The 57,044-nt window shown below is 69.0% G+C and carries 48 protein-coding genes and 1 pseudogene (2 of these 49 only partly in view); 38 read left to right on the top strand and 11 right to left on the bottom strand.

The features are described 5' to 3' along the window. Together KW83_RS02450 and KW83_RS02445 are read left to right on the top strand one after the other, a co-directional pair. On the top strand, positions 1 to 268 hold the 3' portion of the coding sequence (locus KW83_RS02450; protein ID WP_036173920.1) for a DUF2160 domain-containing protein. The gene continues 5 nt to the left of window position 1, outside the view; 268 of the gene's 273 nt are visible here — the last part of the coding sequence; its start codon lies off the left edge, out of view; the stop codon is at positions 266 to 268. Positions 269 to 318: 50 nt separating this feature from the next. Continuing rightward, positions 319 to 2,037: an ABC transporter substrate-binding protein gene (locus KW83_RS02445; RefSeq protein WP_036173917.1), complete on the top strand. Its 1,719-nt coding sequence runs from the start codon at positions 319 to 321 to the stop codon at positions 2,035 to 2,037. Between the two features lie 337 nt (positions 2,038 to 2,374). Here the strand turns inward: KW83_RS02445 and KW83_RS02440 are convergent, their stop codons facing one another. Continuing rightward, positions 2,375 to 3,502: a zinc-dependent alcohol dehydrogenase family protein gene (locus KW83_RS02440; RefSeq protein WP_036173914.1), complete on the bottom strand. Its 1,128-nt coding sequence runs from the start codon at positions 3,500 to 3,502 to the stop codon at positions 2,375 to 2,377. A gap of 210 nt (positions 3,503 to 3,712) precedes the next feature. On the opposite strand from KW83_RS02440, the gene KW83_RS02435 reads away from it, so the two are divergent. Beyond that, positions 3,713 to 4,342 (top strand): hypothetical protein, encoded by a 630-nt coding sequence (locus KW83_RS02435; protein ID WP_152563451.1) that lies wholly within the window; start codon positions 3,713 to 3,715, stop codon positions 4,340 to 4,342. Positions 4,343 to 5,090: 748 nt separating this feature from the next. On the opposite strand, the pseudogene KW83_RS02430 reads toward KW83_RS02435, so the two are convergent. After that, a pseudogene (locus KW83_RS02430) lies at positions 5,091 to 6,237 on the bottom strand (IS3 family transposase). 1,071 nt (positions 6,238 to 7,308) lie between these two features. On the opposite strand from KW83_RS02430, the gene KW83_RS02420 reads away from it, so the two are divergent. Next, positions 7,309 to 8,859 (top strand): ArnT family glycosyltransferase, encoded by a 1,551-nt coding sequence (locus tag KW83_RS02420; protein ID WP_161785437.1) that lies wholly within the window; start codon positions 7,309 to 7,311, stop codon positions 8,857 to 8,859. Between the two features lie 52 nt (positions 8,860 to 8,911). Continuing rightward, positions 8,912 to 10,057: a glycosyltransferase gene (locus KW83_RS02415; RefSeq protein WP_051928146.1), complete on the top strand. Its 1,146-nt coding sequence runs from the start codon at positions 8,912 to 8,914 to the stop codon at positions 10,055 to 10,057. An 83-nt stretch (positions 10,058 to 10,140) separates the two neighbouring features. On the opposite strand, the gene KW83_RS02410 is transcribed toward KW83_RS02415, so the two are convergent. From KW83_RS02410 to KW83_RS02400, 3 genes are all read right to left on the bottom strand, one after another. Continuing rightward, entirely contained in the window at positions 10,141 to 11,538 is a 1,398-nt protein-coding gene (locus KW83_RS02410; RefSeq protein WP_036173905.1) for a PRC-barrel domain-containing protein, read from the bottom strand. A gap of 363 nt (positions 11,539 to 11,901) precedes the next feature. Then, entirely contained in the window at positions 11,902 to 12,822 is a 921-nt protein-coding gene (locus KW83_RS02405; protein ID WP_036173902.1) for an SDR family NAD(P)-dependent oxidoreductase, read from the bottom strand. A gap of 13 nt (positions 12,823 to 12,835) precedes the next feature. Beyond that, entirely contained in the window at positions 12,836 to 13,606 is a 771-nt protein-coding gene (locus tag KW83_RS02400) for an IclR family transcriptional regulator (protein WP_036173898.1), read from the bottom strand. An 86-nt stretch (positions 13,607 to 13,692) separates the two neighbouring features. Between KW83_RS02400 and KW83_RS02395 the strand changes: the two genes are divergently transcribed. The 8 genes from KW83_RS02395 (at position 13,693) to KW83_RS02360 (ending at position 21,937) form a co-directional block, all read left to right on the top strand. Then, positions 13,693 to 14,859: an acyl-CoA dehydrogenase family protein gene (locus tag KW83_RS02395; RefSeq protein ID WP_051928144.1), complete on the top strand. Its 1,167-nt coding sequence runs from the start codon at positions 13,693 to 13,695 to the stop codon at positions 14,857 to 14,859. A gap of 29 nt (positions 14,860 to 14,888) precedes the next feature. Next, the gene (locus tag KW83_RS02390) at positions 14,889 to 15,275 is read left to right on the top strand and encodes a PaaI family thioesterase (RefSeq protein ID WP_036174866.1); all 387 of its coding nucleotides are present in this window, start codon (positions 14,889 to 14,891) and stop codon (positions 15,273 to 15,275) included. 11 nt (positions 15,276 to 15,286) lie between these two features. Next, on the top strand, positions 15,287 to 15,655 hold the full coding sequence (locus KW83_RS02385; protein WP_200879643.1) for a Zn-ribbon domain-containing OB-fold protein: 369 nt from the start codon (positions 15,287 to 15,289) through the stop codon (positions 15,653 to 15,655). Further along, on the top strand, positions 15,652 to 16,800 hold the full coding sequence (locus KW83_RS02380) for a thiolase (protein WP_036173892.1): 1,149 nt from the start codon (positions 15,652 to 15,654) through the stop codon (positions 16,798 to 16,800). The genes KW83_RS02385 and KW83_RS02380 overlap by 4 nt, the downstream gene beginning before the upstream one ends. After that, positions 16,797 to 18,887: an acetate--CoA ligase family protein gene (locus tag KW83_RS02375; protein ID WP_036173889.1), complete on the top strand. Its 2,091-nt coding sequence runs from the start codon at positions 16,797 to 16,799 to the stop codon at positions 18,885 to 18,887. The genes KW83_RS02380 and KW83_RS02375 overlap by 4 nt, the downstream gene beginning before the upstream one ends. A 1-nt stretch (position 18,888) precedes the next feature. After that, a complete protein-coding gene (locus KW83_RS02370) occupies positions 18,889 to 19,758 on the top strand; it encodes a MaoC/PaaZ C-terminal domain-containing protein (RefSeq protein WP_036173886.1) in 870 nt (289 codons plus the stop codon). Beyond that, positions 19,749 to 20,510 (top strand): enoyl-CoA hydratase/isomerase family protein, encoded by a 762-nt coding sequence (locus KW83_RS02365; RefSeq protein WP_036173884.1) that lies wholly within the window; start codon positions 19,749 to 19,751, stop codon positions 20,508 to 20,510. The genes KW83_RS02370 and KW83_RS02365 overlap by 10 nt, the downstream gene beginning before the upstream one ends. 62 nt (positions 20,511 to 20,572) lie before the next feature. Next, on the top strand, positions 20,573 to 21,937 hold the full coding sequence (locus KW83_RS02360) for a hypothetical protein (RefSeq protein ID WP_161785436.1): 1,365 nt from the start codon (positions 20,573 to 20,575) through the stop codon (positions 21,935 to 21,937). 3 nt (positions 21,938 to 21,940) lie between these two features. On the opposite strand, the gene KW83_RS02355 is transcribed toward KW83_RS02360, so the two are convergent. Then, positions 21,941 to 22,855, bottom strand: a complete 915-nt coding sequence (locus KW83_RS02355; protein WP_051928140.1) for a LysR family transcriptional regulator — start codon at positions 22,853 to 22,855, stop codon at positions 21,941 to 21,943. Positions 22,856 to 23,049: 194 nt separating this feature from the next. Here KW83_RS02355 and KW83_RS02350 point away from each other — a divergent pair, with 194 nt between their 5' ends. The 10 genes from KW83_RS02350 to KW83_RS02305 all read left to right on the top strand — a co-directional run bounded on the left by KW83_RS02350 (position 23,050) and on the right by KW83_RS02305 (position 37,236). Then, on the top strand, positions 23,050 to 24,177 hold the full coding sequence (locus tag KW83_RS02350; RefSeq protein ID WP_036173878.1) for a TAXI family TRAP transporter solute-binding subunit: 1,128 nt from the start codon (positions 23,050 to 23,052) through the stop codon (positions 24,175 to 24,177). A gap of 70 nt (positions 24,178 to 24,247) precedes the next feature. Continuing rightward, the gene (locus KW83_RS02345) at positions 24,248 to 26,191 is read left to right on the top strand and encodes a TRAP transporter permease (protein ID WP_036173874.1); all 1,944 of its coding nucleotides are present in this window, start codon (positions 24,248 to 24,250) and stop codon (positions 26,189 to 26,191) included. A gap of 9 nt (positions 26,192 to 26,200) precedes the next feature. Next, positions 26,201 to 26,866 (top strand): 3-oxoacid CoA-transferase subunit A, encoded by a 666-nt coding sequence (locus KW83_RS02340; RefSeq protein WP_200879642.1) that lies wholly within the window; start codon positions 26,201 to 26,203, stop codon positions 26,864 to 26,866. Further along, on the top strand, positions 26,863 to 27,498 hold the full coding sequence (locus KW83_RS02335; RefSeq protein WP_036173869.1) for a 3-oxoacid CoA-transferase subunit B: 636 nt from the start codon (positions 26,863 to 26,865) through the stop codon (positions 27,496 to 27,498). Before KW83_RS02340 ends, KW83_RS02335 begins: the two co-directional genes overlap by 4 nt. Positions 27,499 to 27,538: 40 nt before the next feature. After that, entirely contained in the window at positions 27,539 to 28,705 is a 1,167-nt protein-coding gene (locus tag KW83_RS02330; RefSeq protein ID WP_036173866.1) for an acyl-CoA dehydrogenase family protein, read from the top strand. A gap of 149 nt (positions 28,706 to 28,854) precedes the next feature. Continuing rightward, on the top strand, positions 28,855 to 29,817 hold the full coding sequence (locus tag KW83_RS02325) for an NAD(P)H-dependent flavin oxidoreductase (protein ID WP_036173863.1): 963 nt from the start codon (positions 28,855 to 28,857) through the stop codon (positions 29,815 to 29,817). A gap of 5 nt (positions 29,818 to 29,822) precedes the next feature. Further along, complete coding sequence (locus tag KW83_RS02320; protein ID WP_051928139.1) at positions 29,823 to 31,562, top strand: acyl-CoA dehydrogenase family protein; 1,740 nt, start codon at positions 29,823 to 29,825, stop codon at positions 31,560 to 31,562. After that, complete coding sequence (locus KW83_RS02315) at positions 31,559 to 32,833, top strand: MmgE/PrpD family protein (RefSeq protein WP_036173860.1); 1,275 nt, start codon at positions 31,559 to 31,561, stop codon at positions 32,831 to 32,833. Before KW83_RS02320 ends, KW83_RS02315 begins: the two co-directional genes overlap by 4 nt. A 145-nt stretch (positions 32,834 to 32,978) precedes the next feature. After that, positions 32,979 to 34,181, top strand: a complete 1,203-nt coding sequence (locus tag KW83_RS02310; RefSeq protein ID WP_152563449.1) for an efflux RND transporter periplasmic adaptor subunit — start codon at positions 32,979 to 32,981, stop codon at positions 34,179 to 34,181. A 4-nt stretch (positions 34,182 to 34,185) separates the two neighbouring features. Further along, the gene (locus tag KW83_RS02305; RefSeq protein ID WP_036173858.1) at positions 34,186 to 37,236 is read left to right on the top strand and encodes an efflux RND transporter permease subunit; all 3,051 of its coding nucleotides are present in this window, start codon (positions 34,186 to 34,188) and stop codon (positions 37,234 to 37,236) included. Between the two features lie 37 nt (positions 37,237 to 37,273). Here KW83_RS02305 and KW83_RS02300 read toward each other — a convergent pair whose 3' ends face one another. The 3 genes from KW83_RS02300 to KW83_RS02290 form a co-directional block, all read right to left on the bottom strand. Then, a complete protein-coding gene (locus KW83_RS02300) occupies positions 37,274 to 38,554 on the bottom strand; it encodes a glycerate kinase type-2 family protein (RefSeq protein WP_036173855.1) in 1,281 nt (426 codons plus the stop codon). Positions 38,555 to 38,558: 4 nt separating this feature from the next. Continuing rightward, positions 38,559 to 39,245: a D-lyxose/D-mannose family sugar isomerase gene (locus KW83_RS02295; RefSeq protein ID WP_036173852.1), complete on the bottom strand. Its 687-nt coding sequence runs from the start codon at positions 39,243 to 39,245 to the stop codon at positions 38,559 to 38,561. Positions 39,246 to 39,445: 200 nt separating this feature from the next. Further along, positions 39,446 to 40,345 (bottom strand): sugar kinase, encoded by a 900-nt coding sequence (locus KW83_RS02290; protein ID WP_036173848.1) that lies wholly within the window; start codon positions 40,343 to 40,345, stop codon positions 39,446 to 39,448. A 135-nt stretch (positions 40,346 to 40,480) separates the two neighbouring features. On the opposite strand from KW83_RS02290, the gene KW83_RS02285 reads away from it, so the two are divergent. The 13 genes from KW83_RS02285 to KW83_RS02225 all read left to right on the top strand — a co-directional run bounded on the left by KW83_RS02285 (position 40,481) and on the right by KW83_RS02225 (position 52,826). After that, the gene (locus tag KW83_RS02285) at positions 40,481 to 41,419 is read left to right on the top strand and encodes a hypothetical protein (RefSeq protein WP_235191340.1); all 939 of its coding nucleotides are present in this window, start codon (positions 40,481 to 40,483) and stop codon (positions 41,417 to 41,419) included. Between the two features lie 64 nt (positions 41,420 to 41,483). Beyond that, on the top strand, positions 41,484 to 42,455 hold the full coding sequence (locus KW83_RS02280) for an AAA family ATPase (RefSeq protein ID WP_036173845.1): 972 nt from the start codon (positions 41,484 to 41,486) through the stop codon (positions 42,453 to 42,455). Next, positions 42,452 to 43,336 carry a DUF58 domain-containing protein gene (locus KW83_RS02275; RefSeq protein ID WP_051928135.1) on the top strand — a complete coding sequence of 295 codons (885 nt, stop codon included), beginning with the start codon at positions 42,452 to 42,454 and terminating at the stop codon, positions 43,334 to 43,336. Before KW83_RS02280 ends, KW83_RS02275 begins: the two co-directional genes overlap by 4 nt. 1 nt (position 43,337) lies before the next feature. Continuing rightward, on the top strand, positions 43,338 to 43,670 hold the full coding sequence (locus tag KW83_RS02270; protein WP_036173842.1) for a hypothetical protein: 333 nt from the start codon (positions 43,338 to 43,340) through the stop codon (positions 43,668 to 43,670). Then, positions 43,667 to 44,626 (top strand): VWA domain-containing protein, encoded by a 960-nt coding sequence (locus KW83_RS02265; RefSeq protein WP_036173839.1) that lies wholly within the window; start codon positions 43,667 to 43,669, stop codon positions 44,624 to 44,626. Before KW83_RS02270 ends, KW83_RS02265 begins: the two co-directional genes overlap by 4 nt. 301 nt (positions 44,627 to 44,927) lie before the next feature. After that, positions 44,928 to 45,812 carry a vWA domain-containing protein gene (locus KW83_RS02260; RefSeq protein WP_036173836.1) on the top strand — a complete coding sequence of 295 codons (885 nt, stop codon included), beginning with the start codon at positions 44,928 to 44,930 and terminating at the stop codon, positions 45,810 to 45,812. Then, positions 45,809 to 46,492 carry a hypothetical protein gene (locus KW83_RS02255; RefSeq protein WP_036173833.1) on the top strand — a complete coding sequence of 228 codons (684 nt, stop codon included), beginning with the start codon at positions 45,809 to 45,811 and terminating at the stop codon, positions 46,490 to 46,492. Before KW83_RS02260 ends, KW83_RS02255 begins: the two co-directional genes overlap by 4 nt. Next, positions 46,489 to 47,670 (top strand): BatD family protein, encoded by a 1,182-nt coding sequence (locus KW83_RS02250; protein ID WP_036173830.1) that lies wholly within the window; start codon positions 46,489 to 46,491, stop codon positions 47,668 to 47,670. The genes KW83_RS02255 and KW83_RS02250 overlap by 4 nt, the downstream gene beginning before the upstream one ends. Positions 47,671 to 47,739: 69 nt before the next feature. Beyond that, positions 47,740 to 48,429, top strand: coding sequence for a response regulator (locus tag KW83_RS02245; RefSeq protein ID WP_051928134.1), 690 nt, complete (start codon positions 47,740 to 47,742; stop codon positions 48,427 to 48,429). Positions 48,430 to 48,434: 5 nt separating this feature from the next. Continuing rightward, positions 48,435 to 49,568 (top strand): FIST signal transduction protein, encoded by a 1,134-nt coding sequence (locus tag KW83_RS02240; RefSeq protein ID WP_036173827.1) that lies wholly within the window; start codon positions 48,435 to 48,437, stop codon positions 49,566 to 49,568. Beyond that, positions 49,565 to 51,772 (top strand): ATP-binding response regulator, encoded by a 2,208-nt coding sequence (locus KW83_RS02235; protein ID WP_036173824.1) that lies wholly within the window; start codon positions 49,565 to 49,567, stop codon positions 51,770 to 51,772. The genes KW83_RS02240 and KW83_RS02235 overlap by 4 nt, the downstream gene beginning before the upstream one ends. Before the next feature lie 50 nt (positions 51,773 to 51,822). After that, on the top strand, positions 51,823 to 52,485 hold the full coding sequence (locus tag KW83_RS02230; RefSeq protein WP_200879641.1) for a hypothetical protein: 663 nt from the start codon (positions 51,823 to 51,825) through the stop codon (positions 52,483 to 52,485). After that, positions 52,482 to 52,826: a hypothetical protein gene (locus KW83_RS02225; protein ID WP_036173818.1), complete on the top strand. Its 345-nt coding sequence runs from the start codon at positions 52,482 to 52,484 to the stop codon at positions 52,824 to 52,826. The genes KW83_RS02230 and KW83_RS02225 overlap by 4 nt, the downstream gene beginning before the upstream one ends. A gap of 14 nt (positions 52,827 to 52,840) precedes the next feature. Here KW83_RS02225 and KW83_RS02220 read toward each other — a convergent pair whose 3' ends face one another. After that, positions 52,841 to 53,641 carry a quinoprotein dehydrogenase-associated SoxYZ-like carrier gene (locus KW83_RS02220; protein WP_036173815.1) on the bottom strand — a complete coding sequence of 267 codons (801 nt, stop codon included), beginning with the start codon at positions 53,639 to 53,641 and terminating at the stop codon, positions 52,841 to 52,843. A gap of 97 nt (positions 53,642 to 53,738) precedes the next feature. Between KW83_RS02220 and KW83_RS02215 the strand changes: the two genes are divergently transcribed. Beyond that, complete coding sequence (locus KW83_RS02215; RefSeq protein ID WP_036173813.1) at positions 53,739 to 54,776, top strand: quinoprotein relay system zinc metallohydrolase 2; 1,038 nt, start codon at positions 53,739 to 53,741, stop codon at positions 54,774 to 54,776. 384 nt (positions 54,777 to 55,160) lie between these two features. Here KW83_RS02215 and KW83_RS02210 read toward each other — a convergent pair whose 3' ends face one another. After that, positions 55,161 to 55,772, bottom strand: coding sequence for a hypothetical protein (locus tag KW83_RS02210; RefSeq protein ID WP_036173810.1), 612 nt, complete (start codon positions 55,770 to 55,772; stop codon positions 55,161 to 55,163). 164 nt (positions 55,773 to 55,936) lie between these two features. On the opposite strand from KW83_RS02210, the gene KW83_RS02205 reads away from it, so the two are divergent. After that, positions 55,937 to 57,044, top strand: partial view of an S-(hydroxymethyl)glutathione dehydrogenase/class III alcohol dehydrogenase gene (locus tag KW83_RS02205; protein ID WP_036173807.1) — the 5' portion only. The gene runs 5 nt beyond the window's last position; 1,108 of the gene's 1,113 nt are visible here — the first part of the coding sequence; it begins with the start codon at positions 55,937 to 55,939; the stop codon falls past the right edge of the window.

Here is a 57,044-nt window from a genome sequence, read left to right as displayed (position 1 = left end):
ATGGATGGCATGGACCTGGCCCACGGCGGCCTTCTTCGGCATCATCGCCTTGCTGCTGATCGTGTTCACCGTGCTGGCGATCCGCTATCCGGAGACGCCGCGCAAGGGGATCCTGGGGATCGAGACCACGCGGGGGGACCGGTTGTTCATCTCGCTGCTGGCCTCTGCCTTCATCAGTCTGGCCTGGCTGGGTCTGTCCATCGCGCCCATGCCGTTCGCCCTTATCGCATGTCTCGCCGTCGCCGTCGTGATCTTCCGAACCGTGTGACGCCGAACATATCCACCGACGTTCGAACCAAAAACCAGGGAGGAGACCCAATGAACGTTCTACTCAGATCGACCACGGCGCTGACCGTGGCGATGAGCCTTGCCGCCCCCGCCTTCGCGGGAATGGAGGAAGCCACCGAGTTCCTCGACTCCGAGATCGGCGATGTCTCGACCCTCACCCGTGAGGAGCAGGAGGCAGAGATGCAGTGGTTCGTGGACGCCGCAGACGCGTTCCAGGGCATGAACATCAACGTCGTGTCCGAAACCATCACCACCCACGAATACGAAAGCCAGGTCCTGGCCCCGGCCTTCTCGCGGATCACCGGGATCAACGTCACCCACGACCTGATCGGTGAGGGCGACGTGGTCGAGAAGCTGCAGACCCAGATGCAGTCCGGGCAGAACGTCTATGACGCCTATGTCAACGACAGCGACCTGATCGGAACCCACTGGCGCTATGGCCAGGCCCGCAACCTGACCGAATGGATGGCCGGCCCCGGCGCGGACGTGACCTCGCCCACGCTGGACCTCGAGGATTTCATCGGATTGGAATTCACAACCGGACCGGACGGCAACCTCTACCAGTTGCCCGACCAGCAGTTCGCCAACCTCTACTGGTTCCGCTACGACTGGTTCAACGACGAGAAGAACAAGACCGATTTCCAGAACGAATACGGCTATGAGCTGGGCGTTCCGGTGAATTGGTCCGCCTATGAGGATATCGCCGAATTCTTTACCGGACGCGATCTGAGCCATATGGGTGTCGACGGCGATATCTACGGCAACATGGACTACGGCAAGAAGGATCCCAGCCTCGGCTGGCGCTACACCGACGCATGGATGTCCATGGCCGGGATGGGCGACAAGGGTGAGCCGAACGGCCTTCCCGTGGACGAATGGGGCATCCGCGTGAACGAGAACTCGCAGCCCGTCGGCGCCTGCATGGACCGGGGCGGCGCAACGAATTCTCCCGCCGCCGTCTATGCGGTGGAAAAGGCGATCCAGTGGCTGCAGGACTACTCGCCCCCCGCTGCGGCCGGCATGACCTTCTCGGAGGCAGGTCCGGTGCCCGCCCAAGGCAAGATCGCGCAGCAGATGTTCATGTACACGACATTCGTCGCGCCCCTGGTGGATTCGGATGAGGTCATGAACGAGGACGGCACACCCAAGTGGCGCCTGGCTCCGTCGCCCCACGGCATCTACTGGGAAGAGGGCATGAAGGTCGGCTATCAGGACGTTGGCTCCTGGACGATCCTCAACTCCACGCCCGAGGATCGCGCCAAGGCGGCCTGGCTCTACGCGCAATTCGTTACCTCCAAGACGGTGGACGTGAAGAAGTCCGGCGTTGGCCTGACCTTCATCCGCGACAGCACGATCAACTCGGACTACTTCACCGAGCGCGCCCCGCGCCTCGGCGGACTGGTCGAGTTCTACCGCTCGCCGGCGCGCACCCAGTGGTCACCCACGGGCACCAACGTCCCCGACTATCCCAAGCTGGCCCAGCTGTGGTGGCAGAACATCGGCGACGCGATGTCCGGTGCCAAGACGGCGCAGGAGGCGCTCGACAAGCTCTGCTCGGACATGGAGGACGTGATGAGCCGGATCGAGCGCGCGGGCATCCAGGGCGACCTCGGTCCCGTCCTGAACGAGGAAGAGGATCCGCAGATGTGGCTTGATCGTGAAGGCGCGCCGAAACCCGCGCTGGAAAACGAGGAAGAAGAGCCGCAGACGGTGTCCTACGACGAACTCGTGAAGTCCTGGCAGGAGTAACGCCCGCCACCGGTCCGGGGCGCGTTCGCGTGCCCCCGGACCCCGCCCGCTCAAGCAAGATCGACGGACGATCCGTCTTCGGTGGGAGGCGGCAGTCCGCGCCGTGGGTCGCCGATCCGCGCGATCCATGGCGTCAGGAACAAGCCGCTGATCGAGGGGTTTCGGCTCGAAAGGGGGGCGCAAGCAATGCAGGGCGCGGGCGGCCACATCGCGGGCATCGGTGGATCTTGGAGGAGGCGACGGATCGCGGGTCGACAGGGCGCGTAGCGCGACGCCTGGCAGACCCCTAAGGTGAACGACACGGTACGGTCGGCCAGCACACGGCCCCGCGCCCCGATCAATCGAATACGACGACCTGCCGGACAGCGTTTCCCGCGGCCAGGCGTTCGAAGCCCTCGTTGATGTCATCGAGCGTGATGCGATGCGTCATCAGGCGGTCGATGGGCATGGCACCGCTCGACATCTGGCGGGCGAAACGCGGCACATCGCGCAGGGGCACGCAGGAACCCACGTAGGACCCGCGCAGGGTCTTCTCGCTCACGGTCAGGGAGGGGGCCGGGATGCGGAGTTCGTCATCGGGATGGGGCAGACCGGCGGTCACGGCAGTTCCGCCGCGCTTGCAAATGTCATAGGCGAACCGCAGGGCGGCGGAAGCGCCGGCAAGCTCCACCGCAACATCCACGCCGCCGCCCGTCCAGTCTCGGACCTGCTGGGCGGCGCCGTCCCCGGATGGGTCGATCGTGTGATGCGCGCCGAGATCCCTGGCGAAGTCGCGTTTCTCTTCGGACAGGTCGACCGCGATCACCGGGTCGGCTCCGGCGGCGAGCGCCGCCATCAGCCCCGCCAGCCCGACCCCGCCCAGTCCGACGATGGCACAACTCTGGCCGATCTTCACATCCGCCGCGTTGACCACGGCTCCGGCCCCGGTCAGCACCGCGCAGCCGAGAAGTGCGGCTTGCTCCAGCGGGACGTCCCTGGCAATCTTGATCGCACTGTTCTGGGCAACGACCGCATAGTCGGAAAAAGCCGAAACGCCCAGGTGATGGTCGACAGTCTGGCCGCCGACCGCGATACGTTTGGCGCCCGACAGAAGTGCGCCGTTGCCGGCAGCCTCTGCGGCGGGAACGCACAGGGCGGGGCGGCCCTCGGCGCAGGGCAGGCAGTGCCCGCAGGAGGGCACGAAGACCAGCACCACGTGATCGCCGATCTCGAACCGGGTCACGCCGTCGCCCACCGCGTCGACGACGCCCGCCGCCTCATGACCCAGCGCCAGCGGCGTACCGCGCGGCCGATCGCCGTTGATGACCGACAGGTCCGAATGGCACAGCCCGGCAGCGGCGATCTTGACCCGCAGCTCTCCGGGGCCGGGGCCGTCCAGATCGGCCTCGACAATCTCGAGGGGTTTCGATTCCGTGTACGGACGCTGTGCGCCCATCTCTCGCAGCAGGGCGATACGGGTCTTCACGAACGGTCCTCCCCTTCCTGGACGTCATGGCTTCACCTGGGTCTGATATGATCCGCGGCGCGCCGCCGACCAGTCCACGGAGACACCGCGAACCCGAAGCACGTCCGCGGCGTTCCCACGGGTATCGAAGGCTAGGGGATCGCGAACATGCTGGAATCGATCTCGGGCAACATATCCCTGCTGACACTGGCGGTGCAGGTGGTTTCGGCCGTGGTCTGGCTGGCCTATCTGCAGGTTTTCGTCACCAGCCTGCGCCGCCGCAAGCGGCCCAACATCTTCGTCAACAGGATTTCCGGGAATCGCGACCAGGCGCATCTGTTGATCGGCAATATGGGCGCCGAGCCGATTTACGTCACGGCCGTGATCGCCGACCTGGAGGCCGACGACCGCACCGGTTCTGCGGTTATCAGCGACCGCGCCGGATCCGACGGCACCGGCGATGCCTCACCGGCGACCGGCGATTCCGCCCTGGCGCGGACCCGCAAGGGCCCGCTGAACACCGCAGAATACCGTGACGCTGGCAGTTTTCGGGAAATCATAGATCTGGCCCTGTCACATATACCGGACGCGTTCCCGGCCGAGGAGGTGACCGGCCTGACGGTTACCGTCGCCGCCGAGAGCACTCATGACAGCTATCTCGTCGCGGGTCAGCAGTCGTTCTGGATCGGCCATCGTGATGGTCAGCGGATCTATGTCCCGAAAGAGACGTACACCCGCCAGATCCGCGGCCGCAGGGAGCGTCGCGCCCTGTCCGAACGCCTGCGCGCGGTCCTCAGGGATGAAGCCCGCGAGGCCCTGCCGGAATCCAAGTGGAACGAGGCGGGGATCTCCGAACAATGACCTCGGCGGGCGAAGCCGACCGCCGGCGCAGGGTACAGGCCTTGTACACAGACATCGCCGCGCGCCGTCACGGCAAGCAGTGCGGCTGATCTCAAGGGCCACGGTACCGTCTTTCCGTGTGCCCGTGGCGCCGCTCTCGCAGTCGGTCCGCGCCGCCGTCCATCAAACCCGACCATCAGGTCACGTTCGTGAGACATGGCGCGAAATCAGCCGGTCCGGCAAGGAATGCAAGGACGTCCGGATCGCGGTCAGCGCGCAGAAAGTCTCGCCAATGTCGAGACCAGTGGGCCGCTCATGAACACGCCGGCCAGAACCATGACCGGCGCGAGAGCTGGGGCAAAGTCGTCCCGCGCGAGCGGCCGCACCATTGCCAAATCTTCCACCGGAGCCGCGACCTTGGGATCGATGCCGCGACGGGCGAAGAGACGGTCAAATCCGTCCGTATCAAACTGCCCGCCGCCAGGGCGACCGGCCCGGACTCCAGCGTACCCCGAAGGGGATGCTTGAGGCGCGATGGTGTTCCGAACAGACTCACCGGCTGGTCCGCGATGCGGTGCGACAGGAGGTTCGGAGACGTCTCCCGCGCCGGCAGATCGGCCGACATGACCTTCCCCGGCGCCGGTGGATCGAGTCCGGCTTAAAGATGGTGACCTGAGCCCCGCCTCTCCTCCGATCTTTCGGAGAGTCCGCGGGTTGATGCACCGCGACCCAACATTGGATCGCCGGCAGCTGGATTTTCCCGGCTCTTTCACGGTGCCGGGCTGGCTGCGCCATCGGGATATTGCACTGCGATCGGGACGTTGTATCCGATCGCGCTGTGAGGCCGGACCTCGTTGTCGTCTCTGCGCCAAGTCCCCAACTTTTCGCGGGTATCGGCAAGCGTCAGGAACCAGTGCGCGTTCAGGCATTCCGCCCGGAGCTTGCTGTTGAACGCCTCGATGAAGCCGTTGTCCGTGGGTTTGCCGGGCCGGGAGAAGCCCAGCGTGACGTCGTTGGCGTAGGCCCAAGGATCGAGGTCGCGGGAGATGAACTCGCTGCCGTTGTCGACCCGGATTGTCTTCGGATAGCCGCCTTTCTGACAGATGCGTTCGAGCGTTTGGACCACATCCTCCCCCCCGATAGGCGACCCGCGGGTGCGTTGCGGGGCAGAACCGCGAATGCGTGTCGACGATCGTCAGGATGCGTAACTTTTTCCCCGTCACGAGCTGATCGTGCACGAAGTCCATGGGCCAGACATCGTTCGGCCCGACCGCCTCCTGGCGGTCCTCGCGCAGCTTCGCCTTCACCCGTCGATTCGGGTGCTTGTTTCGCAACTGGAGGCCCAACTCTCTGTAGATTCTACGCGTCTTCTTCATGTTGATCTCCCACCCTTCCCGGCGCAGCAGCACGTGGTCGCGCCGATAGCCATACCGGACGCGTGTCTCGCAAATCTCCCTGATCCGCCTCTCGACGGGAGCCTGATCGGCACGGCGGGACTTGTCGTGGAACGAGGAGCGGTCGAACCGAAGAGCCCCACAAGCCGTCCGGATCAACACCGCCCAGTCGCTGCACATCCCGCGAACGAGTTCGCGCATGCGATCAGGTCTCAGATCTTTCGCCGGATGACGTTCCGCAACATCTTCTGATCGAGGGTCAGGTCGGCCACGATCTTCTTCAGCCGCCCGTTCTCGTCCTCCAGCGCCTTCAGCCGCCGCATCTCATCGGGCAGCAAACCGGCATACTTCTTCCGCCAACTGAAATACGTCGCCTGACTGATCCCGTTGTGCGCTACGATCGATCCACCGGATCGAACGCTTAACGCTTCAACTGCGGCAGATCTCTGCAACCGGCGTTCCCTCCTCGCCCTGCTTCAGCACGAACGCCTTCTGCGCGTCCGAAAATCGTGATGCCTTCATCGTCTTCAGCTCCTCTCCCAGCCAGGGAAGCGTAGCCGAAAACTCCAGCTTCAAACGGTCCAGTTTTCAGGGGGCAGAGCACGGTCATCGTGCCGAGCCGGACACAGGGCGCGATCTCGTCGGGCCGCCAGACGGGCTGGCCCGGTCGCTCCCTCGGTACAGGCCCCCAGAGGGGTTCATCGTCAGCGACGCGCGACCGCGCAGCACCGTGGGAAAGGCGCAGAAGGACGATCTGCGCAAGACCCATGGCGGTCTGTTCGCGGGGGGCGTGAAATCGATCAGGGCCGCCCCGTTGTCGGCTCATCGTACCGCGCCGCCCTCCAAAGGCGATGCTTTGCCTGCACTCGCGGCCGGGGTCCGGGCGTCGGCCCCCCGCTCATCGTCATCCGCCGCCCGCCTGCCGGCCCCGTGTCGCGGCGCGGCACCGGTCATCCTTTCGTCGCGGCGCCGGATGTTACGCTGGACCGGGAGGCGGCGGCTTCGGTGCCGCGCGTGTCGTAGCGGCTCTACCGCGCGATGAAACCTTCGGTATTCAATCGGCTGAGAGCATCGCAGCTGGGGGTGCGGCTGAAGCCGCGGGCGTTTACAACATCGGCTTGGATGTCGCTATAGGCTTGATCGGTGGTCGTGGACTTGGACGGTCCTGGCGTCAACGGATCGCCCTGCCTGTCGTCGCTTTCGGTCAGACCAGCAAATCCCCGAGATCGGGCGGCGGGAAGGGTTTGCGCGCCGCCCCCGCCGGTCCAGTTCGCCGGGACGTGGACCGGCCCGTGCAGTACGACGCCGCCGGAGGGACCGGACTGATGCGTCGCACTTTGCGTGGCAGCGCACGCACCAAAAGCCTAAGCCGGAGGGGTTGCGACCTACCTCACACGGTAAGGTATCTGACAGAAATCCGTATGTGCAGACGACAAAGGCGGAGTTGACAGCAAGGGTCATCGCCCGGTCAGGTTGGACCGTTGGCATCCACGCCATATCTCTCCCCACACAGGGTTTTCGCCTATGTCCGAGCGCAGGGATCCGGTTCCCATCCGGTCCGCCAGATCCCCTGGGATATGGGCGATCCTGCTTTTGGCGATCATCTTTACGGGTCTGCCCCGGGCGTTGATCCTGCCGCTCAGCGCCATCCACCTGGACGAAAACATCTATGCGCTTGTCGGCCGGGATGCGGCACGCGGAATCATGCCCCTCGACGGCGCGTTCGACCACAAGCCGGTGTTGATCTATTATCTCTACGCGCTTCCGCAGCTGCTTTTCGGAGAGACGCCGCACGCGATCCGCACGCTCTCGATCGCGGTCGGTGTCATCGCCGCCACCCTGTTCGGCCTCTTCTGCCGTGAGGCGATTTCACGCGACAGGACCGTGGTCTTTACCGCGACCATCGCCTTCGCCTCCCTGTCGAACCTCAGCAGGGGCCTTGCGACTCATCCGGAACTTGTAATGATCCTGCTCCTCGTGGCGGTCTGGTTGCTGATGACGCGGATTCCGGATCGGGGTACGCCCGTCGGAGTGCTTCTGGGCATCGGCGCGCTCTGGGGTGCAGCCTTTCAGGTCAATTACCTGACCGCGTTTCTCATTCTGGCGTTCTGCCTTGACTACCTCATCATCCGGCTGCGTGCGGATCGGCTGGCGCGCGCATTGCGCAACTATCTGCTGCACGGTGCGATCATCTTCGCAGGCTTCCTGACGAGCTTTCTGGCACTGCTTCTGCCGATCCAGATCTGGGGCGATGTGGGCGGCTATTTCGCGGCGCAGTTCGGTTACCTCAGCGAATACGGCATCGACAGGTCGCTGGGACGGGTCCTGGCTGATCTGCCCAAGGTATCGCGGGACTATGCGGTGCTCAGTGCCGCTGTGCTTGCCGCGCTCGCAGTCGGCGTCAGGGCGATGCTGTCGCGGCGGCCGTGGCAGGGCGATACGGAGACGGCCGTCCTGGTCGGCCGCATGATGATCTACATCGCGATATGCACCTTCGCGATCGTGCTGAACGGCCGCACCCATGACAAATACATCCTGCTTCTTCTGCCGAGCGCCCTGACCATCCTGATCGCCGCTCTGGCCCTGCTTCCGGACCGCACCGACGCAAAGCTGTTCTTCTGTACATGGCTTGTGTTTTTCGGGGTCATCGCTCTTGAGAAAGAACGCATCCTGCTGAAACAGGGCGTCGCGGGCTATGTGAACATGGCACGCGGCGCGCCCGCCGACACGCTCGACGCGATTTCGCGCTACATCCGCCGGGACCTTCCCCCGGGCGGCACGATCTACGTCTACGACTATCCCAGCATGCTCTATCTCTCTACGGGTGTGGTGGCCCCCACCCGGTTTCCGTGGTCGCTCCACCACCTGGACGAGTCGCTGGCCCGCGCGGTCGGGATCTCGCGCGAGGAAGAGATGACCGCGATTCTCGACCGCCGCCCCGCCTTCGTCGTGGCGGGGTCCGACCCCGAGGAGGGCCGTTTTACGATTTCATCTCGTCTCCTCGCTGAGCGGCTCCGCAGCGACTACACGCTCGCGGCGACCTTCCAGGACGATATTTTCAGGCAGACCGTGAGTGCGTTCGGAGAGAACGTTCCTGTCGGAGGGCGTGACGGGCAGGTTCGCGTCTACCGCCGCATCGATTGATCGAGACCTTCAGGTGTCTGCGAAAGCGGCACGCTGGGAAGCGAGGGATGGAATGACAAGGACAGAGCCGCATTTCCGCATCGGGCCCGCAGCCGAATCGGTGCCGGAGGCGCCGCTTGCGCTGGGCATCGTCGTGCCGGTGTTCAAGGAGGTCGAGAACGTCGGGGAAATGGTCCGGCGGCTGGACACGGCGCTGGAAGGGATCGCCTGGGAAGTCATCTTCGTGGATGACGATTCGCCGGACGGAACCGCAGATGCCGTCCGCAAGATCGGGCGCCGGGACCGGCGGGTGCGATGCCTGCAGCGCATCGGCCGCCGCGGCCTCGCCTCAGCCTGCGTTGAGGGGATGCTGGCCACTTCAGCCCCCGTCGCCGCGGTGATCGACGGCGACCTTCAGCACGATGAGACTCTGTTGCCCCGTATGCTGGATGCGATCCGCATGGATGAGGCCGACATCGTCGTCGGCAGCCGCTATGTCGCGCAGGGCGGCGTGGGCAACTGGGACCGCCGGCGCGTCGCCATCAGCGGCTACTCCAACGCCCTGGCGCGGCGCATCCTGGGCGTTCGGTTGAGCGACCCGATGAGCGGCTTCTTCATGTTGCGCCGGGACATCGTCCACCGCGCGGCGCCGCATCTGTCGGAAATCGGGTTCAAGATCCTGCTGGACATCGTCGTATCCCTTCCTTCCCGCCCAAGGATCGTCGAAATTCCATATGAGTTTCGCGCGCGCGTCGCCGGCGAGAGCAAGCTCGACCCCGCGATCGCCTGGGAATTCGGCATGATGCTGGTGGACAAGATCATCGGCCGCTACATCCCCGCGCGGTTCGTCTCCTTCGCCGCGGTCGGCGGGTCGGGTATCTTCGTCCACTTCGCGGTCCTCAGCGTCCTCTACGGTGGGCTGTCGGCGGGTTTCGCGGCCGCTCAGACCGGGGCGACCCTGGTGGCCATCGCCTACAACTTCTTTCTCAATAACATCCTGACCTATCGGGACCGACGTCTTGAGGGCGCCGCATTGTTCCGTGGCCTTGCAACATTCTACCTGGCATGCGGAATAGGGGTTGTCGCCAATATCGGTGTGGCGACCTATGTGTTCGAAAACAACAACGCGATGGCGGTCTCCGCGCTGGCCGGAATCGTTGTGGGATCGGTCTGGAACTACGTGATCACGTCGATCTTCACCTGGCAGGCGCGGCGCTGACCGGTCCGCCCGCGCCGTCGATGGCGCGGCGCATTGGAAAAACCGGGCCCCGCCGCGGTGCGAGGGGCCCGGTCCGGGTAGGGTCAGCCCCCGATGGAGATTTGCTGATCGTCGGCAAGTTCGAGGTTGCTGTCGTACTCGAAATCGTCGGCGGCCTCGATCTCGCTCTCCGTGAGCGAGTCGACCACCAGCTGTTCTCCGTTCACCGAAACACGCGAGATCGGAACGGGGACCTGCTTTGCCCCGAGACCCAGGAAACCGCCGCTGCTCAGGACCATGTTGGGCTCTCCGTTGATCTCGACGAAGGCCTCGGGCGCACCGAGATTCTCACCGTTGGACGTCACGACGTCCATGCCCAGAAGGTCGCCGACGGTCATGGAACTGCCGCCGCCGCTCGCCGCCGGGGACGGCTCCGCTGTGTCGGTAGATCCTCCGGAAGAGCTCTGCGCGCTCTGATCGCTGGATTGCTGCGACTGATCGGCGCTTTGCCCGCCGCTTTCGTTTTGCGCCAGACGCGCGTCGCGCTCTTCCTGGGTCTCAAGCGTGATGGTCGCCTCTCCGGTCTGTTCGATATTGATGGTCGGCTTTTCGGCCATCATCACCGTCACCTCCGGTTCCGGGCTTTGGTAGGACACGGTCGGATCGCCGCCGCCTTCCATGGAAACCTGCGGCTGGCCGTCTGCGGTCGTTATGTCCACGTTGGCGTCGCCACCCGAGGAGGCCTGCACATTGCCATCGACAGATTGGGCAGAGCCGTCTCCGCTATCCTGGGTACCCGTATCCTGCGTGCCGGACGCCGTTGCATCCTGGCCAAGCTCAAGGTTCACCTGCGGATCGGCCTGGGTGACGTCCACGGAGGGATCGCCTTGCTCGACCTGCACCTGCGGGTCCTGAGTGCTGACCTGAACGTTCGGATCTTGCTTGAGGAGGTAGAACTGCGGCGCCGGGATTTGCACGGTGACCCGGATATCGGGGATCTCGACCGTGATCTTCGGCTTCTCCTGATCGACCTGAAGATCGGTGGGCTGCTGGGAAACGGTGACATTCGGCTGTTGCTGGGTCACTGTCACGTCAGGTGCGGGGACGCTCACATCGACATTCGGTTCCGGAACCGTAACCTCGGCCTGCCCTTCTATTGTCGCCTCTTCCGAAAGGTCGACCTGTTCGCTTGTCGTCTCCGTCTCGGTTGTGCTTTGGTCCGTGGTCCCGCTCTGGCCGGAAGCAGCGGCGATCTCGTCCTGAAGCCGGGTGCACTCCTCGGTGGCATCGTCGTTGATCGCGGTCACGACGTCCTCTTCCGGGATGATCGTCGGGTCGTCCATGCCCTTGTAATCCTGGGCCAGCGTCTGACAGGCCTCACTCTTGCTGGCGAGCTCATCCTCGTTGATGTCGACAAGGGACTGGCCTACGGCCGTCGTGGCGAGGGGAAGGCTGAGAGCCGTTCCCAGCAGAAGATTTCCGATGGTACTGGTGCGACGCATGGTGAGAGTCTCCGGGTTGAATTGGATGTGTATGGGTCACTAGCGCCTCTCGGACGTGTGAGTTCCGAAAAAATTTCGGGTAACCGGCGGATTTTCAATGTCTTTTTACATTCACCTGGCGTCTTGCGCATTGCCGGCGGCATCGGCGTTGCGCGCCCGACCGGAGCGCCCCGCGTTTGCCGGCGCCCCTCTGCGCGGTATCATCGTGAGCGCGACGCGACCGAAAATCGGGATCCGCCCCGGGGCGTGTCTAAGGAGATGAAGGCCGCGCGACCGGACCCGACGCGCGGCCGGATGCGTGCGTGATAGAGACACCGAAGGACGCTCTGGACTGCCCCTGGACCCTGCAATGGTCGTGCCGGATCAGACCGGGTCCCAGTTGAACACGTCGGCGGATACGTCCAGCGGCACGAAACTGCCGGCCAGGGCGGGCATGGCCGTGTCGCGGACGGTATCTAGGTCCCAGCCGTCCCCTCGCTGGACGGACCGGACGGGGCGCGGCTGCGACATCAGGAAGATCTCGTTGTTGCGGACCGCGAAGATCTGCCCGGTTACGTCCGCCCCCGCGTCTGAGGCCAGATGCAACGCCAGCGGGGCGATCTTTTCAGGCACCATCTCGCGCAGTCGGCCGACGCGTTCTTGCTGTTCGGGGCTGTCCACCTTGATGTTCGAGGTCATGCGGCTCCAGGCGAATGGCGCGATACAGTTCGACCGGATGTTCCACCGCGCAAGGTCCAGCGCCATGGATTTCGACAGCGCCGCGATCCCCAGTTTCGCTGCGGAATAGTTCGCCTGCGCCAGATTGCCGATCAACCCGGAGGTGGAAGTCATGTTGATCAGGCTGCCGCTTTGCTGCGCGCGCATGACGACGGCGGCGGCGCGGGATACGTTGAACGTGCCATAGAGATGCACCCGGATCACCGCGTCGAAGGTCTCAAGCGTCATCTTGTGAAAGAACGCGTCGCGCAGAATGCCGGCGTTGTTGACCACCGCGTCGAGCCGTCCGTAGGTCTCCGTCGCCAGGCGGACCATCGCCCGGGCGTCGTCTTCCAGGGCCACGTCGCCGCTGTCGGCGACCGCCGTGCCGCCCGCCGCCTCGATCTCCCCGACCACCGCCGCGGCGGCGTCCGAGGCGCTTTTTTGGCCGTCGAGTGTCGCGCCCAGATCGTTGACCACGACGCTGGCGCCCGCCCGTGCTGCCTGCAGCGCGATGGCCCTGCCGATCCCGCCGCCCGCCCCGGTGACAAGCACGGTCCTGCCGGTCAGATGGGTCGTGTTCGCCATGGGCTGTCCTTTCTCACGCGCGCCGGCCGAAGATCCCGCGCTCGATGCGTCGGGCGGCACCGGCCAGGGCCTCGCCCACGCTGGTCAGTTCCGCCTCGCCATGCTGTCCGGCTATGGTGATGCTGCTCATTCCGATCCGCGGAGTTCCGTTTCGGTCCCGGGCCACGGCCGCGACGATCTCCAGGCCGCGGAAGAGGTGCCCATGGTCCGCGGCGTACCGTGTCGTCCTGGCGCGCTGGACATCGGCCCAGTAGGCCGCGAAGCCCGGCTCCGACTGCCAGCGAACCGAGCCGTAGCCGGCGTGCGTCGACTCCTTGTCCAGATCCATGGCGGCGGCGTAGCAGCGGCCGACGGCGCCGGCGAAAACCGGCAGCCGGCTGTCGCGCGCGATGACGGCCTGCACCACCCGCCGCGCCGTGACGCGGTCGGTCAGGACGATGCGGCCCGTGTCGGTCATGTGCCAGAGCGCGATCATCACCTGGTGGTTTTCTGCGATCGCGGCGATCAGCGGATGGATCATGTCCGTCGGGCTGGCGGTCAGGAGCGGAGCCGCCAGGTCGAGAAGGCCCAGCCCCAGGCGATAGGTCTTGGCCTGCGGATCGAAGCTCACCAGCCCCTCGTGGCTGAGCGTGCGCAGGATGTTGAACGCGGACGACACGTTCAGCCCACAGTCCCGGGCGATCTGCGTGGCGCCCAGTGGTGTACCGTTTGCGGACAGGTGGCGCAGGATCAACGTGGCGCCCTGGACGGCCGGAACAAGTTTTTGACGCGGATCGTCCGCCATGTTATCTCCTGCAGAGAATAGCGTTCCTTATAGAGAATATAGCGGGCAAGACAAGCGGTCCCGCCGGCCATGGAGGGGGAAGGACGATGCTGGACGGTGTGGACGACGATGTGTTCGAAAGTCTGGTCGACACGGTGGACCGGTTTGCCCGCAACCGGCTCATCCCGGCAGAGCGCACGGTCGAGCAAGCGAATGCCGTCCCCGAGGAGATCGTGGCGGAGATGCGCGCCATGGGGCTCTTCGGGCTTTCCACCCCGCAGGAGTTCGGCGGAATCGGCGTCAATGCCGCCCAGGAGTCGCGTTTGATCGAGGCGCTTTGCTACGCCTCGCTCAGCTTCCGGTCTCTTATCGGCACCAATGTGGGCATCGGTTCGCAGGGCTTCGTCATGGATGGCACGGCCAAGCAGAAGGCGCGGTGGCTGCCCGGCATCGCCAGCGGCGAGACGGTCGCCTCCTTCGCGCTGACAGAGCCGGATACCGGATCGGACGCGGGCGGGATCCGGACCAGGGCCCGGCGCGACGGGTCGGACTACGTCATCGACGGCACCAAGCGCTACATCACCAACGCGGTCCGCGCCGGTGTGTTCACCGTCTTCGCGCGGACCGATCCCGATGAGGCGGGCGCCGATGGCGTGTCGGCCTTTGTGGTTCCCGCCGACACGCCAGGGATCACCGTGGCCACCCCCGACCGGAAGATGGGCCAGAGAGGCACCAAAACGTCGGACGTGATCTTCGACGGTGTGCGCCTGCCCGAAACCGCGATCCTGGGCGGTCCCGCCATGCTCAACCGCGGCTTCCGCACCGCGATGAAGGTGCTCGACCGCGGGCGCATCCACATCGGTGCCATGGCGGTGGGGCAGGGACAGCGGATGCTCGACATCGCCACCGACTATGCGCTGGAACGCAGCCAGTTCGGCAAGCCGATCGGCCAGCACCAGCTGGTGCAGGGCCTGATCGCCGACAGCCAGGCGGAACTCCACGCCATGCGTGCCCTCGTCCGGGCCACGGCGGCGGAGTACGACCGGGACGGAGCGGCGGTACTGGGCGCCAGTTGCACGAAGTACTTCTGTACCGAGGCCGTGGGCCGCATCGCCGACCGGGCGCTACAGATCCACGGCGGCGCGGGCTACATGTGCGACTACGACATCGAACGGCTCTACCGCGACGTCCGGCTTCTGCGGATCTACGAGGGTACCAGCCAGATCCAGCAGATCGTCATCGCCCGCCGCACCCTTGCGGGTCGGTCGCACTGATGGCGGGGCAGGTGCGCAGCAGGGACGACATGCCCGGCCAGTCCGCCTTCGCCACAGTCGCGGGCATCGAGACAGTGTCGGCAACCGAGCATGAGGTGGTCTGCACCATGGAGGTGGCCGAGCATCTGGCCAACCGCAACGGGATGCTCCATGGCGGCGCGCTGATGACCCTGGCCGACAACGCCGCCGGGACCGCGGCCTTCGTGATGATCCCGGCGCCCCGGACCAACACCACCGTGGAGAGCAAGACGAACTTTCTGCGCGGCGTGAAGGTCGGCGACACGGTACGCGCGGTCTGCGTGCCGCTGCACGTGGGCCGACGGACGATGGTGTTCCAGATCACCGCCACGCGCGGCGATGGCAAGGTCGCCGCCGTGACGACGCAGACGCACATGGTCCTGGACTGGGACGGATGACGGGGGACGCGATGAGTTACGGAAAAGGGCCGCAGGCCATCTATGAGGCGTATCTGGCGCAAGGGCGCTTCATGATCCAGCGCTCTGAGCGGACCGGGGAGTACGTGTTCTTTCCCCGGATCCCCGCACCGTCGGGCGCCATGGATCTGGAATGGGTCGCGTCCCGGGGCACGGGCACGGTCTATGCCATCACCGTCAACCGCTCTCGTGCGGGATCGAAGAACGTGGCTTTGATCGACCTGGATGAGGGCGTTCGGATGATGTCCACCCTGCCGGATGTCGAGACCGCTCCGATCGGGTCGCGGGTGATCGCCCGGATCGAGCCATGGGCAGAGGGGCACCGGGTGGTGTTCGATCTGGCGGAAAAGGGCGCGGGATGAGCGATCTGCGCGGGAAATCCGCCATCGTCGGCCTGGGCATGGCGGGCGTCGGTGAGGCGCCGGGCTGGTCGGCGATGGAGCTTCTGGGCCTGGCGGCGGTAGAGGCCGTGTCCGACGCGGGGCTGAGGATGGCCGATATCGACGGCGTCTTCGCCGCCACCTCCAGCCACGCCTTTCCGACCATGAGCGTGGTCGAGTATCTGGGCCTGCAGCCGCGGTTCTTCGACGGCACGAATGTCGGCGGGTCGAGCTTCGAGATGCACCTGCTCCAGGCGACGATGGCGCTGGACGCCGGTCTCTGTGACGCGGCGCTGGTCTGCTACGGGTCGAACCAGCGGACGGCGGGCGGACGGCTGGTGTCGATGAGCGAGCCGCAGTGGCATGAGACGCCGTATGCGCCACGCCACCCGATCACCGCATACGGGCTTGCCGCCAGCCGGCACATGGCGGAGTTCGGCACGACGCGCGCCCAGTTGGCCGAGGTCGCGCTGGCCGCGCGGGCATGGGCGAACCTCAACCCCGACGCCTTTGCGCGCGGCCCGCTGACCCTGGATGAGGTGATGTCGGCGCGGATGATCTCGGATCCGCTGACCAAGGCCGATTGTTGTCTTGTCACCGACGGCGCGGCGGCGGTGGTCCTGACCCGGGCCGACCGCGCGAAGGACCACGCCAGTGCGCCGGTCTATTTCCTTGGCGCCGGTGCCGCGAACTCCCACCGCTCCATCGCCCAGATGCCGGACCTGACCACGACGGCGGCCGCCGAAAGCGGGCCGCGCGCCCATGCGATGGCCCGGGTGAACCGGGAGGATCTCGACCTGGTGATGCTCTACGACGCCTTCACCATCAACACGATCCTGTTTTTAGAGGATCTGGGCTTTTGTCCCAAGGGAGAGGGCGGACGCTTCGTGGAAGGCGGGCGGATTGCCCCCGGCGGCGCGCTCAACGTCAACACCAACGGCGGCGGGCTGAGCTGCGTGCATCCGGGGATGTACGGTCTCTTTCTTATCGCCGAGGCGGTGACGCAGATCCGCGGCGCGGCGGGGGAACGTCAGCTAAAGCGGTGTGACCTGGCGCTCTGCCACGGCAACGGCGGCACCCTGTCCAGTCAGTGCACCGCGATCCTGGGGAGCGGGGCGACGCTGTGACACGGCAGGCCGACATGGACGCGCTGCTGGCCCCACGCTCGGTCGCGGTGATCGGCGCCAGCGAGGATGTCACGCGGATCGGCGGCCGGCCCATCGCGGCGATGCTGGCCGCGGGCTACGCCGGGCGCATCCTGCCGGTGAACCCGCACCGCGGCACGGTGCAGGGGCTGGCATGCTGCGCCACCATCGACGATCTGCCGGAGGCGCCGGACGCCGCGCTCATCGCGATCCCGGCGAAGCTGGTGCCTGACGCCATCGCGGCGCTGGGGCGCAAGGGATGCAGGGTCGCCACGCTTTTCTCCGCCGGGTTCGCGGAGACCGGAAAGGACGGCGCCGATGCGCAGGCTGAGCTTGTCGCGCTGGCCGGGTCGCACGGGATCCGCATCCTGGGGCCGAACACGCTGGGCGTGTTCAATGTCGGGATCGGCTATTTCGGCACGTTCTCCTCCTCTCTCGACACCGGATATCCGACGCCAGGCGGCATCGGCATCGCCAGCCAGTCCGGCGCGTTCGGCGCGCATCTGGCCGCGCTGGCGCGGGACCGGGGCCTTGGCCTGTCGGTGCTGATGACCACCGGCAACGAAAGCGACATCACCGTGGCCGACGCGATCTCCTGGATGGCGGCAAGCGACGGAACCGACGTGATCTGCGCCTATATGGAGGCGATCAACGACGCGCCCGCGTTGCTTGGCGCGCTCGACGCGGCGCGGGCGGCGGGCAAGCCGGTGATCGCGCTGAAATCCGGCAGGTCGGTCGTGGGGGCGCGGGCGGCGGCGTCCCATACCGCGTCCCTGACCGGGGACGCGGCGGTGTCGGACGCCGTCCTTGCCGCGCACGGCGTCATGGTCGTGCGCGACCCGGAGGCGCTGCTGGACATCGCCTATGTGGCCTCTCGCGGGATCGCGCCGCGGCAGCACTCGCTCGGCGTCATCACCGTGTCGGGCGGTGCGGGCATCGTGATCTGCGACGAGGCGGAGCGCATCGGCCTGCCGATGCCCCCCATGCCCGGTGCCGCGCAGAAACGCCTGAAGGAGGTATTGCCCTATGCCTCGCCCGGCAATCCCCTGGATTGCACCGCGCAGGCCCTGAACGATCCGTCGCTGCTTGAGACCTTTACCCGCGCCGCCCTTGCCGACGGCGGCTACGGGGCGGTGCTGTGCTTCTTTACCTATGTCGCCGGCAGTCCCGCCATGGTCGATACGGTCGTCGCGGCGATGCGGCCGCTTCGGGCGGAGTTTCCGGACCGGATCATCGCCTTCTGCGCGCTGGGCGCGCCTGAGGTGATGTCGCGCTACGACGCCGAGGGGATCGTGGTGTTCCGCGATCCGTGCCGCGCGGTGCGCGCCCTCGATGCGGTGCTGCGCCGGGCCGTGGCGCCCGCGCCGCCCGCGCCGCCCGATGTGGTGCCGGTGCTGCTGCCCGCCGACGCGCCGGACGAGGCGGCGGCGAAGGCGCTTCTGGCCCGTTCTGGCATCCGTTCCGCGCCGGAGCGCCGCGCGGTCAGCGCGGCCCAAGCGGCAGAGGCTGCGGAGGAGATCGGGTTTCCCGTGGTGCTGAAGATCCTGTCGCCAGACATCGTGCACAAGTCCGACATCGGTGCGGTGCGGCTGGACCTGAACGACGCGGACGCGGTGCGTGCCGCCTACGCCGGGATTGCGGCTGCGGTGGAGCACCACGCCCCCGGCGCACGGATCGGCGGGATGCTGGTGGCCCGGCAGTTTTCGGGCGGGGTCGAATGCCTTATGGGCGTCAGCCGCGACCCGACCTTCGGGCCTGTCGCGGTGTTCGGCCTGGGTGGCATTTTCGTTGAGATCCTGCGCGACGTGGCCGTGCGCCCCTGCCCCTTCGGCGTGGAGACGGCGCGGCAGATGATCGGCGCGATCCGCGGCGCCGATGTGCTGCGCGGCGCGCGGGGCCGCCCTGCCGTCGACGTGGAGGCGCTGGCCTCGATGCTGTCGCGGCTGTCGATCTTCGCGGCCGGTGCCGGACCGCGGCTGGTCTCTATCGACCTCAACCCCGTGCTGGCCTTGCCGCAGGGACAGGGTGCCTTCGCGCTCGACGCCGTGATCGAGATCGAGGAGGGCTGACATGGCGATCGACCACGACAGCCTGATGACCTTCGACATCCCCGAGGTGCGGCAGAGCTATGGCGCGCATGACGTGGCCCTGTTCGGCCTGTCCGTCGGCATGGGCCAGGATCCGCTCGACCTGCGGGAACTGGCCTATGCGGGGGGCCTGACCGACGACCGCCGGGCGATGCCGGCCATGGCGAACGTGCTGGGCCATCCGGGGTTCTGGCTGGACGATCCCGCCACCGGGGTGGATGCCGCGCGCGTGCTCCATGGTGAGCAGGCGACGGTCCTCCATGCCGACCTGCCCCCCGAGGGAGAGGTGGCGGCCAAGACCCGCGTCACGGGCATTGTGGACAAGGGGGCGGGGCGCGGGGCGCTGCTCTACTCCGAAAAGGCCATCCGGGATGCCGCGACCGGCGCGCCCCTCGCGACCTGCCGCGCCACGACGGTCCTGCGCGGGGACGGCGGCTTCGGCGGTCCCGCGGGTCCGGTGAGAGAGGCTCACCGGTTGCCCGACACGGCGCCCGCCCATGTCTTCGACACGCCGACCCGCCCCGAGCAGGCGCTGCTCTACCGCTGGAACGGCGATCCCAACCCGCTGCACCTGGATCCCCGCGCCGCGCTCGGGGCGGGGTTCGAGCGGCCGATCCTGCACGGTCTGTGCACCTTCGGCTGCGCGGCCCACGCGCTTCTGGCGGTGCTCTGCGACTATGACGCGTCGCGCTTTGGCGCGATGGAGGGGCGTTTCACCGCCGTCGTCTACCCCGGAGAAACCCTGCGGACCGAGATTTGGACCGATGGTTCCTTCCGTACCCGCGTGGTGGAGCGCGACACGATCGCCATCGGTAACGGCCTGTTCCGGCACCGGGGCACGGGATGGGTGTGACGACCCGGTTGCGCGACGGCGCTCTGATGGTGATTACCCTGGACGAGCCGGAGCGGCGCAACCCGCTCGGCCATTCGGTCAGGCTGGGGATCGTCGACGCCCTGTCGGCGGCGGAAGGGGACGATGCGGTGCGCGGGGTGGTCCTCCGCCGCGCGGGCGGCCACTTCTCTGTCGGCGGCGACATCCGCGACCGGGGCACGCGAAGCATCGCGGACCACCGGGAGCGCTTCGCGCGGGTCCGTGAAATGGTGGCGCGCATGGTCCGGTTTTCCAAGCCGTTGGTCGCGGCGGTGGAGGGCTGGGCGGCGGGCGGCGGCTTCGCCGTGGCGATCGCCTGCCCCACCGTCGTGGCATCGCGCGACGCGCGGTTCACGGCCGGCTTCACCAGGATCGGCCTGGTGCCCGACATGGGGCTTCTGGCGACCCTGCCGGCGCGGATCGGGGCCGCCAGGGCGCGCCACCTGATCCTGTCGAACGCGCAGATCGGCGCGGAGGACGCGGCTGCCATGGGTCTGGTGGATGGGCTGGCCGATCCGGGCGACGCGGAGAAGACCGCCTTGGCCGCGGCCGACGATCAGGCCCGCGCCGCCCCCCTGCCGCGTCGGTTCGTACTCGACTGGTTCGCACAAGGTGTGGATGCCGCGCTCGAGTACGAGCGTCAGATCCAGCCGTTCCTTCTGAACAGCGACGACGCGGCGGAGGGACGCGCGGCGTTTTTCGAAAAGCGCCCGCCGCGCTTTCGGGGGCGCTGATCGCGCCGCCCCTCTTGCCTGATCTGCGCGCCACGGTAAGCCGCGCGGCGATGATCGGCGTCATGGCGGCGGCCGTCGCGCTGATCTTCGGCGCGCCCGCCGCCGTCCTGTGGGGCGCGACGGGGCTGCTCTGCCTCTTTCTGGCGCTGAACCTGCGATATTTCACGGTCGGAACCTGGGTGCCGGTCGCCCTGTCGCTGGTTGTGCTGATTGTGGCGCTGCTGCGCGGCGTGCCTGCTGCGGTCTATATGGACGCCGCCGGGCGCATGGTCTTTCTGGCCGCACTCATCGCGGTGTTGCACATGTTGCGCATCGCCGCCGGTGTCGCGCCGGAGGTGGCGCAGGCGGGACGGTTCCTGACCGGGCAGCCGGCGTCTCGGCGCTATCTGGCGCTGACCTTCGGGGGGCATCTTTTCGGTGTGCTGATCAATTTCGGCGGGCTGGCGCTGCTTTTGGACCTGTCGACACGCGCGATGAAGGACCGCGGTGCCGACGACCTGCCGCCGGAGCTGCATGAGGTCCGCCTGCGCCGGATGACGCTGGCGGTGATGCGGGGCTTCGGGCTGATCTCCCTGTGGTCGCCGCTTGGCTTCGCGACGAATGTGGTGCTGATCACGCTTCCCGGGGTCTCCTACACGGATTTCGGGCCGCTGGGTTTCGCGATGAGCTTCGTGTTCGTCGCCATCGGCTGGAGCCTCGACCGGCTGGCGGGCCGCCGCTACCGCCAGATGGCGCTGCCTCAGCCGCATCCGCCACCGGGGTCCTGGGTGGGGGCGGCGCTGCTTTTGGGCCATGTCGCGTTTCTGGGCGGGCTGGTCGTCGGGCTTCATGAGGTCAGCCGGCTGAGCTTTCAGCAGGCGCTGATCGTGCTCGTTCCCCTTTACGCGCTGGGCTGGACGGTATGGTCCACGCATCGCCTGGCGGGCGGCGCCACGGCGGGTTTGCGTACAGCTGCGCGAGAGGCCTGGCTGCGTCAGCCCCGCACGGCCGGAGAGGTCGGGATCTTCGCCGCCGCGGGGTTCCTGCCGGTGGTTCTGCTGGCGTTGCTGCCGATGGGCGCGTTGCAGACAACCGCCGCCGGCTTCGGCCTGGGGGCCGTGCCGTCGGCGCTGGGGATTTCGGCGTCGATCATCGTTGGGGCCCTTCTGGGGGTCAATCCGATCGTCACCGCCTCCGTCGTCGGTGCCGTCGCGGCGGAACTGGCGGTTCCGGGGCTGTCGCTGACGGCGATCGCCCTGGCGATCATCGGCGGCTGGTCCGTGGTGATCGGCCTGTCGCCATTCATCACCACCATCGTCTTCTGCGCGACCATCGTGGGGCGGCCGGTCTGGACGGTCGGCCCGGTCTGGAACGGGTCCTACTGCGCGGCGGTGTTCGGGGTGTGGTGCGTGCTTTTGGTGACGCTGATGACCACCGGCACGATCTGATGGTCACAACGCCGTACCAGGCCAGGCTTCCGACCGGGTAAGTCGGTGAACCTCGCCGATGACAAAGGCCGAGAACATGTCCGCCAGCCGGGAGCCGGGGCGGTTCAGCGGCGACATCAGGATCAGCGTGCGGTCCATGCTCTGGCGCTCTATGCGGCAGGCAATGAGCCGCCCGTCCCGCACCTGGCGCGACACGCTCACCATCGGCAGGATCGTCGCGCCCATTCCCCGCTGCACGAAAGCCAGCATCGACGGCAGCACGTCGATCTCCAGCACCACGTTCAGCGACACGGCCTCGGCGCGGGCGAAGGTCTCTACCCGTCCGCGCAGCCCGTGCTCTGCGTTGGGCAGGATCAGCGGCTGGGACAGGGCCTCGCGGCAACTGACCGGCGCGGGATCGCCATCGGCGGGACGGATCAGGAACAGGCGTTCCAGGATCACCGGCTGGGCGCGGATCGACGGCAGCACCTGTCCCTCATACGCCACCCCAAGGTCGATCTTGCCGCGCAGGAGCCAGTCCTGCACATGGCCCGAAAAGCCCGACACGATGCGCAGGTCCACGTCCGGATAGTCCTCCATCGTCCGTTCGACCAGATGCGTCGCAAGGATATCGGCCACGGTCGGCGGAAGGCCCAGGGTGATCGTCCCGGATGGCGCGCGACGGGTGCCGGACAGATCCTCTGCCAGGTCGTCCACGTCGTCCAGGATGGACTGCGCGCGGCGGGCCAGGCGGATGCCCTCCTTTGTCGGGGTCACGCCGCGCCCGTGACGGCGCAGCAGCTCCACGCCCAGATCGGCCTCCAGCGCCTTCACCTGCCGGCTGAGCGCCGGCTGCGCGACGCCCAGCCGTTCCGATGCGGCGGTGATGCTCGAAAGGTCCACGATGTGGATGAAGTTGCGCAGCTGCCGAAGATCCATGCGGGGGCCCCTCCCGGGTATCATGCCGCAATTGTATCGCTGATATGTCAACAATGCACTTGAAACATGGATGCGGCTCGCTCACCCTCGGCGATGACGGGCATCGCCCATACGTGGTCCGGGTCGGGAGGGATCGTCGGATCGGCACCCGCATGGGCGGCGCTCCGGATAAGAAGCGGACAGGGAGGAACGCAATGACACATCACCCCAAGCTCGGTGCGGCCATTGGCGCACTGATGAGTCTGACGCTGCCCGCCGCGGCGCAGGAACTGCCCGACACGATGGTCTGGACATCCTACGACGTCGGCTCGGCGGGATATGCCGAAGCCTCCGCCATCGCCGATGCGTTCGGCAAGGAATACGGCACCCGCGTGCGGATCCAGCCGTCCGGATCCGGGATCGGACGCCTGCAGCCGCTGTTGCAGGGGCGCGCGGACTACGCCTTTCTGGCGACGGAGGCGTTCTTTCTGGCCGAAGGGGCCTATGACTTCGCCACGCCGGAATGGGGTCCCCACCAGTTGCGCGCCGTGGCCGGCCGTCCGGCAGGGATCACGCTGATCGCTGCGGGGGACGCAGGCATCGCCACGGTGGAGGACGCGCGCGGCAAGCGCATCGCCTTCGTCGCGGGCAATCCGTCCGTGAACGTGAAGTGTGAGGCGATCCTGGCCTTCGGCGGGCTGACGCTGGACGATGTGGAGGTCATCACCTTCCCCACCTACGCCTCCGCCATGTCGTCGATGACGCGCAACGAGTCGGACGCGACCTGCACCACGCCGACGACCAGCCAGCTCTACGAACTGGCCGAAAGCCCGCGCGGCATCCAGTACGCGCCGCTTGAGCCCGCCAACCAGGAGGGCTGGGACAAGCTGCTGAAGGTGCTGCCGATCATGTCCCCGTCCGATGAGGACGTGGCCGCGGGCCTCGCGGAGGGCGAGACGGCAAAGATGGCGGCGTATCGCTATCCGGTCATCACCACGACCGAGGACAAGTCCGCCGATGAGGTCTACGCCTTCATCAAGGCTCTGGATGAGACCTACGACATGTACAAGGACGGCACCGCGGCGATGGACCGCTGGACGCTGGAAAAGTCCGGCAAGCCCGCCATCGACATCCCGTTCCATGAGGGCGCGGTGCGCTACCTCAGGGAGATCGGCGTCTGGACCGACGAGGACGAGTCCTGGAACCGGACCCGGATAGAGCGGCTCAACGCGCTGACCGAGGCATGGGACACCTTCAGCGCCGAGAACGGCGACATGGAAGAGGCGGCCTTTGCCGAGGGGTGGATGGCCCGCCGCCAGGAGGTCATCGCGTCGCTGAAGTGATCGCGACGATCGCCGCCCGGATCCCGCGAGCGCCGGGTCCGGGCCGGTTCGGACACCCGGGGGCGCGTGCATGACGGCCGAGACCAGCACCGACGTGGAGGTGGGCAGCCCGGCACCGGCCGGAGAGAAGGTCGCGCGCAGCGGCCTGCTGCGCTGGCTCATCATGGGGCTTGGCACCGTGGGCGTGGTGCTGGCGGTGAACCAGCAGTTCCTGCTCGACATCGGCGGGTTCCAGCCGCTGGGGAACGCGTATCTCTACTATCTCATCGGTATCTTTCTGGCCGTGTCCTTCCTGGCGCTGCCGATCAGCCGCGCCCTCGACGGCGGGCTCTTGTGGGTGAACCTGATTTTGGCCGCCCTGTCGCTGGCAAGTGCGGGCTGGCTGGGCTGGCACGGGCTGGAGATCATCCAGAAGGGTTGGGAATACGACGCACCGCCGACCGCGGACCTCATGGCCGCCATCCTGATTCTGCTGACGCTCGAAGGCGTGCGCCGGGCGGGCGGGGCGGTGCTGCTCGCCACGGCGATGCTTTTCGGGACCTATCCGCTCTACGCCGGCTCCATGCCGGGGTTCCTCTGGGGCACGCAGTTTTCACTGGTCGAGACGGTGCGCGCCCATGTGCTGGGGGTCGAAAGCATCATCGGCATCCCCATGCAGGTGGTGGCCGAGCTGGTGATCGGCTTCGTGATCTTCGGCTCCGTGCTGGTCGTCACCAAGGGATCGGACTTCTTCATGGAGCTCGCCTCGGCGTTGCTGGGCACCAGCCGCGGCGGACCGGCGAAGGTGGCGGTGATGGGATCGGGGATCCTCGGCTCGCTCTCGGGATCGGTGATCTCCAACATCCTGACATCGGGGCCGTTCTCCATTCCGACCATGCGCAAGGTCGGCTATCCGCCCAGCTACGCCGCGGCGATCGAGGCCTGCGCCTCCACCGGGGCCACGCTGATGCCGCCGGTCATGGGCACGGTGGCGTTCGTCATGGCGTCCTTCCTGGGTGTGCAGTATTCCACCATCGTCATCGCCGCGGTGATCCCGGCGCTGCTGTTCTACGCCGCGCTGCTCTTCCAGGTGGACATGTACGCCGCGCGGCGCGGCCTGCACGGGCTGCCGCGGGCGGAGACGCCCGACATCTGGCCGGTGCTGAAACGGGGCTGGCCCTACCTGCTCAGCCTAATGGTGCTGATCTACGTGCTGATGGGCCTGCGTCTGGAGGCCCGCTCACCCTACTACGCCTCCGTGGTGATGCTGGTCGCCACCTCCTTCGACCGGCGCACGCGACTGACCTGGACCAGGCTCAAGACGCTGGTCCTGGATATCGGGGTGAACATCGCGACGCTGGTGGCGGTGCTGGCCGGGATCGGGCTGGTGGTCGGCGGGCTCAGCTACACTGGCGTGGCGGGCGCGTTCTCGCGTGAGTTGCTGCTCTATGCGGGCGGCAATACCGCGCTGATGCTGATCGCCGGCGCGGTGACCAGCTTCGTTCTGGGCATGGGGATGACGGTCACCGCGTGCTATATCTTCCTGTCGATCCTGCTGGCGCCCGCGCTGATCCAGGCGGGTCTGAACCCGATCGCCAGCCATCTCTTCATTCTCTACTGGGGGATGCTCAGCTATATCACCCCGCCCGTCGCGCTGGCCGCGATCACCGCGGCGAACGTGGCCGGGTCGAAACCCATGGAGACCGGGTTCCGGGCCATGCGGCTGGGGATGCCGCTGTTCGTGCTGCCGTTCATCTTCGTCTACGATCCGGCGCTGATCATGGACGGCACCTGGATCGGGATCGTGGAGCGGATCGCGCTGACGCTGGTGGCGATCTGGGCGGTGACCTCGGCCTTCGAAAGCTGGATCTACGGCATCGGCCGGATCGGCTGGCCAAGCCGCGTCGCCTTCGCCATCGGCGGGATCCTGGTCGTCGTGCCGGAGCTTCTGACCAGCCTTCTGGGCGGGGCGGTGCTGGCGGGGGTGATCGCCGCCAACATGCTCCTGCGCCGCACTGTCGCCAGCAATGTCTGAGGTCGAATGATGGACAAGAGGCTTCCCGATCTGGCCGCCGCGGTGGCGCCGATCCACGACGGCGCCGTGGTGATGATCGGCGGTTTCGGGTCGTCCGGCATTCCGTTCGGGCTGATCGACGCCCTGCTCGACCAGGGCGCGACGGATCTGACGGTGATTTCCAACAACGCCGGCGAAAAGGAGATCGGCATCGCCAGGCTGCTCAAGGCGAACCGCGTGGCGAAAGTGATCTGCTCCTATCCACGCTCCCCCGGGTCTATCTGGTTCGAGCGGCGCTACGAGGCCGGTGAGGTCGCGCTGGAGGTCGTGCCCCAGGGTACCCTGGCCGAGCGCATCCGCGCCGCCGGCGCCGGCCTTGGCGGGTTCTTCACCCCCACGGGCTACGGCACCCTGCTGGCCGAGGGCAAGGAGACGCGAAAGATCGACGGCCGCGGCCAGGTGTTCGAGACGCCGCTTCACGCGGATTTCGCCCTGCTGCGCGCCGAACGGGGCGATCCCTGGGGCAACCTGTCGTTCCACGGCACGGCGCGAAACTTCAATCCCGCGATGGCCATGGCCGGAAAGCACGCCATCGCCGAGGTCCGCGCGCTGAGCGGCACGCCGCTCGACCCCGAGACGGTGGTGACCCCCGGCATCTTCGTGCAGGCGCTGGTACAGCATGAGGTACGGCCATGACCCCCTTGAGCAATGCCGACCTTGCGGCAAGGGTGGCGCGCGACATTCCCGACGGCTCCTACGTGAATCTGGGTATCGGCATGCCCACCCATGTCAGCGGCCACGTCCCCGACGGCCGAGAGGTGATCTATCACTCCGAGAACGGCATCATCGGTGTCGGCCCGCCGCCGCCCGAAGGCCGGCACGACCCGGAGATGATCGACGCGTCGAAACGGTTCATCACCACCGCGCCGGGGGCGGCGTTCTTCGACCATCCCGACAGCTTCGCGATGATGCGCGGCGGGCATATCGACATCGCGGTGCTCGGCGCCTACCAGGTGGCGGAAAACGGCGATCTGGCGAACTGGGCCACCGACGATGAGAGCTTTCCGCCCGCCGTGGGCGGCGCGATGGACCTGGTGGTGGGCGTGCCGACGATCTACGTGATGATGCGGCATGTGAACCGCGACGGCTCTCCCAAGATCCTGGAGCGTTGCACCTATCCCCTGACGGGGCTGGGCGTGGTGAACCGTGTCTATACCGACCTTGCCGTGCTGGACGTCACCGCCGATGGCTTTCGCCTGGTGGAGCTGGCGCCCGGCAACGATCTTGCCGCCGTGCAGGCCGCCACCGGCGCCCGCATCCTGACCTGACCAACCGAAGACCGCCCCACGCGGGCGATGGGAGAGCAGTTTGAAGACATCCGCACCCGCCGACCACGACGACCTGCGCGATGCGTTGCGCGCGCTCTGCGCCGACTTCCCGGCCGCGTACCATCGCAGACACGGCGCTGATGAGACCTACCCCGAAGAGTTCATCGACGCGCTGACCAAGGCCGGGTGGATGGCCGCGATGATCCCGGCGGAATTCGGGGGGTCCGGGCTGGGCCTGACCGAAGCGTCGATCGTCATGGAAGAGATCAACCGCGCGGGGGGAAATGCCGGCCACTGCCACGGGCAGATGTACAACATGAGCACCCTTCTGCGCCACGGGTCGGAGGCGCAGAAGAAATCCTATCTCCCGAAGGTGGCGTCGGGTGAGCTGCGCCTGCAGTCCATGGCCGTCACGGAGCCGACGACCGGGACCGACACCACCAAGCTCAAGACCACCGCCGTGAAGAAGGGCAACGACCGCTACGTGATCAACGGGCAGAAGGTCTGGATCAGCCGGGTGCAGCATTCCGACCTGATGATCCTGCTGGCGCGCACCACGCCCTTGTCGGAGGTCAAGCGCAAGTCCGAAGGACTGTCGGTGTTCCTGCTGGAGCTTGCCCAGGTCGTCGGCAAGGGGATGGAGGTCAAGCCCATCGCCAACATGGTCGGCCACGAGACGAACGAGCTTTTCTTCGACGATCTGGAGATCCCCGCGGAGACGCTGATCGGTGAGGAGGGGCAGGGGTTTCGCTACATCCTCGACGGGTTGAACGCCGAACGCGCGCTGATCGCGGCCGAATGCATCGGCGACGGCTACTGGTTCGTCGAGAAGGCCAGCCGTTACGCGAACGAAAGGCAGGTGTTCGGGCGGCCCATCGGCCAGAACCAGGGCATCCAGTTTCCGATCGCGCGCGCCTTCGTCAATGTCGAGGCGGCCAACCTGATGCGGTTCGAGGCCTGCCGGAGATTCGACGCGGGAGAGCCCGCCGGCGCGCAGGCCAACATGGCGAAACTGCTTGCGGCCGATGCGTCCTGGGAGGCGGCGAACGCCTGCCTGCAGACCTTCGGCGGCTTCGGCTTCGCCGAGGAATACGACGTGGAGCGCAAGTTCCGCGAGACGCGGCTCTACCAGGTGGCGCCGATCTCCACCAACCTGATCCTGAGCTATGTGGCCGAGCATATCCTGGATATGCCGCGGAGTTTCTGAATGGCGGTACAAGGCAATACGGGATCGCGGTCCCCTGTGGCGCATGTCTCCGGCGGCAACGCAGGACAGCCGGTCGCGGCGTCCGGACGTCCGCGCCGCGGCCGGGCCGGGTGCGGTTCCGCAGGCCCGCCGCGCGCCACGGAGGCACCATGACCGACATCGCGGATCTCAGGCGCGGCCTTGCCCTGCCCCTCATCGGGGCGCCGATGTTCCTGGCCTCCGGCGTCGATCTTGTCGTCGCGCAGTGCCGCGCGGGCATCATCGGCACGTTTCCGTCCCTGAACGCCCGCCCGGCAAAGGCGTTCGACGACTGGCTCACCCAAATCGAGACGCGGCTGGCCGACGACAGCGCCGCCGCGGACCGCCCGCCCGCGCCCTATGGCGTGAACCTGATCGTGAACGCCTATAACGACCGGCTGGCTCCGGATCTCGACACCATCGTGCGCCACAAGGTGCCGCTGGTCATCACCTCGCTTTCGGCGCCCGACAGGGTGGTGGAGGCGGTCCATGGCTATGGCGGGCTGGTGTTCCACGATGTCATCAAGGCCCGCCACGCCCGCCGGGCGGCGAAATCCGGGGTCGACGGTCTGATTCTGGTCGCGGCGGGGGCCGGTGGACATGCGGGTGAACTCAGCCCCTTCGCCCTGGTCGAAGAGGTGCGCGCCTTCTGGGACGGGCCGCTGGTCCTGTCGGGCGCCATCGCCAATGGCCGCGCGGTCCTGGCGGCCGAGGCGCTGGGCTGCGACTTCGCCTATTCCGGCACGGTCTTCATCCCCACGACAGAGGCCATCGCGCCCCCCCTGCACAAGCAGATGGTCGTCGGGTCGGAGGCGGACGGCATCCTTTATACGCCGATGTTCTCGGGAACCCACGCCAACTACCTGGCGCAGAGCATAAAGGCCGCGGGGGTGGATCTGGATGACGCACGCCGGGCCGAACCGCGGCCGATGACGAAAAAGGACGATCCCGACCGCCCCAGGGCCTGGAAGGACGTGTGGAGCGCCGGTCAGGCGGTGGCGCAGAGCCGGGAGGTCGAGCCTGCGGCCCAGGTGGTGGCGCGCCTTGCCCGCGAATACCATGCCGCACGGGCGCGGCTGACGCGACAGGAGTGACGGCCATGGCGCAGAGAACCCCCATCCCGGACAGCCGGGGCCAGAACGCCTTTCGCTCCGATCCGGCCTTTGCCGCGCTCATGCGGGTCTATGCGCCAGACGACGGCGTGGCGCTTCTGACCCCGGCGCTCGACCGGATGGGGATGCTGGTGGGGGACCGGCTGGAGCGGCTGGCCCTGACCGCCGATCACAACCCGCCGGTCCTGCACCGCCGCGACCGGACCGGCGCCCCGGATGAGCGAGTCGAGAAGCACCCCGCCTTCGAGGCGCTGGAACGGGTGGCGTTCGGAGAATTCGGTCTTGCCGCCATGTCCCATCGCGGCGGAGTTCTGGGCGCCGCCGCACCGCTGCCCCCCATCGCCAAATACGCGCTGGTCTATCTCTTCGTGCAGGCGGAGTTCGGCCTTTGCTGTCCGCTGTCGATGACCGATGCGCTGACCCGGACCCTGCGCCGTTTCGCGGATCCCGCGCTGGTCGCGCGCTATATCGACCGGCTGACCAGCCAGGACATGGAGACCCTGGCACAGGGCGCGATGTTCATGACCGAGCAGGCGGCGGGCTCCGATGTCGGCGCGATCGAGACCGTGGCGCGGCGGGAGGCGGCAGCCTGGCGCCTCTACGGCGACAAGTGGTTCTGCTCGAACCCCGATGCGGACCTGGCGATGGTCCTGGCGCGGACAGAGGACGGGGCGGACGGTACCGCGGGACTGTCGCTGTTCCTGCTGCCGCGGCATCTGCCGGACGGGACGCGCAATGCCTACGACATCGTGCGGCTGAAGGAAAAGCTCGGCAGCCGGTCCATGGCTTCGGGTGAGATCACGCTCAGGGGTGCAGAGGCGCATCTGGTGGGCGGGGAAGGGCAGGGCTTCAAGCAGATGACCGACATGATCAACATGTCGCGTCTGGCCAACGGCGTGCGCAGCGCCGGGCTGATGCGCCGCTGCGTGTCCGAGTCGCTCTACATCGCGCGGCACCGCGCCGCCTTCGGCGGATCGCTGATCGACAAGCCCCTGATGCGCCGTCAGCTGATCAAGATGCTGGTCACGGCCGAACAGGGGCGCAGCATGGCGTTCCACGCGGCCTGGGTTCTGGCCCGCGCCGATGCGGGGGACGCGGACCGGGCGCTGGTGCTGCGCAGCCTCACGCCGCTGATCAAGTTCCGCACCTGCCGCGACGCGCGGAAGGTGGCCGGAGACGCCATGGAGGTGCGCGGCGGCTGCGGCTATATCGAGGAATTCTCCGATGCGCGCGTCCTGCGCGATGCGCATCTGGGCTCGATCTGGGAAGGCACCGGCAACATCGTGGCGCTCGACGTCGCGCGCGTGGCGCGAAAGGCGGGTCTGGGGACGCTGACCGACCATCTGCACGAGCTCCTGCTGGAGGTTCCGGCGGATCGGGCCGCAGAGCTTCGCGGCGTCGTGGACCGCGCCGCGGGTCTGATGGCCCGGGTCGCCGACGGCGCAGAGCATGAGGCGCGGCGCGGGGCGACGGCGCTCTACAACGCGGCCTCCGCCGCGATCATGGGGTGGGAGGCGGCGCGCCTGTCGCGGATCGCGCCCGATGTCGCCGCGGATCGCGCGACGCTGGCGCTTCTGGTCGTGGCGCACCGGCTGCGGCCCGCAGATCCGCTCGCGCCGCCGAAAGATGCCGGCGAGGATGCCGCCCTGGCCGGGCTTCTGGCGCGTGCGGGCGTGGACACGGCGGATCCGGACGGCGCGTCGGGCCACGGCATGGCCGCCCAATGAGCGTTCTGTCCGATCTCGCGGAGTTTGCCGCCGGTCCGATCGCCGCTGACGACACCATGCGGCGTTTCGTCGGTCTGTCGCTCTGCGACTGGATCACCGTGGGGCGCGCGGGGGTCGATCAGCCCGTGTCGCGGTCCGCGCGTGCCTTGTCCGACGGGGACGGCGCCACGCTCTTCGGCGGCGGCCGGGCCGGGATGCGCGCCGCGGCGCTGATCAACGGCGCGACAAGCCATGCGCTCGACTACGACGACACCCATTTCGGGCATATCGGCCATCCCAGCGTCGCGGTCCTGCCCGCCGCCCTGGCGGTGGGAGAGGCGACAGGCGCGGACGCGGCCCCCTTGCACGATGCGATGGCAGCGGGTTTGGAGACCGCCTGCCGCGTGGGTCAGTGGCTGGGCCGGGCGCATTACGAGGCGGGGTTTCACCAGACCGGCACCTCCGGGGCGTTCGGGGCCGCGGCGGCGGCGGGCCGTCTGCTGGCGCTCGACCCGGCGGCGATGGCCCATGCGCTGGCCCTGACCGCCACGCGCGCGGCGGGGCTGAAAAGCCAGTTCGGAACCGACGGCAAGCCCCTCAACGCGGGCTTCGCGGCAGAGGTTGGGGTGACCTGCGCGCTGCTCGCCGCCAACGGGGCGGTATCCGCAAGGGACGCGCTGGACGGCGCGCAGGGCTTCGGTCCGACCCATGCGGGGCAGGGCGATGCGGCGGCTCTGGACGGGATCGGCGCGGACTGGGTCTTTCCCGCCGTCTCCTTCAAGTTCCACGCCTGCTGCCACGGGCTGCACGCGATGCTGGAGGCCCTGCGCGAAATCCGTGGGGACATCGACGCGGCCGCGGTTCGGTCGGTGACGGTCCGCACCCATCCGCGCTGGTTCGCGGTGTGCAACCGGCCGGCGCCGGCGACCGGGCTGGAGGCAAAGTTCAGCTACCGCCTGACCGCCGCAATGGCTCTGGCGGGGGTCGATACGGCAGCGCTCGGCTCCTTTTCCGATGCAATCTGCGGGCGGCCTGACCTGATCGCCATCCGCGACCGGGTGGAGGTCCTCGGGGACGGGGGCCTGACCGACACGCAGGCCGTGGTGACGGTCCAAACGGACGGACGGGCACATGGGGCCCGCCACGACATCGCCGCCGCCGCGGACCCCGACCGGATCGAGGCGCGGCTGAAAGCGAAGTCCGACGCTCTGCTGGGGCGCCCGGCGGCCCGGGCGCTGTGGTCGGGCGCCCGGACGGCGGACGCCGCCGGACTGGCGCGGCTTCTGGGGTAGGCGACCCGCGGCGGCATCTGTCGCCCGGGGCTCGTGTCGGAGCGGCGGAACCTGGCCGGGAACAGCGGCCAGACGCCGCCCTTTCGCAAAAATCTGAACCGAACGGTTCACTTTTTCGGCCGATGCCCTATCTGACCGCGACGTCATGAATTGGATCGCGAAAAGGGACCGGCAGATGGAGCACGGCAAGCATTGCGGCGCAAAGCCCGCAGGGCAGGGCATGGGCCGGGTTGCGGAAAGCCCATGGCGCCGGGCCCGCCGCGCCGTTTCACGGCATGGGCGCGCGGCGGTTCGGATCTGGACGGTGCTTGCCATCCTCATCGGTCTTTCCGCGCCGCTTGCCGCGCAGGATGCGGCCGGGCAGGGCCAGACGCCGCGTCCGGTGAAGCTGGTGGCGCTCAACGCGGAATCGGCCCCCCGGACGCGGGAGTTTTTCGGACAGGTGCGCGCCCGGGAGACGGTCGACCTGGCGTTCCAGGTCGGCGGGCAGATCGTGGAATTTCCGGTCGTGGAGGGCCGGTCGCTGGAGGCCGGCGCCATGGTCGCGCAGCTGGACCTGACGCCCTTCCGCCGTGAGGTAGAGCGCGCCGAGACCGAACTTGCGAAGGCCGAGCGCGACCTCAAGCGGCGCCAGGATCTGGAGGGTCCGGCGGTGTCCGAGGTCCAGGTCGAGGACGCCCGCACCGAGGCGGAGCTGGCCCGCATCGCCGTGGCCGAAGCGCGTCGGAGGCTGGATGACGCGACCCTGGAAACCGAATTCGATGCCCTCGTCGCGCGCCGGATCGTGGCGAACTACACCACCGTATCCGCCGGCCAGGCGGTCGTGCGCCTTCACGACATGTCCGAACTCCGGGTCGATATCGATGTGCCCGAAGTGCTGATCCGCAGCGCGTCGGGCGGTGCGGACGTGACCTTCGAGGCGAGCTTTCCGGGCAGCGACGCCAGCTTTCCCCTGGCTTTGCGGGAATTCGAGGCCGAGACGGCCGAGGTCGCCCAGACCTACGCGATCACGCTGGCCTTCACCGGAGAGGTTCCGCCATGGGTCCTGCCCGGCGCATCGGTCACGGTGACGGCCACCGCCCCGCGTGGAGAGGACGACGCGATCGTGATCCCGGAGACGGCGCTGGTCTTCGGTCCGGACCGCACCCCCGGCGTCATGGTGTTTCAGCCCGACGGCACCGGCGACGCCGGGACCGTCACGCGCCGTCAGGTCGCCATAGAGATCCGCGACGATGCGCGCGTCGCCCTGACCGACGGTCCCGAACCGGGCACCGAGATCGTGGCCGCGGGCGCCGCACAGCTTCGCGACGGGCAGACGGTCCGCCGTTTCACCGGTCTGGGGGGCTAGGCCCATGTCCATCGCCCGCGGCGCCATCGACCGCCCTCTGCTGACCTGGCTGCTGATGATTGGCTGCCTGATGGGCGGGGTCTGGGGGTTTCTGACCATCGGCCGGCTGGAGGATCCGTCCTTTACCATCAAGAACGCTATCGTGATCACCCAATACCCCGGCGCCACGGCCGAAGAGGTCGCCCGGGAGGTCAGCGAGCCGCTGGAATCCGCCATCCAGCAGATGGATGAGCTCGACACCGTCACCTCGTCCAACAAACCGGGGATCAGCCGCATCAACGTGGAGATCGCGGACACCTACGACGGCTCGGAACTTCCGCAGGTCTGGGACCGGCTCCGCGCCCGGGTCGAGGACGCGCGCGGCGACCTGCCGCCCGATGCCGGAACCCCCCTGGTCAACGATGCCTTCGGCGATGTCTACGGCATCTTCTTCGCGGTTTCCGCCCCGGGCTTCACCGATGCCGAAACCCACGACATCGCCGATTTCCTGCGGCGCGAACTTCTGACCGTCGAAGGCGTGGCCGATGTGGCCCTGGCGGGCCTGCCGCAGGAGGCGATCTTCGTCGAGCCGGACCCCGCGATCATCTCCAACCTGGGACTGTCGCCGCAGACCGTCACCGGCGCGATTTCCGATGCCACGGCGGTGGTGCCGGCCGGAACGGTCGAGCAGCAGGACCAGCGCATCCGCATCGACGCGCCATCGGGGTCGACCTCCGTCGACGCGATCCGCAACCTGACCATCGGCGTGCAGGGTGAGATCGTGGACCTGAGCGATTTCGCCACCGTGTCGCGCGGACGGGTGGAGAGTCCCTCCATGATCATCCGCTACGACGGACAGGAGGCGTTCACGCTGGGCGTCTCCGGCAAGGAGGGGCTGAACATCGTGGATGTGGGCAAGCGCGTGGACGCGAAGCTGGCCCAGCTGCAGGCGGACATCCCCGTGGGCGTGGAGCTGAACCCGATCTACCAGCAGCATGTGGTGGTGGAGGAGGCGTCGAACGCCTTTCTTCTCAACCTGGCCATATCGGTCACCATCGTGATCGTCGTGCTGGCGCTCTTCATGGGCTGGCGGGCGGCGGTGGTCGTGGGCACCACGTTGCTGCTGACGGTCGTGGGGACGGTGTTCTTCATGGCGCTTTCGGGAATCGAGATGCAGCGGATTTCCCTGGGCGCGCTGATCATCGCCATGGGGATGCTGGTCGACAACGCCATCGTTGTGGCGGAAGGCATGCAGAGCGACATGGGCCAGGGCAAGACCGCGCGCGAAGCGGCCCGGGATACGGCCGGCAAGACGCAGATTCCCCTTCTGGGCGCCACGGTCATCGGCATCATGGCCTTCGCGGGCATCGGGCTTTCGCCGGACGCGACGGGTGAGTTCCTGTTTTCGCTCTTCGCGGTGATCGGGATCTCGCTGCTCTTGTCCTGGGTGCTGGCGATCACCGCGACACCGCTTCTGGCGCATTACTTCTTCAAGCGCGGATCGGGCGACGGGGCGGGAGAGTACGACGGCCCGGTGTTCCGCGCCTATGCCGCCGTCCTGCGCGCGGCCCTCAGGCTGCGCTGGCTGGTGGTTGCGGGGCTGATAGGCCTGACGGTAGTCTGCTACTGGGGCTTCGGGCAGGTCAAGCAGCAGTTCTTTCCGGATTCCAACACGCCGCTCTTCTACGTCAACTACAAGCTGCCGCAGGGCAGCAGCATCCAGGCCACCGCCGAGGATATGAAGGTTGTCGAGGACTGGCTTTCCGACCGCCCGGAGGTCGTCTCGACCACGACATTCGTGGGCGGAGGCGCGTCGCGCTTCATGCTGACCTATGCGCCGGAGGAGCAGCTGCCCACCTATGGACAGCTTATCGTCCGGACGCATGAACTGGCTGAGATCCCGTCGCTCAGGACCGATCTGGAGGCGTTCGGCCGCGCTGCCCTGCCCCAGGGAGAGTTCCGGACGGAACGGCTGGCTTTCGGACCCGGCGGGGGCGCGCCGATCGCGGTGCGGTTCTCGGGGGCCGACCCCGATGTGCTGCGGCGTCTGGCGGCCCGGGCGGAAACGGAGATGCTGGCGGCATCGAACCGGTTGCAGGACCTGCGCACCGACTGGCGAGAACGCGAGTTGGCGATCCAGCCGATCTACAACGAGGGCCGCGCCAAGACCGCCGGCGTCACCCGCAGCGACCTGGCCGAAACGCTTCAATACGCCACCGACGGCGCGCGCGCCGGCACCTACCGCGAAAGTTCGCGCCTGATCCCGATCGTGGTCCGCACACCCGGCGCGTCCGACGAAGGCGGCGCGCATCTGGTCGGCCAGCCGGTCTATTCGGACGCGCTTCAGGGCGCGATCCCGCTGGAGCAACTGGTGGACGGGTTTCGCTATGAGGCGCAGGACACCCTGATCCAGCGCCGCAACCGGGTGCCCACGATCACTGTCCAGGCCGGCGTCGCGCCCGGCGTCAACGCGGCCGCCGTCTTTGCTGAGATCCGCGGGAGCGTCGAGGCGATCGACCTGCCGGAGGGCTACACACTGGAATGGGGCGGCGAATACGAAAGCTCGACAGAGGCGCAGGCGTCGCTGAACTCCCGCCTGCCTGTGTCGCTGCTGGTCATGGTGCTGATCTCGATCCTGCTGTTCGGGACGCTGCGCCAGCCGCTGGTGGTCTGGCTGCTGGTGCCCATGGCGGTGAACGGGGTCGCCATCGGACTTCTGGGCACCGGGTTGCCGTTCAGCTTCACCGCGCTTCTGGGACTGCTGAGCCTGTCCGGGATGCTCCTGAAGAACGGCATCGTGCTGGTGGAAGAGATCGACCTGACCCGCAAGGACGGTGTGCCGTTCACCCAGGCGGTGGTCCAGGCGTCCACGTCGCGCCTGCGGCCGGTGATGCTGGCGGCGATCACGACGATCCTGGGGATGGTGCCGCTTTTGTGGGACGCGTTCTTCGCCTCCATGGCGGTGACGATCATGGGCGGGCTGGGCTTTGCCAGCATCCTGACCCTCATCGCGGCGCCGGTGTTCTACTATCTGATGTTCCCCGGAGAGCGGAAGGCAGAGCGCGCCGGGACCTGACCCCGGGTGACCCGTTGCCGACACGTTCCGTCCGTCGTCATCGCGGGGGCAGGATCAGGATCGCCCGGAAGTCGTTGACGTTGGTCAGGGTCGGGCCGGTGACGACCTGCCCGCCGACAGCGCCGAAGAAACCGTGCGCGTCGTTGGTCCGGAGGGCCGTCAGGGGGTCGATGCCCTGGCGCCGTGCCGCGGACAGGGTGCCGGGACCGGCATGGGCGCCGGCGACTTCGGCCGCGCCATCCACGCCGTCGGTGTCGCAGGCCAGGACATGGACCCCCTCCAGCCCGTCCATCGCGCAGGCGGCGGCCAGCACGAATTCAGCGTTCGGACCGCCGACGCCGTCGCCCCGGCGGGTCACGGTGCATTCTCCGCCCGACAACAGCAAGATCGGCCGCCCGGCCGCGGCGGCCTCCGGGACCAGGCCGCGTGCGGCGGCGACCTGCGCGCGGGCCAGGTCCCGGGCCTCTCCCTCCAACGCATCGCCCAGGACGCGCACATCGATGCCTGCCGCGCGCGCCATCCCTGCCGCCGCCGCAAGCGACTGTGCGGGCGCGGCGACGATCCGGGTTTCCGTCCGCGCCAGCCGCGGGTCGCCCGGGGCCACCACGCTGGAGCCGCGGGCCAGCGCGTCCCGCACCGCCCCGGGCACGTCGATGCCGCGCCGGTCCAGGATCGCCAGCGCATCCTGCGGGCTGGAGCCCTCGCCCACCGTCGGGCCGGACGCGATGTCTGCCGGGTCGTCGCCCGGCACGTCCGAGATCACCAGCGCCAGCAGCCGTGCGGGGTGGCAGGCCGCGGCAAGCTGGCCGCCCTTCACCGCGCTGAGGTGCTTGCGCACCACGTTCATCTCTCCGATCGGCGCGCCGGAGGCCAGCAGGGCCTGCGTCACGGCCACCTTGTCCGTCAGGCTCAGCCCCGTTGCCGGCGCGCAGAGCAGCGCCGAGCCGCCGCCGGAGATGAGCGCCAGGGCCAGATCGTCCGGCCCCAGCCCGCCCGCAAGCTCCAGCATGCGCCGCGTCGCGGCCGCGCCGGCGGCGTCGGGGACAGGATGCGCCGCTTGGGCGATCTCGATGCCCTTGCAGGGGCGGGCGTAGCCGGTACGGGTGATGACAAGGCCCTCGCACGGGCCCATGGCCTGTTCCACCGCCTCAGCCATCCGCGCGCTGGCCTTGCCCGCGCCGATCACCACCAGCCGTCCTGCGGGGCGCTCCGGCAGGTGCCCCGGCACGACCCGCACCGGGTCCGCGACCTCCACCGCGCGGCGGAAGAGCGCGGTCAGCGCGCCGCGCGGATCGTCGAAAGGATCGGGCAACGCCATGCTGTCAGCCCAGCCAGGAGCGGTAGTCGCTGACCAGCAGATGCATGGGATCGGCGTCCTCTTCCACCGACGCGAACCGGCCGATCGGATCGCGGTAGACGTTGTCCGTCTCATCGTCGTTCACGGTCGAGACCTCACCCACCAGCACGTCCCCGCCCTCTCCCCAGAACGCATGCCAGTCGCCAGGTCGCAGCGTCACGCTTTCCCCCGGCGCCAGCCGCAGCGTTTCGCTGGGCCCATAGTCGCGCCGGATGCCGTCGCACAGGACGGTGCCGCCGCGGTCCCGGTCCAGGGCGCCGTCATCGTCGGATCCGTAGAGTTCCACCGCCAGCGTGGCGCCGCCGCGGTTGATGATGTCCTCTGCCTTGATGACATGGGTATGCATCGGGGAAAGCTGGTCCCGGCGGGAAATCAGCAGTTTCTCCGCGTAGCACATGCCGCCGCCGCGCTGCAGGTCGTCCAGCGTGCCGTTGCGCAGGGTAAAGAGGACCAGGCCCATTTCGTCGAACCGTCCGGCGCCGAAATCGGTGATGTCCCAGCCGCAGCGCGCGTCGATGACATGGCGCGCCTGATCGCTGCGGGCCCTGAACGCATCGGGCGTCCAGTAGGCGAACGGCGGCAGGACGAAGCCGTGGCTGCGGATCATCCCGTCGGCTTCTGCAAGAATATCGTTGATCCTGGAACGCTTCATTGCGGCTCTCTTTCCTGCGGCTGTGTTTTGCGGCGCTGTCCGGTGACGCAATCTAGGGGCCGCACGGTGCGATGGCCATGGCGCCCCCGGGTCCGTGCCGTCGCGCGGCCGGGGTCCGCAAGCGCGGATGCGGAGCCGGCCCGACGTCCGGGCACCGAATGAGCCCGAACTGCCGGGGGCCGCCGCGCATGGCGACCCACCTACCCCTCGGAGCGAAGCGGCACCAGCGCGCCCCGGGCGGCGATGACCTGCCGCGCCACCGCCGCCCCCCTGCGCGCGGCCTCCTCGGCCGACGCGCCGCCCGCAAGGGCGCAGAGCGCGCCGGCGTTGAAGCTGTCGCCCGCGGCGGTCGTGTCCACGACATCCTCTGCGGGGTCCGTGGCGATCATCCGCACCGTGCCGCCCGACAGGACAAGGGTATCCTTCGCCCCGTTCGACACCAGCACGGTCGCGGCGCCGGCGGCGGCGTATCTTTCCGCGGTCGCCTGCTGGTCGCCGTCGCCGAAATGCGCCGACTCGTCGTCGAAGGACGGCAGCACGATGTCCGCCGTCCCGGCGGCCTCCATGATCCGGCGCCGCATCAGGTCGGCGTCGCGCCAGAGCGCCGGGCGCAGGTTCGGATCGAAGGCCACGCGCGCGCCGTTCGCCGCCGCGCGGCCCAGCGCCGAGATCAGCCGTCGCCGCCCCGCGTCCGGCAGGATCGCGAGGGTGATCCCGGAAACGTAGGCCATGTCGCCCGGCGAAAGATGCGTCAGGTCGGTGAGGTCGTCGGCCAGATGACGGGCCGCCGACGCGCTGCGCCAGTAGCTAAAGCTGCGCTCTCCGCGGTCGAGCGAGATGACATAGAGACCGATCGTCTCTCCGGGCCGCACGGCAAGCGCGGCCTCGATCCCGGCGTCGGCCATGAAATCCGCCATCCGCCGGGACATCGCGTCGTCGCCGATGGCCGACAGATAGCCGACCCGCACCTGAGGGCCCGCAAGCTGGCGCATGTACCAGGCGGTATTGAACGTATCGCCGGCAAATCCGAGCCGGTAGCGGCCGTCCGTCTCCGGCGCCATCTCGACCATGCATTCGCCGATGGCCAGAAACCGTCGCATCCCGATCGCCCTCCCCCGTTCCTCACCCGGTGCTCCGCGCCTGGCCGCCAGTCTGACCGATCGCGCCGCAGATGGACAGGCTCCGCGACGATCGGATGGGTTCGCGGAACCGCCGGGCCGGGATACCCACGGCGGATGAGGCCAAGCTGGACATGCCGGATCGCCGTCTGGGCCGCGGTGCTGCTTTACGCGGTGCCGGTGCAGGGCGGTCTGCGTCTGGACCAGGCCCTGGACCTGGCCCGCAAGGGGTGGGTGTACGAGCTGCGCGAGACGATGCTCGGCCGCGACCTGTCGATCCCGGTGCGCATCCATCCGGACGTCAACGTGGCCGCCACGCTGTGCCTGCTGGGAGAGCCCCCCACACCCCAGTCCCGCCAGGTCATCGACGCCTTTCTGCGGCTTCTCCGCGACAGCTTCGGCACCGCACCCGATGTGGTGGAGGCGCGGACCATCGACGGCTGCGACACCGACCGTCCCGTGGCGCTGCGGCTCTATTCGGGGCGGCCGCCCAATGACGCGCTGACCGCGGATCTGACCTGGCTGAGCGCCCGGCACGGGCTGGGACTGCCGCGCGGGCGGCGCTTCCTGGCGGTGTCGCCCGCCCAGGGCCAGACGTTCTTCGGTCCGCGCGGCGCCGTCACCCACATCATGGTCCAGCAATCCTCGGGCCGCGACCGGTCGCCCCTGGCCGACACGTTCTTCCGGTCGATCCTGATCGAGGAACTCTACCAGTCCTTCACCTTCGGCATGGATATCCTGCATTTTGACCCGAGTGTGCCCTGGGCATCGAAGCTTGAGGAAAATCCCACCCTGCTGCGCAACATGCCGTGGGATTCGGACCGGTTCAGGATGGGCCTGCTGGCGTCGAACCCGGTGGGACTGTGCCCGTTCGACCTGATGATGCTGGCGGCGCTGGCGGACGCGCCGGTAGAGACCAGTACCGATCCGGCGCTGCTGGACCATATCGCCGCCCGGTTCGACGCGCTGACCGCGCGGGTGGCAGAGCAACTCGGCGACCCGCGCAACGCATCCATCCTGGATGCGTCCTGCACGGGCATCGCGGATGCCGACTAAGGAAGATGTTCCGGCCGCTCCACGGCCCAGCTAGGCTCGGCCCGACCGACAGATCGGAGCCGACATGGACGCCGCCGCCCCGCTTCCCGAAGCCGCCGACCCGCTGCGGGCCCTCACCGATCTGTCCGACACGCTGGGCCGCGACCTGATCGGGCGCGGTCCGCTGATCGAGAGGTTGCTCATCGGCCTTCTGACCGGCGGGCACCTGCTGGTCGAAGGGGCGCCGGGCCTGGCCAAGACCCGCGCGGTCAAACACCTTGCCGCTGCCGTGGACGGCAGCTTCGCCCGCATCCAGTGCACGCCGGACCTGCTGCCCGCGGACCTCACCGGCACACCCGTCTGGCGCCCGGAAACCGGCACGTTCGACTTCGTGCCCGGCCCGGTCTTTCACAACCTTGTGCTGGTCGATGAGATCAACCGCGCGCCGCCCAAGGTGCAATCCGCCCTGCTGGAGGCGATGGCCGAGAGCCAGGTCACCAGCGGCGCCGAGACGCATGCCCTGCCGGACCCGTTCCTTGTCGTCGCGACCCAGAACCCGATCGAGCATGACGGCACCTTCCCCTTGCCGGAGGCGCAGCTCGACCGCTTCATGCTTCACGTGGTCGTCGACCTTCCCGACATGGCGACAGAGCGGCGCATCCTCGATCTGGTCGAGGCCGAAGCGCGGGGCGAGGTCTCCGCCCTCGCGGTCCTGCCCATGGACGTGGTGCGCCAGGCCCGGTCCGCGATCGCCCGCGTCCATATCGCCCCGGCCCTCAAGGACTATATCGTGCGGCTGGTGGGGGCGACGCGCGCCGGCACGTTCGCGGTTGAGATCGAGCACGCGGTCTCGCCCCGCGGCTCCCTGGCCCTCGCATCGGGGGCGCGGGCGATGGCCTGGCTCAGCGGGCGCGACCACGCGGTGCCGCAGGATGTCGCGGACCTGGCCGTCGAGGCGCTGGCCCACCGCATGGTCCCGACATGGCGGGCGGTCAGCGAAGGGCGCACGGCGCGCGCCATCGTCGCGGACCTGCTCGACCGGGTGGAGCCGCTGTGAGCGCGGTATTGGAGGCGCCCGGCGTCGCGCTCGATGCCGATGCGCTCATCGGGGCGGAATTCCTGGCCCTGCGCCACCGGGGACGGGACCGCCGGCTGTCGTCGCTTCCCGGCGGTTTCGCCACGCGGCGGCGCGGGCAGGGGCTGGAACTGGCCGACATCCGCGCCTATCAGCCCGGCGACGATGTGCGCCACCTGGACCGCAGCGCCACGGCGCGTACCGGGCGGCCCCATGTGCGCACCTTCCAGCAGGAGCGCGACCGGCTGACGCTGCTGGTCGCCGACATGCGGCCCGCCATGCTCTGGGGGACGGGCCGGGCGCTGTGTTCGGTGGCCGCGGCAGAGGTTCTGACCCTGATCGGCTGGGAGGCCGTGGCGACGGGCGGGCGGGTCGCTCTGTTCGTCGCGGGCGCCGAGGGGCCGGTGGCGCTGCCGTTCCGCGGCCGGCGCCGCGGCATGGTCGAGGTGATCGGCGCGCTTGTCGCGGCCCACCGCGCGGCACTCCGGGGCGCCGCCCGGGGCCGCCGGACGGACCCGCCCCTGGCCACGGCGCTGGCCCCGCTCGACCGGCTGGCCCCGACCGGAAGCGAGGTCGTCCTGGCCTCCAGCTTCGAGGCGCGTGGTGAAGGGCTGGGCCCCCTGTTCGACCGCCTCGCGCAGCGGCGCAGTCTCGATCTGATCCATATCCGCGACGGCAGCGACAGGTTGCCCGCCGGTGCCTACCCGATCCGCGCCGGACCGCTCCGGCGCCGGGTCAACCTAGGCGCGGCGCCCGTCCCCGCCGCAGAGCCCACGCTGGAAGGGCATCCGGTCCGCCACCTCTCCGCCGATACGACGACCGAGGGCCTGGCGCGCGACCTGGCGCTGGGCGGGGACCGCTGACATGGACCGCGCGCTGACCGAGGCCGCGCTTCTCTCCGCTCTCCCGGACCCGCGCCTGCCGGCGGAGGCGGCGGGCGGGCTGGCGGCGGACCTGCTGCTGGGCCTTGCCATCGGGCTTCTCGCGGCCGCCCTGATCGGCGCGGCCGTCCGTTTCGCGCGGCGTCCCGCCGTTCGGCCCCGTCCCGAACCCGCGGGGGCGGACGACCGCCGCCTGCTGCTCCTGCACCGTCTCAAGCGCGCCCATCCAGAGCGGTACGCCGCCCTGACGTCCGGCCTCTACCGGCCCGGCGGGATGCCGGACGAGGCGACGTTGCGCAGGTCTCTCTCCCGATGATCGACCTTGCCACGCCGCTGGCGCTGCTGGCCCTGCCGGTGCCGCTTCTGGCGCGGCTCTTGCCGCGCCGGGCCGGGCGGGGGGCGGCGCTGATCCTGCCCGCCGGCACCGCCGCCGCGCTGCTGGACCGCGCCGCGCCGTCGCGCGCGGGGCGGACCCGGGGCCAGGCGGGCTGGTGGCTCGCCTGGGCGTGCCTGGTCCTGGCGCTGGCCGGTCCGCGCCAGCTTGTCCCGGTGGACGCGCTGCCGGTCTCCGGCCGGGACCTTGCGATTTCCCTCGATCTGTCCGGCTCGATGGTCAGGGACGATTTCGCCCTGGACGGTGCGCCGATGACCCGGCTCGACGCGGTCAAGCGCGTCGGCGCCGAATTCGCCCGCCGCCGGGCCGGGGACCGCCTTGCGCTGATCCTCTTCGGGTCGGAGGCCTATTACGCCGCCCCCTTCACCTTCGACACGGAGGCGGTCGCCCGCCGTATCGAAACCGCCGAGATCGGGATTTCCGGCCGCGCCACCAACATCTCCGACGGGCTGGGCCTGGCGCTCAAGCGGTTGGCGCGGTCCGACGCGCGGACCCGCGTCGTCGTGCTGCTGTCGGACGGGGTGAACAACGCGGGCGCCACGAACCCGCGCGGGGTGGCGGAACTGGCCGCGTCCATGGGCGTGCGGGTCCATACCATCGCGCTCGGGCCGCGCGACGTCGCCGGCGCGGAGGCGGGCGAGCGTGGCGTGGTGGATGCGGCGACCCTGCGCTCGGTCGCCGAGATTTCCGGCGGCGAGGCGTTCCGCGTACGCACGCTGGGGGATCTGGAGACTGTCGCGGAGGCGCTGGACCGGCTGGAGCCCACCGCCGGGGACGGGCTGGCGGCAGAGGTGTTCCGCCCGCTCTGGCTCTGGCCGGCGCTCCTTGGCACGCTGACCTGCCTCTGGCTCGGCTGGCGGGGGGAGGCGCAGGCATGACCCGTCCGTGCGCCCGATGGACCCGGCATGCGGGTCCGCCTCGGGGCCGTGCTCCGCTGCGGCCGGGTTGCGCGCGCCGCCGGCCTGCCGCTCCCCGGCCGGCGGCCGTTCGCCCCGCGCGCTGTCCCCGTCGCATCCCCGTCGGCCCGATGCCGCCGTGCCCGCATCTGGCCTGTCCGTGTCCCCTGCGGTGCGGCTCCGCCGCTCTCCCCGCTGCCGCCGCCGGATGTCGCCGTGGCGGGCATCCGCGCGGCGCCGCGTCCGATACCGGCGAACCCGCCCGCAAGGGGGAGGTGGCGCGGTGAGCCTCGATCTGACCTTCCTGCGGCCGCTGTGGTTGCTGGCCCTGCCGCCGGTCGCCGCCTTCGGCTGGTGGCTCTGGCACCGGGAGGGCGCGCTGGGGGGGTGGCCCGGGGCGCTGGGCGCGGACAGGATCGCCGCCCTGCGCGCGCTGGGCCGGGTGGACCCGGGGACCGGCCGGGCGCGTCCGGTCGCCCTGCCTGTGGCCATCGCACTCATCGTTCTGGGCCTGGCCGGACCGTCGGTCGAGCGGCGCGACCGGGCGGCGTTCCGCAATCTCGACGCGGTGATGCTGGTGGTGGACGCGTCGCCCTCGCTGGCCGGAGGCCCCGCCTGGCCCGGGATCCAGGCGACGGGGCAGGCGGTGCTTGCATCGCTCGGGTCGCGCCCGGCGGGGATCGTGGTCTTCGCCGGAGACGCCTATGTGGCGACCGACATCACGGCGGAGCGGCGGGAGCTGAGCCAGACGCTGACGCTGATCGACGCGGACACCGTCCCCGATCCCGGCAGCCGCCCGGAGCGCGGCCTTGCCCTTGCGGCCGGCATGCTGGCGGAGGCGCAGGTGCTGTCGGCGGATGTGGTCCTGATGACCGACACCGGCGGCGCACCGGTGCTGGACCGGCTCGCCCGCTTGCCCGCGGGCACCCGCGTCGCCGTCGTCGCGCCGGAGCTCACGCCAGAGATCCAGGCCATCGCCAGGGCCGCCGGCGGCGCGGCCTTCGCGGCCGGCGCGCCGCGCGACCTGGTCCGATGGCTGGCGGAGGGGCGGCCCGGCGCGCTGGTCCGGCAGGACTATCCGCTGCTGTTCCGGACCGACCTTGGCCGCTGGCTCATCGCGCTGGCGCTGGTTGCCCTGCTGCTGGCCTTTCCGAGGAGACCGGCATGAGGGTCGCGGTCCTGCTCGGACTGGGCACACTGGCCCTGGCGCTGTCGCTGGCCCTGGGGGGCCTGGCGCCGGCGGCACGGCTTGCCATGACCGCAGGCGCGCCGGGGGCCGCGGCGGCGCTGTTCGCCGATCCGGCCTGGCGCGGCGCCGCGCTGATGCGGGCCGGCCGCCACGCCGCCGCGGCAGAGGCGTTCGCGGCGGCGGGGGACCGCTATGGAGAGGGCCTGGCGCTGGCCCGGACGGGGCGCTACGCGGCGGCGCTGGAGGCGCTCGACCTTGCCCGCGCCGGGGGCGACCGGGATGCCGCCGCCGCCTTCGACCTGGTCGCCGCCTTCTATGCCGGTCTCGAACTCGCCCCGGATGCCGTCGTCTCCTGGGCGAACACGTCGAAGGACGGCCCGACCGTCGCCGCCTCGGTCGGGAAAGGCAGCGGCCGGGCGACCTCGACGGGGGACGAGGCGCGGAACGCGGGCGCCTCCATCGACCTGCCCGAAGTCGCCAGCCGCGGCCGGCTGGGCGTCCGCCGGGTGTTCGACGACCGGTTCATGGCCGCGACACCGCGCTGGCTGGCCACGCTGGACGATGTGCCGGGCGCCTATCTGGGGGCGCGCATCGCCTTCGAGCACAAGGCGCGGCAAAAGGCCGGCCTGTCCCCCCCGCCGCCAAAGGACCCGGAATGAGGGTCCTGCTCCTTGCGCTCCTGCTGCTGGCGCCGACGCTCGCCGCTGCCCAGACCCGGGACGTGAAACCCGGTGAGCTGACCCTGTCGGTTAGGCTGGAATATCCCGATCGCCCGGTGATCGAGGGCGCGCTGGTGCTGCTGACCGTCCACGGCACCTACCGGCGGCATATCACCCTGGAAAGCCTGACGCAGCCCGGTCTGGACGGTTTCAACTGGTTCCAGCTGGGTGAGGACCAGTGGTATGAGACCACGGAGCGCGGCAAGCGGGTCAAGAACTTCAAGCGCCGGATCGCGCTCTATCCCAACGCCTCCGGGCCGGTCACCATCGGGCCGTTCGTCCATGAGCTGACCCTGACCGACGAATCCGACGACTGGTTCGCCCATGCCGTCGCCTCCGCGCCCCTGACGCTGGACGTGGACCCGGCATCGGCGGGAGAGGATTGGTGGTTTCCCGTGCGCGACCTGAAAATCTCCGATAGCTGGTCCAACCCGCCGGACCAGCTGGCGCCGGGGGAGGGCGTGCTGCGGGTGATCCGGCTGGAGGCCGTGGGCGCCTCGCCGGACATGATCCCCGAGATGCCGGAACTGACCTCGCCCTCGGCGATGATCTACCCCCATCCAGAGGCGCGGCTGGTCGAACTGTCGCCGGAGGGGCCGGTGACCATCGCCTTCTGGCGCTGGACGATCCAGCCGACCAACGCCGTCTCCGCCATCGTCGAGCCCATCGACCTGCGGTATTTCGACACCGCGACGGGGCAGTTTCACGATGTGGTGATCTCTGCCCAGCGGATCGCCTACGACGCCGCGGAACCGGCCCCGGACGCGCCGGCGGCGGCGCAGGGGCCGGCGCGGCTGTCGGGCCTGCCGACGGCGCTCGCGGCGCTTGTGGCCATGGCTGCGGGGCTCTATGCGCTCTGGCCCGCGACGGGACTGTCGCTGGCCGCCGCGCGGCGCCGCATTCCGCGGCTCGATCCGCTTGAGCGCGGCATCGTGCGCGCGCTTCGCGACCGGGACGCCCGGGGGTTGCGCCGCGCACTGGCGGCGCGGGCGAAGGCCGACGGCCTGGCCCCGCCGCCGGGACTGGCACGGCTCGACCGGCACCTTTTCGCGGCCCGCCCGGACCCGGTCGATCTGGACCTGGCCGCGCGGGAACGGTCCGTGGCGCCGGACATCTGACGCGATGCGACACCTCGAAGCTTGAAGCCCGGGCGGATCAGCGTAACCTGTCCGCGGGAGGAACTCGACATGAATGATCCGTCAACGGCGACGTTGCGGGGCGTCAGCGACGTTCTCATCGTCGACGATCATCCGCTGTTCGCGGAGGCGCTTGCGCTTGCCGTGGAAGAGGCCTGCGATCCTTGCCGCACCGTCATCGCCACAAACGTGTCCGACGCGCTCGACCTGCTGGGCCGGGACCCGCCGCACCAGCTGATCCTGCTGGACCTGAACCTGCCCGATTCGGAAAAGCTGTCGGCCTTCGACCGGATCCGCGACGCGGCACCCGGCCTGCCGATCCTGGTCGTGTCGGCCTGGGCGACGGAAGAGACCATCGCCCGTCTGATCGCCAAGGGGGCGGCCGGTTTCATGCGCAAGGAGGATTCGGCCGATGTGCTGCACACGGCCATGGCGCATGTGCTGAACGGACGGGTGTTTACCTCCGGTGCGCCGCGCGTCGCCCCGCAGGATGCGGAGGCCGGCGATCTGGCCGAGCGGCTCGCCGGGCTGACCAGACAGCAGGCCCGCATCATGAAGCTGATCTGCGACGGCAAGCCGAACAAGCAGATCGCCTATGAGATGTCGCTGGCAGAAGCGTCGGTCAAGGCGCATGTGACCGCGCTGCTGCGGCGGCTGGGCGTGCGGACCCGCACCCAGGTGGCCGTCCTGGCGCGCGCCGCCGGGGAGGATGAGGATCCGCCCCGCATCGCCGCGGGCTGAGGGACATGCTCGACGCGCCCCGGCGGCCGCGTTTCATCGCCTGCGGGACCTCGCGCCTCGCCGATCCGGAGGCCGCTCTGGCAGAGGCCGCCGCCGCGCTCGACCCGGGCGCGGCGGGGCTCGTCCTGATGCTGGCCCCTCTGAACGCCGACACGGCCGCGCTGGCCCGCGCGGTCCCGGCGGCGCTGCCAGGCGTGCCCGTGGTGGGCGCGGTGACGCCCGGCCAGATCACGCCGCTGGGGTATGAGACCGGCACGCTGGCGCTTCTGGCCCTTCCGCGGGCGCATTTCCGGACCGCCGTCCTGCGTATCCCCGACCTCGACCGCATGTCCATCAAGGCGGTGACCGACGCCGTTCAGGCCCGCGACCGCGCGTTCCGCCGCGCCCAGGGCACCCGGCGCCTGGCGATCTGCCTGGCCGATGGGGCCGCGCGCAAGGAAGAGATGCTGATTTCGACCCTCTCCTCGGCGCTGGGGGACACGGAGGTGTTCGGCGGCTCGACCGGCGCGGTGTTCCACGAAGGCGCCTTCCATGGCGGGGCGGCGCTGTGCCTGCTGGTCGAGACCGACCTGCGCGTGTTCGGCACCGGCTTTACCCATGTCCTGCCGACCGAGCAGGATCTGGTCGCCACCGATGCCGTCCCGGAGCGCCGCCTGGTGCGAGAGCTTAACGGCGCCCCCGCCGCCACCGAATACGCCCGCCTGATCGGCTGCCGCCCCGCCGACCTCGGACCGCGCGTCTTTGCCGACAACCCGATCCTGGTGCGCCACGGCGCGCAGCATTTCGTGCGCGCCGTCGCCGCGGTCGAGGACGGCGACGCGCTGTCCTTCCTGGCCTCCATCGACGACGGGGAGATCCTGACCCTGGGGCGCGGACAGGGCATCGTGTCGGCGCTGGAAACCGGTCTGGACCTGCGCACCGGCACCGGGGCAGAGCCGGATTTCGTTCTGGGATTCGACTGTATCCTGCGGCGGATCGAGATCGGCCAGAAGGCGCTCGAATCCGAGGTTTCGGCCATCTTCCGGCGCCACCGCGTGCTGGGCATGAACACCCTGGGCGAGCAATACTGCGGCCGGCACCTGAACCAGACCTTTGTGGGACTGGCCTTCTATCCGCCCCAGGGCAACCCGCCGCCATGATCGACCCGACCGAGCCTCAGGACGTCCAGATCGCCCGCCAGGCGCGGATCATCGACGCGCTGATGCGTCGCGCCCGCCGCGTGTCCGAGCAGGAGACCAGCAGCCAGGGCACGTTCCGCTCGGCCATCGAGTTGCAGGGGCAGGTCTGGGCACGCACCCGCGACCTGGAGCGCGCCACCTCGGAACTGGAGACGCTGCGCGTGGACCGCGCCCGCGCGCGCCGGATGCTGGCCCAGTCCGTCTCTGCCATGGAGGACGGCTTCGCGCTGTTCGTCGACCGGCGGCTGGAGATCTGCAACGAACTTTTCCGCCGCCTGCTGCCCGACCTGACCGAGCATATCCGCCCCGGCCTGGCCCTGACCCGCTATATCGACGCGGTGCGTACCAGCGCGTCGGTCGTCTCCCGCGACGGGGCGCCCGGGGCGGACGGGTTCGGCACCATGGTGGTGGAACTCGCCGGCGATCGCTTCTTCCAGATCAGCGCCCGGCGCAGCGGGTCCGGCGACGCGCTGGTGTCGCAGACCGACATCTCCACGATCCTGCGCCAGAACCGGTCCGAACGGGCCGACCTCATCGACATGCAGAGCCACTACGTCAAGGCGGCGTTCGAGCATGTGGATTCGGGCCTGTGCACGTTTTCCAGGGACGGTGAGCTGATCCTGAACAATGCCCGCTTCCGCGCGCTGCTGGACCTGCCGATGAGTGCGCTGCAAAAGGGCCGCAGGCTGGAGGACGTGATGCGCCACGTCATGGAACGCGGCCTGATCGCCAATGCCGATGAGCTGGAATTCGCCAGCTGGCAGGCGGAACTGCGGCGCGGCGGGCACTTGCGGCGACGGCTGCGGCACGTCTCCGGCCGGGTGCTGCGGCTCGACGCGCACACGCTGCCCGACGGCGGGTTCATCCTCGACCTCGACGACATCTCGCTGGAGGCGCGCCACGCCAGCATGCTGGAGCAGCGTGTCGCCGCCCGCACCGCGGAACTGACCCGCGCCAATGCCCGGCTCCGCGCCCAGTCCGAGGCGCAGACCCGCGTGGAGGAAGAGCTGCGCCATGCCCGCGACCGGGCGGAGGCGGCGGTGTCGTCCAAGACCCGCTTTCTGGCCGCCGCCAGCCACGATCTGCTGCAACCGATCAGCGCCGCGCGGTTGCTGATCGGCTCTCTGGCGCGCAAGGCGCGCGGCACCGACCTGTCCACCACCGTCGACCACCTGGGGCAGTCCTTCGAATCGATCCAGCATCTGCTGGAGGCGCTCCTGGACATCTCCCGGCTCGACAGCGTGGAGCGCGCGCTGGAGCCCGCGCCCGTCGCGCTCGGCCCGCTCCTCGACCGCATCGCGCGCACCTACCGGCCCGTGGCCGACGGGCGCGGCGTGGGGCTGCGCGTGGTCGGCTGCGACGCCACCGTGGAAAGCGACGCCGACTACCTCCAGCGCTCGCTTCAGAACCTGGTGGTGAACGCGATCAACTACACGGGCGCCGGCGGACGGGTGCTGGTCGGATGCCGGCGCGCGGGGCCTTTCGTCCGCCTGGAGGTCCGGGACACGGGGCAGGGGATCTCCGCCGCCGATCAGGCCCGCATCTTCGATGAGTTCACCCGCGTCGGCGGGTCCGGCCAGCCCCCCGGGATGGGCCTGGGCCTGTCCATCGTCCAGCGGACCTGCCGCCACCTGGGCCACGACCTCACGCTGCGGTCCAGCCCCGGCCAGGGGTCCTGCTTTGCCATCTCCATGGCCCGCAGCGACCGGCCCGCGCCGCCGGCGCCCTCTGCCGCGCCCGGACCGGAGCCGAAGGACGAGACCACCGACCTGATCGTGCTGCTGGTCGAGAACGATCCGTCCCTGCTCTATGTCACCACCGAACTCCTGGAAGGCTGGGGCGCCGGCGTGCTCCAGGCCCGCACCGTGGCCGAGGCGGTCGATGTCACGCGTCAGATCGGCACGGCGCCGGATATCGTTCTGGCCGACTACCATCTGGACGACGGGGCGACAGGGATCGACGCGATCCGGCAGGTCCGCGCAGAGGCGGGGCGCGACGTCCCCGCGATCCTGCTCACCGGCAACCGCTCGGACGGGCTCGGCCCCGACCTTGCCGCGCTGGGCGTGCCGCTGATGGCCAAGCCGGTGGACACCGCACTGCTCAGGCGCCGGGTCGCGGCGATGACGGCGGAGGCCGGGTCCCGGACCGACAAAGGTCTCAGGTGACCGCCGCGTGCGACCCTCTACTCTGCGGGATGACTCGCATGGGGATCCACATGAGACGCATCATCGCCGCCGGTCTTGCGATCGCCCTTCCGCTGGCCGCCGCGGCGGCGGAAACGACGACGGCCTACGACCTGCTGTTCCGCAACGGCACCCTCGACGCGCTCGACCGGGACCGCGCGCTGGTCTACGACCGCACCGTTTCCAATGCGCTGAACGGCACGGCCGCGGACCGCGACACCGGCCGCGTCGTGCTGGACATCGACCAGCCCGCGGACGGCCCGGAGACGGTGGACATGACCTTCCGCAAGGACGGCAAGTTCCGGGGGCTGGGCAGCTTTCGGGCCAGCGTCGGCAATCCGATGATCATGTATTTCTATGAGACCACGGTCCGCGACATGGCCGAAAGCGCAGGCGGCTCTCCCTTCTACATCCGCAACCGGATCAAGGACGCCCTGACCGTCCCGCAGGAGGTCCGGACCGCGACGGCCGACTTCGACGGCACCACCATCGACGTGCAGCGGGTGACGCTGAAACCCTTCGCCGACGATCCCAACCGCGATGCGATGCAGGGGTTCGGCGACCTGGAGATGACCGTGACCATGTCCGACGCGATCCCGGGCTGGTATCTGTCATTGGAGGCGGAGGTGCCCGGTGCCTCCGGTCCGGTGTATTCCTCGACCCTCCGCTTCGCCGGGCTGGAGGATGCCGAATGATCCGCCTTGCCACGCTGGCCCTTCTGGCGGCCGCGCCCGCCGCGGCCCAGACCGTCGCCGACCGGCTGAACGACTATCCCACGGAGGCGCGCGCCGACTACGTGTTCGGCTGCATGGCCGCCAACGGCCAGCGCCGCGACGTGCTTGCGAAATGCGCCTGCTCCATAGACGAGATCGCCGCCATCCTGCCCTATGAGACCTACGTAGAGGCAGAGACGGTTCTGTCCATGCGTCTGACGGGGGGGGAGCGGATGGCCGTGTTCAACAGCGCGGCAGAGGCGAATACCCTGGTCGCGGACCTGCGCCGCGCCCAGGCGGAGGCAGAGATCGTCTGTTTCTAGGCCGCGCCGGTCCGTCAGCCGTCCAGCGACTTCGGCAGCGTGCGTGCGAAGGTGTTGCCGTCGGTATCCGTCGCCCGGACGGTCAGCGCCGCGGCGCCGTTGTCGTCATAGCTGAACCGGAACACCGGGTTCTCGCTGATCGAGATCCCGCCTTCCATGGTGAACAGCAGGTCGTCGCCCTGCCGAACCTCCAGCGTGTCGATGAACTGCGCCCCGATGAACAGTTGCGTGACCTGGTCGCGCTGGAGCCCGGAATAATTCGGGTGGCGGATCATGATCTGCGCCTCGCGCCGCGGCGTGTTCACCGCCGGTGTGTCGGCCGCGAACTGGCGCAGGCGCATCTGCCCCAGGGTGCTCAGCGCCGATTGCGGATCGCGCGATGCAGGCGCCGAGCAGCCGCCCGAGGCTTTCACGAAGCGGCCCGCCATATAGGCGCCGTCGGCCGTGTCGGCGATGACGCGGACGTTGGAATACTGGTTCACGCGGACCCGCATCTCGAAGTCGATGGGCCCCATGGCGTCGCCGAAGGCGAAGGTGGCGGCCAGCGGAGCCGGGTTCTCGTCGATCACGACGGTCACGCCCTCGATCTGCAGCGACGGGTCGGTCTGGCGGATCACCACCGGCACCGTGGCCGCGTCGTTGGCGCGGTAGGGGGCGTCGACCGTGAAGAGATCGCTGCCGTCCTGCAAGACGGTGTCGCCGACGATATCGCCGCGGAGCATGTCCCATGTCTCGCCGTCGGCGAGCGGATTTTCCTGGGCGAAACCCGGCGTCGTCAGAGACAGGGCGGCGGCGATGACGTAAGACAGGCGCATGGGTTGCTCCTCCGGGTGCAACGAGATCCCGCGATCATGCCCGAAAACCGGGCAGATCCATAGCCCTCCTTAAGGAGCGGTCCGACAGGAGCCCCGCATGTTCGAGGCCGTGATACTGATCTGCGCCGCCGCGGGCGCCCCCTGCGAAGAGGCGCTGGTACCCGGATTTTCGGCCCCGACCCCGGCCGGATGCGAGGCCGCGCTGACCGGCGGCGTGGATCTGCCCGCCTGGCCGGACGCCCGGGTCGCCGGCGAGCCGGCGTGCCGCGAAGCCGGCCAGATGCTTGAGTTCAGGGAGGTTTCTCCCGGCCTCTTCGTCCATCGCGGGCAGATCGCCGAATGGAACCGGGAAAACCGCGGCGATATGTCCAACATCGCCTTCGTCGTGGGCGACAGCGCGGTTGCGGTGATCGACAGCGGCTCGGCCCGCTGGATGGGAGAGGCCGTTCTGCGGTCCATCCGCGCGGTGACCGACCTGCCGGTCACTCACGCGATCGTGACGCATATGCACCCCGACCACGCCCTGGGCGCCCGCGTCCTTGCGGCGGCGGGCGCGAAGGTGGTCGGCCATGCCGCGCTGGACCGCGCCCTTGCCGATCGGGCCGCGACCTATCTGGAGCGCCTGTCGATCCAGGCCGGGGCCGATGTCGCGCTGGGCACCGGCGTCGCGCCGGTGGACATGGCCGTAGAGGACGTGCTGCGGATCGACCTCGGCAACCGCGAACTGGAGATCCGCGCCTGGCCGCTCTCGCATACCGGGACCGACGTGACCGTGCTCGACCGGCAGAGCGGGGCGCTCATCGCCGGAGACCTCGTGTTCGATACGCACGCGCCGTCGCTCGACGGATCGCTGGTCGGCTGGCAGGCGGTGACGGCCGACCTGGTCGCCACCGACCTGACCGCCGTCGTGCCGGGACACGGGACCGCCTGGCTCGACTGGCCCGACGGCGCCACGGCGCAGGCGCGCTATCTCGACGTTCTCGCGCGGGATACCCGCAGGGCGATCCGCGACGGCCTTCCGCTCAGCGCCGCGGTCGATACCATCGCCGGCTCGGAGGCCGACGCGTGGGCGCTGTTCGACGTCTTCAACCCCCGCAATGCCACCGTCGCCTTCACCGAACTGGAATGGGAGTGAGACGCGCCCGGACGACCCTCCGGTGGAGGGTCGTCAGCGTCGAACGCCCGAGCCGCAAGGCGAGGGACAGCGCCCGGACGACCCTCCAGTGGCGGGTCGTCAGCGTCGAACGCCCGAGCCGCAAGGCGAGGGGCCAGCGCCCGGACGACCCTCCGGTGGCGGGTCGTCAGCGTCGAACGCCCGAGCCGCAAGGCGAGGGGCCAGCGCCCGGACGACCCTCCGGTGGAGGGTCGTCAGCGTCGAACGCCCGAGCCGCGATGCGACGGCCAGCGCCCGGACCACCCTCCGGTGGCGGGTCGTCAGCACCCGTTCGCGTGAAGCATCGCGCGCCTTGCCCGCCCGGATCCCGCGCAGACCAGGATCTTTCGCCGAAAGAGGGCGCCGTTACCCCGACGCCGCGGCCTGGAGCATCTGCGCGATGGCATAAAGTCGCTTTTCCAGCAGGACCGGAGTCTCGCAGACATAGGTGATCGACTTCTGCCGATCGGTGTAGATGCGCTCGTCCCAGTCGATCTTTTCCTCCAGCGTGTCGAGCCGGTCGAAATCCGGATCGTCCCGGGCAGAGATGGTATCGAACTCCGACCTTGCCGCGTCGATGCGCGCGGCAAGGTCGGCCTGGCCCAGGGACATGTCCGCGATCCCGCCGATGATCCGCGTGCGGCGTTGCGCCAGCCGCCGGAAACTCTCGGCAAAGACCCGGCCCATGAGGTCGACGGACGCGCCATGCGCGGACACGAAGCGGTCGATCGCGGACCGCATCTCGTCCTCGCCGACGCGGCGCAGGGCCAGGGTCGCGCCCAGGGTCTCGACCGCGTCGGCCAGATCGCCCTCCAGCGCCGTGTCCGGAACCGGCTCCGGCCACATCAGCCCGATCGACAGCCGCTCGACCTTGCGCTGCACGCAGGGCCAGGTGGGGTCCGAGAAATCCTCGGCCGCGGCGGGGGCGGACCAGGCCAGGAGCCCTGCGGCAAGCGCATTGGAAAGGATTCGGATCATGGCGTCCTCCTCAGGCGCGCAGGATGCCGCCCCGCCGGGCGGCTGTCCACCGCGGTATGAGGTGCGACCATACCAACCAAGGTCTGCATTGTGCGCGACGGTATGCGCCCGGATTATCGCGGTCATGACGTCGCCCCGCCACGGGCGGCCAGGGAGGTGTACGTATGCGGACTCGCGCCGCGGTGGCCCTTGAGGCCGGCAAGCCGCTGGAAGTGATGGAAGTGAACCTGGAGGGTCCGAAGGCGGGCGAGGTTCTGGTCGAGATCAAGGCGACGGGCCTGTGCCACACGGATGAGTTCACGCGGTCTGGCGCGGACCCGGAGGGGGCGTTTCCGGCGATCCTGGGCCATGAGGGCGCGGGCGTGGTGATGGAGGTGGGCGAGGGGGTGACCAGCGTCCGGCCCGGCGACCACGTGATCCCGCTCTACACGCCCGAATGCCGGACCTGCGAGTACTGCCTGAACCCCAAGACCAACCTCTGCCAGGCGATCCGCGAGACGCAGGGCAAGGGCGTGATGCCCGACGGCACCTCGCGGTTCAGCATGGATGACGGCACGCCGATCCTGCACTACATGGGCTGCTCGACCTTCGCCAACCACACGGTGCTGCCGGAGATCGCGCTGGCCAAGGTGAACCCGGACGCGCCGTTCGACAAGATCTGCTACATCGGCTGCGGGGTGACCACCGGCATCGGCGCGGTGATCAACACCGCCAAGGTCGAGCCGGGCTCCCGCGCGGTGGTGTTCGGGCTGGGCGGCATCGGTCTGAACGTGATCCAGGGGCTGCGGCTGGTGGGCGCCGAGATGATCGTCGGCGTGGACATCAATCCGGCGCGCAAGGAGATGGGCGAGCGCTTCGGCATGACCCATTTCGTCAACCCCAACGAGGTCGAGGGCGATCTCGTCCCGTATCTGGTGGACCTGACCAAGGGCGGCGCGGACTATTCGTTCGAATGCATCGGCAAGACGCCGCTGATGCGCCAGGCGCTGGAATGCTGCCACAAGGGCTGGGGCGAGAGCGTCATCATCGGCGTCGCCGGCGCGGGCGAGGAAATCTCGACGCGGCCGTTCCAGCTGGTCACCGGCCGGGTCTGGCGCGGCTCTGCCTTCGGCGGCGCGCGGGGCCGGACCGACGTGCCCAGGATCGTGGACTGGTACATGGCCGGCAAGATCGAGATCGACCCGATGATCACCCACAAGCTCACCCTCGACGAGATCAACCACGGCTTCGACCTCATGCACGAGGGCAAATCCATCCGCGCCGTGGTGGAAT

Source organism: Palleronia rufa (assembly GCF_000743715.1).
GTDB lineage: Bacteria > Pseudomonadota > Alphaproteobacteria > Rhodobacterales > Rhodobacteraceae > Palleronia > Palleronia rufa.
Note: the sequence above shows the minus strand (reverse complement) of the source record. Positions and strands in the feature narration are given on the sequence as shown.

What these genes read in the sequence shown, in the direction of transcription:
- KW83_RS02305 (WP_036173858.1), top strand. Translation starts at nt 34,186, where the DNA reads ATGTCCATCGCCCGCGGCGCCATCGACCGCCCTCTGCTGACCTGGCTG.
- KW83_RS02235 (WP_036173824.1), top strand. Translation starts at nt 49,565, where the DNA reads ATGATCGACCCGACCGAGCCTCAGGACGTCCAGATCGCCCGCCAGGCG.
- KW83_RS02320 (WP_051928139.1), top strand. Translation starts at nt 29,823, where the DNA reads ATGGCGCAGAGAACCCCCATCCCGGACAGCCGGGGCCAGAACGCCTTT.
- KW83_RS02250 (WP_036173830.1), top strand. Translation starts at nt 46,489, where the DNA reads ATGAGGGTCCTGCTCCTTGCGCTCCTGCTGCTGGCGCCGACGCTCGCC.
- KW83_RS02360 (WP_161785436.1), top strand. Translation starts at nt 20,573, where the DNA reads ATGGCGGCGGCCGTCGCGCTGATCTTCGGCGCGCCCGCCGCCGTCCTG.
- KW83_RS02355 (WP_051928140.1), bottom strand. Translation starts at nt 22,855, where the DNA reads ATGGATCTTCGGCAGCTGCGCAACTTCATCCACATCGTGGACCTTTCG.
- KW83_RS02445 (WP_036173917.1), top strand. Translation starts at nt 319, where the DNA reads ATGAACGTTCTACTCAGATCGACCACGGCGCTGACCGTGGCGATGAGC.
- KW83_RS02225 (WP_036173818.1), top strand. Translation starts at nt 52,482, where the DNA reads ATGATCCGCCTTGCCACGCTGGCCCTTCTGGCGGCCGCGCCCGCCGCG.
- KW83_RS02290 (WP_036173848.1), bottom strand. Translation starts at nt 40,345, where the DNA reads ATGCGACGGTTTCTGGCCATCGGCGAATGCATGGTCGAGATGGCGCCG.
- KW83_RS02410 (WP_036173905.1), bottom strand. Translation starts at nt 11,538, where the DNA reads ATGCGTCGCACCAGTACCATCGGAAATCTTCTGCTGGGAACGGCTCTC.
- KW83_RS02220 (WP_036173815.1), bottom strand. Translation starts at nt 53,641, where the DNA reads ATGCGCCTGTCTTACGTCATCGCCGCCGCCCTGTCTCTGACGACGCCG.
- KW83_RS02270 (WP_036173842.1), top strand. Translation starts at nt 43,338, where the DNA reads ATGGACCGCGCGCTGACCGAGGCCGCGCTTCTCTCCGCTCTCCCGGAC.
- KW83_RS02255 (WP_036173833.1), top strand. Translation starts at nt 45,809, where the DNA reads ATGAGGGTCGCGGTCCTGCTCGGACTGGGCACACTGGCCCTGGCGCTG.
- KW83_RS02280 (WP_036173845.1), top strand. Translation starts at nt 41,484, where the DNA reads ATGGACGCCGCCGCCCCGCTTCCCGAAGCCGCCGACCCGCTGCGGGCC.
- KW83_RS02285 (WP_235191340.1), top strand. Translation starts at nt 40,481, where the DNA reads ATGAGGCCAAGCTGGACATGCCGGATCGCCGTCTGGGCCGCGGTGCTG.
- KW83_RS02300 (WP_036173855.1), bottom strand. Translation starts at nt 38,554, where the DNA reads ATGGCGTTGCCCGATCCTTTCGACGATCCGCGCGGCGCGCTGACCGCG.
- KW83_RS02405 (WP_036173902.1), bottom strand. Translation starts at nt 12,822, where the DNA reads ATGGCGAACACGACCCATCTGACCGGCAGGACCGTGCTTGTCACCGGG.
- KW83_RS02415 (WP_051928146.1), top strand. Translation starts at nt 8,912, where the DNA reads ATGACAAGGACAGAGCCGCATTTCCGCATCGGGCCCGCAGCCGAATCG.
- KW83_RS02325 (WP_036173863.1), top strand. Translation starts at nt 28,855, where the DNA reads ATGACCGACATCGCGGATCTCAGGCGCGGCCTTGCCCTGCCCCTCATC.
- KW83_RS02265 (WP_036173839.1), top strand. Translation starts at nt 43,667, where the DNA reads ATGATCGACCTTGCCACGCCGCTGGCGCTGCTGGCCCTGCCGGTGCCG.
- KW83_RS02240 (WP_036173827.1), top strand. Translation starts at nt 48,435, where the DNA reads ATGCTCGACGCGCCCCGGCGGCCGCGTTTCATCGCCTGCGGGACCTCG.
- KW83_RS02350 (WP_036173878.1), top strand. Translation starts at nt 23,050, where the DNA reads ATGACACATCACCCCAAGCTCGGTGCGGCCATTGGCGCACTGATGAGT.
- KW83_RS02370 (WP_036173886.1), top strand. Translation starts at nt 18,889, where the DNA reads ATGGCGATCGACCACGACAGCCTGATGACCTTCGACATCCCCGAGGTG.
- KW83_RS02310 (WP_152563449.1), top strand. Translation starts at nt 32,979, where the DNA reads ATGAATTGGATCGCGAAAAGGGACCGGCAGATGGAGCACGGCAAGCAT.
- KW83_RS02365 (WP_036173884.1), top strand. Translation starts at nt 19,749, where the DNA reads ATGGGTGTGACGACCCGGTTGCGCGACGGCGCTCTGATGGTGATTACC.
- KW83_RS02295 (WP_036173852.1), bottom strand. Translation starts at nt 39,245, where the DNA reads ATGAAGCGTTCCAGGATCAACGATATTCTTGCAGAAGCCGACGGGATG.
- KW83_RS02215 (WP_036173813.1), top strand. Translation starts at nt 53,739, where the DNA reads ATGTTCGAGGCCGTGATACTGATCTGCGCCGCCGCGGGCGCCCCCTGC.
- KW83_RS02230 (WP_200879641.1), top strand. Translation starts at nt 51,823, where the DNA reads ATGAGACGCATCATCGCCGCCGGTCTTGCGATCGCCCTTCCGCTGGCC.
- KW83_RS02380 (WP_036173892.1), top strand. Translation starts at nt 15,652, where the DNA reads ATGAGCGATCTGCGCGGGAAATCCGCCATCGTCGGCCTGGGCATGGCG.
- KW83_RS02245 (WP_051928134.1), top strand. Translation starts at nt 47,740, where the DNA reads ATGAATGATCCGTCAACGGCGACGTTGCGGGGCGTCAGCGACGTTCTC.
- KW83_RS02315 (WP_036173860.1), top strand. Translation starts at nt 31,559, where the DNA reads ATGAGCGTTCTGTCCGATCTCGCGGAGTTTGCCGCCGGTCCGATCGCC.
- KW83_RS02345 (WP_036173874.1), top strand. Translation starts at nt 24,248, where the DNA reads ATGACGGCCGAGACCAGCACCGACGTGGAGGTGGGCAGCCCGGCACCG.
- KW83_RS02335 (WP_036173869.1), top strand. Translation starts at nt 26,863, where the DNA reads ATGACCCCCTTGAGCAATGCCGACCTTGCGGCAAGGGTGGCGCGCGAC.
- KW83_RS02385 (WP_200879643.1), top strand. Translation starts at nt 15,287, where the DNA reads ATGAGTTACGGAAAAGGGCCGCAGGCCATCTATGAGGCGTATCTGGCG.
- KW83_RS02390 (WP_036174866.1), top strand. Translation starts at nt 14,889, where the DNA reads ATGCCCGGCCAGTCCGCCTTCGCCACAGTCGCGGGCATCGAGACAGTG.
- KW83_RS02395 (WP_051928144.1), top strand. Translation starts at nt 13,693, where the DNA reads ATGCTGGACGGTGTGGACGACGATGTGTTCGAAAGTCTGGTCGACACG.
- KW83_RS02400 (WP_036173898.1), bottom strand. Translation starts at nt 13,606, where the DNA reads ATGGCGGACGATCCGCGTCAAAAACTTGTTCCGGCCGTCCAGGGCGCC.
- KW83_RS02340 (WP_200879642.1), top strand. Translation starts at nt 26,201, where the DNA reads ATGGACAAGAGGCTTCCCGATCTGGCCGCCGCGGTGGCGCCGATCCAC.
- KW83_RS02210 (WP_036173810.1), bottom strand. Translation starts at nt 55,772, where the DNA reads ATGATCCGAATCCTTTCCAATGCGCTTGCCGCAGGGCTCCTGGCCTGG.